We start from the raw sequence: 57,671 nt of genomic DNA, 5'->3' as shown, positions 1-57,671 counted from the left end.
CTGCAAGTGCGAGGGTCATCGCCACATTGACGTTTTTCGGAAATTGTTCGACAGCTTCATATGCAGTACCTTCGAATATCACTTTCTCTTCGTCCGCTTCCATCCCAAGCGATGCCGGTGATTTTCTTGTCGTAATCTGGACCCGCTCTAAGCCACCGGCTGCTTTCGCTGATTGCAAGACGTCGAGTCCACCAATCGCACCCGACGGCAGGAAGATATGCGTGCCTGCCGATTCTGCCAAGGTTTTTACTTCCTCCAGGAAATCGGTATCTCTAAAGACGCCGATACTGCTGACGACAAGGTCTTTCTTGTGGATGACGACTTCTTTCAGATGTAGGGCAGCCGCTTCCACAGTAGCTGCCTCCACGACGATATCGAGCGGCAACTTCAAAAACGTTTGAAGATCTGTGTAAAAATCAGTTTCAAACTGTTCACTCAACCGATGGCCCGCTTGCTGGTTGCGGCCAAAAATTGCGATGATTCGCCCATTAGTCATCTTGTTGGAGTTCACTTGTTCCAATAAATAAGTAGCAATATTTCCTGTTCCGATGATTCCGATGTTCATGGTTGGGCCTCCTCGCATAATTAGATGAAACATTCTTAAAGTTTATTTGAACGATGAATACTTCTCTATACCCTTAAATAGGTAATGCTATCTTCAACTCCGATGGAGGCAGTCTTCTTTTTGTCTGCAAAGACAAGATACTAACCTCAAAATACCATCAACAAAATTCCGCTTCTCTTTAAAAATTTATTCCCGTCTGGTGGATTCCTCCAAATTTACTCTACTAAAATAGCAATAAAAGGATTATATTTAATAGTTATATATGTTGAACCAATGATCTTCACCTGCTGATTTGTGGAATATCTTTCATGAATACATCAGGAAAACTAGACTTGCTTTGATTTCACTCTATCTCTTATCCTCGAGGGGCGAGGCGAAGCAAGAAGACAGGCGCCCTTTACCTGTGTTCTTGCGAAAGTTCTGCCCAAAGCGATCGAAGCGATGAGGAAAAGTTGATTTCCTTCGTTCAACATATATAGAGCGAAAAATGCCATCACGCTACTACAGAAAAGAGGAATACAATGAGTGCCCCAGCTACAAAACGAAAAGCCAATAAAGTGAAATTGATTTTACGGGCGCTGCCCATTATCGTCGGTGCGTTTATCACCGCATACGGCCTTGAAGCCGTCCTGATTCCGAACAATGTATCGGACGGCGGCATCACGGGTATCAGCATCGTCGGCTCCCAATTGTTCGGCTTGCCGCTTGGCTTGCTGATCGCCGTTTTGAACATCCCTTTTGTTTATTTGGGCTATAAACAAATTGGCAAAAGCTTCGCCATCTACTCTACCATCGGCATTGCTTCCCTTGCCTATGCCACAACTCTCATGCACCACATTCCGCCCATCATTGATGGCGACACGTTATTAGTCACCGTCATTGGCGGGATCATCATCGGTTTCGGCATGGGTCTTGCTTTGCGGAATGGTGGTGCTCTTGACGGCATCGACATGCTGGCCGTTCTGCTGTCACGCAAATTGCCATTCGGGACGAGTGACATGATCCTATTCCTGAATGTGTTTGTCTTTATCGTCGTTTCCTTTGTCTTCGGTTTGCAAGGCGCGTTCCTATCCGGAATCGCTTATTTCATCGCATCCAAAGTGATCCATCTGGTTGAAGAAGGATTCAGCGGCTCGAAAACGTATAAAATCATTTCGCGGGAACCCGAGCTGCTCGTGCAGACCATCTACGACCGCCTGGGACGCAACGCCACCTACAATATTGTCAATGGTGCCTACACGAACGAGCAATACAAAGAAATCACATGCATCATCAACCGGCTCGAAGACAGCAAAATGAAAGAAATCATCTTCGAAATTGACAAGAACGCATTTGTCGCCGTATACGATGTCGCCGAAGTCAGAGGCGGCAGTTTCAAAAAGCGGGATATTCACTGATGGGCCAGAAACAAAAAAAGCGCCAGCTTCTCTTTTTTTAAAAGAGAGCGGCGCTTTTTGCATCCACTGAAAGAACCGGCTGCTTTTATTTGATGAGCGTTCTTAAGCCGTCTGTCTTGGGAAAAGAGCATTGCCATTTTTTATGAATCTCCACACAACAGCAATCAGATAGATGCCGATGCCAGCCAACAAAACGCCTTGAATGGCAGTAGACATGGCAGGATTGAGCTGTCCGCTGGCATAGGCACTATAGATTCCATAGAAAGCCCAAGCGATGGGAATCGGAAAGGCAGCATTTTTGAAACGGGACAAGTAAAAGAGCACGAAAGCTATGGCGAGCCCCAATACGACCAGTGTCCAGATTGAATCGGAAAGCCCGAATCCGTTCCATTCCAATTGCACTAAAAACAAGGAGATGTTGACGATTGTCGCAATGAACACCCATGAACTGTAGAAAGTAAAACTGAGGCCTGCAAGTGTAGAAGGAAACTCAAAGCGATTTTTATAGATTCTTTCCACGATGATGAGCAACGAGAACAGCATCCCCAAAATCAGCAGTGTGGATACCCCTAATTGTTCATAAGAAAAAGCAACAATCCATCCCATATTGAGCAGAGAGCTTGCGATAAACAAAGGTGAAACTAAAAGCACCAGCTTGCTGATATTTTTGTCTTGTCTTTTTATAAACAAATAGATCAACGTAATCAGCAGCAAACTATAAATGACTCCCCAAATCGAAAACGTAAAAGGTGCCGGCGATATGAGCGTCATGTATTTGTCTGAGATGTCTTTCTGACCCATCCCATTAAAAAATCCGGAAGATCCGAGGTAATTTACGCCGAGCGTTAAAAAATAGAAAACCAGATTTAACAAGGTGAAAACTTTTGTTTTTTTCAATGTGCTTCTATCCATAATGAACGCATCCTCTCGGTAGTTAATACTTTTAACATCACTCCATCACTCTCTTTCAATATGTCTTCCCGAATTGGTCCCGCGGCAAAACAGTTTCCTGCAAAATCTTGTTTGAAAATAAGATAGGCTTAAACATTTCAGCGTACGGAAACAAAAGCAATGGGTAAATGCTGGTTTCCTTCGTTCATCAAATATATCTAAGAACTTTTCAGTTAAGAACTGTATTTCTTCCCTTATCAAATGAGCTGTAAATATTTTTTAAAACCTTAAGTCATGCTATTATAAAATCAAAATATTACTAAAAAATTCACATCCAGTACTAAAAGCGGATTTTGTTGCAGAAGATGATTTGTTCCACTCTCGGAAATGCAATCAGCCTAAAACGAAAGGCGGCGCTGGGGATGTCTGAGGAACGGAAGTCACCGAACATGTTCGGCTGGATGCTGGGCGCATCAATCGTGTCCATTTTCATCCTGCTGCAGGTCACGCAAAACGTGCTCATTATCGGTGTTGCCATGCTGCTGGTTTTCTATGTCGTCTTGCCGGTGCCGTTTGTCCGCTACCATTTCAAGAAGCGCGGCGTGAAGCTGAGTCAAGTCTTCTTCTTTCGCGGCACCCTGCGTTGGCTGCTGCCAGTCCTCGGACTCACCGTGCTGGTGACCTCATTTTCCGTCAGCATCTACTGGCTGCAGTTGCGGGGGCTCATGTCCATCGCCCCCACTGCGGTCGAGTTGGCGCTCATGCCCCAGCCGTTTCCCGATACGTTATGGTACTTGGTGGCGACCGGCTTTATTTTAGCAGTTATTGCGCCGATCGCAGAAGAGTTCGTATTCCGCGGGCTGATCCTCAATTGGCTGGTCGCGGGATTCGGCTTCTGGAAAGGAATCGGCTTGTCGAGTTTGATCTTCGGCATTTTTCACATCAACTTTTTTGGCGCTTTCCTGTTCGCCGTGATGGCGTCACTCCTGTATTTAAAGACCGGCAATCTGCTGGTGCCGATTTTGCTGCACAGCGCCAACAACTTTGTCGCCGTTTACCAAAGTTTCGTGAATCCATCTTTTCCGCAATGGCTGATGATATCGAGCATCAATGACCTGTATGCGAAAAGTGTGCCGAACCTGATTGTGCTGGCTGGCAGTTTGACGTTGCTGCTGTTTATCATTGCGTGGCTGGCGCGGGGGTTGGAGGATAAGATAGAAGAAACACGTGTTTTTTGAAATTGAATTTCTAAGGATGGGGTTGCTCGCTCCACTCCCAATGTTTTCCCTGAGTGGTGCTCAATTATGAATACTTACCCCGATCACTCTGAGGAACAGTTTGTCATCAAGTGTCGGCTAGTCAGCGTTTATCTCTCCAGCTATCGGGAATATAAATAAAAACTGTTATGAAGGAGCGATTCCGATGAGCAATCACCAATCATCCGAACAGGAAAAAAACATTGAAAAAATGAACGAATTTCTTGAAGAAAAAAATCAGGAAACTTCCGAAAAACAAGATTTCGATCCACAGGAACAAAAAAACCAATCGTTAAAAGATAATGCGCGTACCCAGGATGAAAACAATAAGTTAATAAACAAAAACAATAACCGAACTCCCTGACTCTCCATTTTGATTGGTTTGCAAAAGAGTCATTTGAATAGCGGTTTCCCATTGCAAAACTCAAAAATATAAACACAAACGCCCAGCAAATCCATCCTGATTTGTTGGGCGTTTTTATTGGTTTCTCAGGGATGGCTGATGGGAACACTCTCTGCATTAAGATGATAATATAGGAGCTGTTCCAAAAGGATATAGTATTCTCCTATTTCGTCCCTGTGTGCCGCAAAATTTACTTAGAATTTTTTATACAGAGAAGCGATTTTAAAGCCACCTACTCAGTGCCGCTTCTCTTGCTTGGCAGAACTGAAATTGCAGAAAATAAAAAGAAGCAACCGCCCACTTCCCTGCGTGAAAGTAGGTGGTCACACTGGAGTAAATCAAATTCAAAAGTTTTTTTCCATGAGCAGTTTAACATAATAAACACACTCATCGAGAAAATCTTCTGTCACAGGAGTATCTTCGTACGCTAAATTCCATTTTGTATCATCCACGCTCTTCATTTGATGGGGAAGTGCAGAACCGGATACTTTAAGGCCGGATGGCACTGCCACTTCCATTGGGTGGCCCGTAGTTTTAGAAGTGATTGGACAAACAAAAATGAACTTTGACTTTTTATTGTATTCCGTATTGCTTAATACTATAACTGGTCTTCGTTTTTGTATTTCCATGCCTGCGCTTGGGTCAATGTTCAAGTAAATCAAATCTCCTTGTGCCGGCATATAAGTCCCCATTATAACTCTTCTCCGACTGTACCTTTAATCAGCTCTTCACCCTGATTATCGCTTGTAAGACCCTCAATAATTTCATTGAGTGACTTACGTTTTTTCAAAGGCTTAATCATAATTGTTCCATTATCCAACACGGAAATATCTACTTTTGTATCGACTTCTATTGTGGTTTTATCAATGATGGACGCATTGAATCGAACACCCAGATTATTTCCCCATTTCTTGACAATGGCTTGTTGATGATCAACGACTTTTGCCATGGCTTCCACCTTCCTTCATGCTATCATTTTATCACGCACAAAAGTTTAAACATTGTTTACACACTTTTGAAGCTTATATTCAAGCCTGTTCCTAACTTATATATCCCTTTCTTAGAAATCCTTTTCTAAACCACTTCTGCCGTTCTTTTCAGCTGTGCTTCCATATCATCCAGCCACTTGATGCATTTGTTCTGAAGCCACGGGAATGGATGATAGTACAGCGGATGCGTTTTATAGGAAAGGCCCTTAATGTCTTCAAGCTCCATCAAAATGGTATACGCATTTTCCGCAGCAGGAATAATCGAAGCTTCAGTGCCCCATCCCGCGATAACCGTATCTGCCTGCTCCACGCAATCCAATAATTCAACGTACCGATCCATTGAAAAGATCGTATGGCGGCTATCGCCATATTGTTTCATGAACCTCTGGCTTTCTTTATACTCATCAAATTTCCCCGTCCTTAGATCAGTAAGGTTAATGACCTGGACTGAATTCCAGTTCATCCGCTCCATCAGGCGCATCAGCTGGTACAGCGTATTATCGGGAGTTGCGGGCATAAGCGGCAGTTCCGCAACCTCTCCCGACAGCAAAGGAATCGAATCTTCCCCTGCCAATGGAAGACATTTCCCTGGGTTCAGGAGCACAAATAATGCATCGACTCCTTCACTTTCTGCGCCCACTCGGCTGATGGCAACAAGACTTCGGCAAATTTGAATTTTCTCGTACGTCTGCAGTTTATAGAAAGCTGCCTCTGTGTAAAAAAGATTTTCCAATTCCTTACCTGATTGAAACATATTATTCCTCCTTCAAATTTTTACTGTCTTTATTGAAGAGGCATCTGTTGAATGAGCAGCAAAGGAATCCGCCATTCCATTTTTATGTAAATCCATTTTAACAAAAGGGAACGTACGTTTGCAATAAGTAATTTAATTGTTCAAAAAATAACTTTGTGGTTAGTATCTTGCTTCCCAGAGAGCGACACAATTAGTATGTATATACATCAGCATGCTTGAAAGATCGAAGTGGAATAACTTTTTAATCTTCTAATTAACAGGAAAACCGCTGTGCGGAATAACTTCCGCCAGCGGCTTTGGACGTTCATCATTTAACTCTGCGGTAAGCTAGATCAGCCCCTCCAAAATAAGGATAGAGCCGTTCGACTTTATACGATAATCTGCATTTTATAAAAGTCTTTTCTTGATTTCTTCAAATTCTTCAGTAGTTATCTCACCTTTAGCCAGCCGGTTCTTGGCGATTTCCATTGCGTCCGTACTGGAGTCTTTGTGTGAACGATTCAAATCGTTGTTATTGTTGTTTTTCACAATAAAGTAAATGGCGAAGCCCACAATTACGATTAATCCGATTAACATCCAAAATCCACCTCCTACTCCCATTCCCCATTCGGATCCCATCATTGCTTCCTATCCCCCCTTTTTTAGTTCTGGTATCTTTCTGCACTTCAAATGTACACCCAATACGTGCAGAAATTGTGTAGGCTAGAGAAGCTGGTCTACATATTAATTTTTCTATGCAATACCATTCAATGCAAAAAAATACCGAGCTTTGCGATAAATCTTCGCAAAGTTCGGCATTATGATTCAGACGGTCTTCAGCTTAAAAACCTCTCGTTTGGCAATCAGGTCCGCTATGTTCGTGCGGTATTCCTGGTAGTGAAGAGATTCGATATGGCTCTGTAAAGCATCCTGGTCTTTCCATGTTTCATGAAGGACAAACGTATCGTCTTCAATTGATTGGTGGAGAACATAGTTCAGGCAGCCAGCTTCTGCTTGTGAGGCTTCCTGCACTTTAATTAATTCCGCCAATAGTCGTTCTTCCATGTTTTCCTTGGGCTTCAGGATTGCGGTAATGACAATAGGCTCCATCATTTAGTTGCCCTGCTTGTTTTTCTTGTCGAATGCCTTTACCAATTCCTCGGCCAATTCTTCAGAAGAAAACGGATCGCGTCCGGTCACCAATTGATCATTGCCCCATACCACTTTTTGCTCAGCGGAATAATTAGCCACTTTGCTCATTTCGCCTTCCAGGCTGAATGGCAGAATCGCAGGAAGACCTTCAGGTTCAACCGCTTCCGGATATCCGGTAACGTTCAAGCCGGAAATGATGCTCTTGCCGTCCGGACGTTTTGTCCAAAGCAATGGTGCAGGTCCGTGGCATACAGCTGACACGATATTGCCATTGTCGTAAACGGCATTGATGATGTTATGCAGGGTTTCATTTTCAGCCAAATCGTACATTGCCCCGTGGCCGCCGACGATGAATACTGCGTCATAGTCTTCTGGAGCGACTTCCGAAAGAGCTGTTGTGTTATCCGCTACTCCCGATTCGTATATTTTTTTGTATTTGCCTTCAGGGTCGTAATCTTCACTGATGCTAGCCTGGTCAAGTGCAGGTTTTCCGCCCAGCGGTGAAGCCAGATCCACTTGATGTCCCGCTTTTTTCAATACTTCCATCGGCGCAAACAATTCTTCCGCCCACCAGCCGGTTTCGTAGTTATTTTCTGTATCCTTGTGTCCACTTGACAGCACTGCTAATACTTTTGCCATTTTTTGTTTCCTCCTTTAAGTTATAAATCATCCTGACATTAGTTGTTCCCGAATGTTTTCCTCCTTAAACAAGCAAATAAGATAGACAATTCCCCGGTTTGGTGACGTTTGATATGAATATAATTAAAAAAATAGCCGCTCTATGGAAAGTTGATTTCCTTGGAGCGGCTATTTTTATGATGTAAGTTGCAGGGTGTTGTCAAAGTCGTTTAGAATTTTTTCTTTCCCAGAGACAAGATTTATGATTTATTTCTTTCCTTGCTCTTCAAACGCTTATCTGCTTCTTTATAGAACTTTGCTAACCGTTCTCTATCTCGCACACGAGCTACTTGAACGTGAACATTTTTCGCCACATCTTGTGCCCGGTCGTTATCAACATTGTATTTTACTTGAACCATGTTCACTAACTCTGCTCTCGATAAAGGGACAGGATGATTTGAAGAGACTAAATCATTCAAGAAATGTGATGCATAAACTGCTGTCGATCTACGATAAGGAGTACCTCGTTTAACCATGTCACGCTTTTCCTCATTTGCAGCTGCCCGCACATCCAAAAGCTTTGACATAATCAATCTCTCCTTTCAATCATATAGTGTGTTAATTCTTGTTTAATCCTCTTTCGGCTAGTATATCATCCCATTCATGTAAATTGAATTCAGATGTATTAAAAAAGTATGTTTTTGCTTCTTCTAGATAAGAATGAAGCAATTCTAAATCGCATTCATCAAGAATTGGTTTTGTTTTTAAATCTTCTAGGTCTTTTCCTCGTTTAGAGACTAATTTAGAGAGTGCCAGCATTTCTATATCGGGAAGAAAGATCTTTAAATTTTCAAATGGAATACCCTCCAGTAGAAATAAATCTCCATGTTCTCTATATAGTGCTTGATCTGGAAACTCAGGGAACATACCTAATCTTTGAAAAACACCTGGCTTGGCTTCCATGATTTTATTTAGTTTTTCTTCACTCGTGTAATTTTCCACTCTAAAGTCTATATCTCTAGTTGCTCTGAAATCTGTATCTCCCAAGTGAATTAAAATAGCTGCACCGCCAAAGAGAGCAATTTCTAAATTTGTATTTTCTTCCTGACAAATTAAATCTAGTACAACTAATTCTCTTATCACATCTTCCAATGACATTTCTTTCATAAAGCATTTCCCCCGATTTTAAATATTTAACTTAATCTTAGAAATCAAAATACCTGATGATTGACTTAACCTTAAAAGGAAGGATTTATCGTCAGTTGCTATTCTTTAGTTTATATTAAAACTCTACATATAGCTTTTTCATTAAACCTAGTTAGTTTAGCTTTCAGGGAACTACACAATTCCCAAACAATTTATAAGCCTGAATAAACCAAAAAGCCGCTCCAAGGAATGTTGATTTCCCAGAAGCGGCTATTTTCGTGAAGTCTATTTCATCCTGTTGTCAAAATCGTTTAGAATTGTTTCTTTCACATAACGCGTTTTTATTTGGTTAGCCCTCTTAAACCGCACGTCTTGAAAAAAGAGACTTTCCATTTTTAATAAATCTCCACACAACAGCAATAAGAAAGATCACGATTCCTGCTAAAAGAACGCTTTACTAGCGGTTCCCATTTCGTCCCTGGTGCCGCTCAAATTATGAATACTTGCCGCTCACCATCTAAATCCAATGGAGTTCTTTCTACTACTGATTTCGTCTTTATTCCTATGCAGTATTATTGTATGTCTTGAATTGTGCCTTGCACAGAAGCGCGATTTATTCAAATTACTCCTCTACACCTTTTCTCAGCCACTTCGCCGTCAATGTGTCCGACTCGAGCATCTCTTCCGGTGTTCCTTCAAACAACACTTCGCCGCCTTTTTTGCCGCCGCTTGGACCCATTTCGATGACCCAATCGCTCGCTGCAATAAAGTTTAAATTGTGTTCGACGAGGATGACAGAATTCCCTTTATTCACGAGGCCTTGGAAAACATCCAATAAATGATCGTTATCTTTTGTGTGAAGCCCTAATGAAGGTTCATCCAACAAATAAATTTGCCCTTCTTTTTTCAAGTGGCTGGCGAGTTTGAGGCGCTGCACTTCTCCTCCGCTTAACGAACTGGTCGTCTGTCCGAGTGTCAGGTACCCCAATCCTACATCCCTTAAGGTATCTACTTTTTTGACGATTTTTGGCATGTTCAAATACTGATTGGTTTCGTCGATTGTGAGCTCTAAAATTTCTACGATGTTTTTTCCTTTGTATCGATAAGACAAGGCTTCTTCTGAATACCTCGTCCCCCGGCACGCTTCACATGTGACGGTCACGGGGTCCGCAAAAGCCACGTCTGGCGTCGTGACGCCTTTGCCCTCGCAGACAGGACAAGCCCCTGATGAATTAAAGCTGAACAATCCCACGGGTTGTCCGGTTTCTTTTGACAGGATCGACCGGATGTCATCCATGATTCCCATATAAGTCGCGAGCGTCGAACGGCTGGACGTTCCGATGCTGCCCTGGCCAACCGAAATGGTTTCGGGATAGTTTTCGGTAAATGCGCCGAACATTAACGAACTTTTGCCGGAACCGGAAACGCCGCATACCGAGACCAGGACATTTTTAGGAATTTCCACACTGACATTTTTTAAGTTGTTGGCAGAAGCGTTCCTTATGGAGAATCTTTCTTCTGCTTTTCGCGGATTCCTATTGATGGTCGGTTTATGGTCCAAATTGGTAATGGCTGATGCTTTTTTTAGCCCTTCCAGTCCGCCTTGGTAGACCACCTCGCCGCCGCTCACGCCCGCTCCTGTCCCCATTTCAATGATTTCATCTGCTGTTTTGATGACCGCTAAATTGTGTTCAATGACGACGACGGTATTGTAATTGTCCCGTAGACTTTCCAACATATGCGTCAACATCTCAATTTCTTCCGGATGAAGCCCTGCACTGGGTTCGTCGAAAATATACGTGATGTTATTTAAACTGCTTCCTAAATGACGGGCAATTTTCACGCGCTGCGCTTCTCCGCCGGACAAAGTCCCCATTTTTCGCGACAGACTCAAATAACCCAGCCCCAAGTCAACCAGCTGTTTTACACTCGGGTACGCCTGTTGTGCAATGGATTTTCCGACAGGATCCTTTATTTTCCCCAGCTCACCCAGTAACTCTGTCAGTTCCAACCGGTCGTAATGCACGATATTCAACCCGTTGATTTTGCATTCCAGCACTTTCGGATTTAATCCCGATCCTTCGCAAGTCGGGCACGCTGCGTGTGTCGTCATCGCCAACACATCATCTTGAGACGTTATCTTCAGTTTCGTGAGATCCCGGTTAATGTACAGGCGAATAAACCTGGGAAGGATGCCGTCCCATTCGATGTCACGATTGCCTACTTTGTAATAATAAGTGCTGAATGCCCGCTCGCCTTCCGGGGGTCCGTAAACAAGCATATTATATTTTTCTTTCGTGAAATCTTTGATGGGGAGATCGGGATCGAACAATCCGCCGTCCACCATCCATCTGCCCTGCCAGCCAGGCGGCGCCAGCGGCTTGAATCGCACTGCGGAGTCTCTAAGTGATTTCGTGTGATCGATGAGTTTGGTGATATCCGGCGCAACGATTTCTCCGTACCCGCTGCATTCCGGGCAGTTCCCAAAAGAACCTTCACTCGAAAATTCAGTCGCTGAACCAATTGACGGACTGCCGATTCGCGAAAACAACAGCCGAATCAACGGATCGATGTCCGTATACGTGCCAACCGTCGAGCGTGCATTGCCTTTTACCGGTTTCTGTTCCACGACAACAACCGGGCTCAAATGCTGCATCAAGTCGGCATGGGGCCTTTCGTATCGCGGCATCTGATGCCGGACATACAATGGATAGTTCAACGTCATTTGTCTTCTGCTTTCGGTCGCCAACGTATCAAATACGACGGAGCTTTTCCCTGAACCGGAAAGGCCGGTAAACACGTTGATTTTTTCTTTCGGAATATTTAAATCGATGTTCTTTAAATTATTTTCTTGAAGCCCTCTTAATATAATTTCATCTCGTTTATCTGCCACACTGATATTCTCCTTTTCCAATCCATTCAAAGAATTACCCTATCCGTAAATGGTTTCCCTGTTTTGGTCCGGCTCACACAAATAATTATTACGATTGTTCCCTGGGTGCTGCAAAACTTATAGCGAATCAAAAATGAAAAAGACACAGCTGCCAGTGTGTGGCAGCTGTGTCTTGGATTGTCAGAATCATTTTGAACTATTTCACACAGGGACGCGATTTTCATTTTTGATGCGGACTTCATTCCAGTTTGCATCCTCATTGTAAAAACTGAAACCATTTTTCCCTTTTCCTTTTGTAACATACATTGCTGCATCCGCATTTTGCATCAGTTTGTCGGAGGTGTTTCCGTTTTCGGGATACTTGCTGATGCCGATGCTCGGCGTCACACTCACCACGTGGCCTTCAATATCCATCGGGTCCTGAAACACATCTACGATTCTTTTGGCTAAAGCGGTGCACCGTTCCTGTGTAGCACCAGGCAGAATGATGATGAATTCATCCCCTCCCAGGCGGAAAATCAGCGCTTCGTTTCCACCTGTCGCTTCCAACCGTTGTGCAGTTTTGATTAAGACCATATCCCCGATATGATGGCCTAGGGTATCGTTCACAGCTTTAAATTTATCCAGGTCCAGGAGCAGCAGTGCCAGCTGCGAAGAAGGATAATTACTCAGCATGCCTTCAATCTCCTGCTTAAAACTGCCTCTGTTGCGCAGCCCTGTCAACGGGTCATGGTAAGCCAATTGTTTGTATTGTGCCACCAGCTGATGATTCTTGTGAAGAATCTGCATTTGGTGGGCGAGCAGCAACAGAAACGCCAGCAGCAGCCCCGCGCTGAGGGCATTGAAATCAAATTGATAACTTTCGATAACCAATACCATAAGAATGACAATGCTCACATAGGGAAAAAGCGCTGCCTGGTCCCGTACTGGATTTTTCACGAGCCATGAATTTTGCCCCTCATCCTCTTTTGCATAGTACGCTGTAAGCCCGATGAACAAAGTGGACAGCTGCCATAACAGATCGACGTAATGGCCTGCTTGATAAGTTCCATTGAACGTCAGATACGCATAAATGAAATCTGCGGCGACCTGAAAAGAAAATCCGGTGATGCAGAGCAACAGGATGCCCTGCTTATCATTTTTCTGAATCAAGTAATACAAAATCGTGACGGCGAAAAGAATGGTCAGATCCGCTACCGGATAAGCAAAGGTCAGCAACATCACCAGCAGCGAATCTCCGGCAAATTCGAGCACCGGATCAACCAGGTAATGGTAGCTGATGGAAGCGACGGTAATCATAAAGACCGTGATATTAAAGCTATGGGAATGGCCAGAAAAAGCACCGCTCAGTTCACGTATTTTAACAATCAAGGCTGCCAGGAAGAAAAGGTACGCGGCCATCCACAATACATTCGTAAGATTTTCCGACTCTATGGTTTGCCGGCTGATCTGATAATACAGCCACAACCAATTGGAGCATAAATAGACGTTGAGCCCGACGAACAGCAGCAGCCAAAAATTCTTCTGCCGGCTGTCGGCCCGGCGATACGCCTGAAACAGCCAAACGAGACTCAGCGTCCCGATCAGAATCTGAAGCACATTGGTCCCTGCGGAAATCAGCCATGGACTTTGTTCGAAGAAATGCGTCAAGCTGTAAAATACGATGATGACCGATAATAGAAGTGATATGGGAAAAACATTGTTCCTGAACATGGCCGTTACCTCCTCAATGTCTGAAATTAATTAAAGCCCGCAGTTTGTTCCATTGCCTGTAAACCGTAAAAAGACGGAATCGCTGCAATAAGCCTAACCGCCAAAGACAATGATCCGGATCCGCACCATGGGTACTTCAAACGAAAAATCCCTCTGGTTAAAAGCATCATACTGAGCCAGCACATCAAAATCTTAGTAAATTTATTATACCCGTTAATATAACATTAAAATAGTCCTTTTATCATAATATAAATATTATAAATAAATACTAATTACCTACCAAAATTATGGAAGAAATGATGAAAGACTTCGGCTTATCTGATCAAATTCTCTTCCCTGAAAGCAACTCAATTATTGGTTTAAATTGGGTATTTGTACTAATTTAACAAAAACCATAAATAGTTGATTACAAACCAAAACACCGCAACTGAATTTTCATTCCAACTGCGGTGGTAGCCATTCATACACTTTCTATTCCATCATAAACAATTTTCCTTTATACCTTGCCGCATCCATAGAAATCGTCTTACCGTTTCCCAATAGAACGGCCGCTGTCTCCCCTTCGTAACGTTCATCAACATAGATGAATGTATATCCCTCTGCTTCAGCAGAAATGAATAACTTATCCTCTGCTACCTGCAAATCCAATAAGCCATAATCATCCAATTGATGGTACTATTTATTAGTTGTTATAGTAGAAAAGAAAGATGGGGTAATGAAAATGAGAAAGAAAAAATTAGTGAGTTTGATGTTCGTCGGTCTGATTACAGGCCTTCTAGCAGGTTGTGGATCAGAAAATCCTAGCGCCACTGTAGATGATTTTCTAACTGCCGTCCAAAAGAATGATTTTGAAAAAGCAGGTTCTTATGTTCAGGGCGGTACTGAAAGCCTGACTACTGATCAAGAAACGGCTGAAGAGGCAGATGAAGAATTAGCAATGACCTTATTTGAAAACATCTCTAAGAACTATGACTTTGAAAAGACTGAAGAAGTATCAACTGATGATGATAAAGCAGTTATAAAAACTGAAATTACATCTCTTGATATGGGAAGCGTTATGACCAGCACAATGGCTGAAATCATGCCTTTAGCTTTTGCCAGTGCTTTTGATGAAGAAACTCAAGAATCAGAAAAAGCCTTTGAAGAAATGGCTGAAAAGACCATGGTAAAATATATGACTGCAGAGGATGCTCCTCTCGTTACACGGTCGGTAGAATTAAACTTAGAAAAAGATGATGAAGGAAACTTTAAAATTGTAGATGACGAAAACTTGGAGGAAGCTATCTTCGCTAATATCTCCCAGCTAGAAGATATGTTCAGCGGAGAAGACAGTGAGTCTTGGACAGAATCGGAAGAAACAGAAGAACAACCTGAGCAAACTTCTGAAGTTTTGTCTGTTGTAGCCGAGAATAAATTGTATGATGCAAAGCCGATAAACGTTACTTTGGAAGAAGTATCATTCAAAAAAGCGAGCAATGTCTCAGAGGATCAGCAGTTCGATATAAACAATATGTATACGGACGAACCAATAGGGGCAGAGTTTAGTTATTTTTATATTAAATACACTGCAGAAAACACTTCTGATCAAGATGTAACTTTTAGTGGAATCAATGAAATTGTATTGTTCTCAGAAGGTAAACAAGAAAAAATTGACGTAGCATATGATTGGAAAGACTTCATTGACTATGATGAAGCCCAAGATCCAGATTATTATGGGGCTGTGAGTAAAGCTGGTGAGATTGGAGTAATAATTAAAACTGACCCGACTAAAGTAGAAAAAGTCAGAGTTGTGATTAGCGAATCCATGTCAACTGAGACTTACGAAACACTTTCAGATGCACAGAATGTTGAATTTGAAGTAACTAACTAAGCCACCTCTAAATATTGTAATAGTGTTTTTGATTGAAACTAGGGTTTGTAAGGTTATATTCGAAAAATCATATAGTAAAATTATTCACAATAATATCTATAAATAGTAAAGCCGTATCTCAAAATGCGGCTTTTTTATTTTGCTCTATCTTCTTGTAAGTGTACATATTGAAATCAGCACTTTATGTAAAATTAAGAATTGGTGTACAATTAAAGATATGTAAATAACTTATAGTTAGGAGCCTACTGATGGAGAAAACCTCATTTAAACTAAACGAAGCAACAATCAAAGACATTCAACAGGCTTTTCAGGAAAACAGGCTCACTTCCGTGGAATTGGTGCAAGCCTACCTCGACCGGATCGAGACATTCGACCGGAATGGCCCGAAGATCAACTCTGTATTGACTATCAATCCGGACGCACTGAAAATTGCAGCCCAGCTGGATGAAATGCGCGGGCAGGACGGACAGGGGCCGTTATACGGCATTCCCGTGTTGCTCAAAGACAATATCGAAACGACGGACCCGATGCCAACGACGGCCGGCGCTATTGCACTGGAGCAGAACTTTGCGCAGCAGGATTCTTTTGTCGCGTCGCAGCTGCGGAATGCTGGCGCCATCATTCTTGGCAAAGTGAACTTGAGCGAATGGGCTTATTTCATGTCGAAAGAAGGCGTGAGCGGCTACAGCTCACTCGGTGGACAAGTACGGAATCCTTACGGAGTCGGCACCTTCAAACCGGAAGATGTCGGCGGATCGAGTTCAGGGACAGGTGCCGCCATTGCGTCGAATTTTGCCGTTGTCGGCGTTGGCACCGAAACCTCGGGATCAATTTTGAGCCCAGCGAGCGCCAACTCCATTGTCGGCATCAAGCCGACGGTCGGGCTGATCAGCCGCTCACGCATCATCCCGATTTCTGAAAGCCAAGATACTGCAGGACCAATGGCGCGAACCGTTGCGGATGCTGCGATCCTGCTCGGCGCTATGACGGGCGTCGATGAACAGGATCCGGCAACACAGGCGAGCGCCGGTCAGGCGTTAACCGATTACACGCCGCACTTGAAAACGGAAGGCTTGAAAGGCGCACGCATCGGCGTCGATCTAACATACCTGAACAATGAAGAGCCGGAAGAACGTGCTATCATGATTGATGCGATCGAACAATTGAAGCTGCTCGGCGCTACCGTGGAAGAAGTGACGATTCCCCAGCAGTCATTCGAATCAGACGTCTTGTGGTATGAATTTAAACGAGGCGTCAATGAGTATCTCAGCACGTTGCCTGATGAGGTTCCGGTCAAATCACTGGCGGATGTCATCGAGTTCAATAAACAAGATCCGGAGCGCCGGATGAAATTCGGCCAGGCAGAACTGGAAAAATCGCAGTCCTTAAGCGACGATCCAGCTGACCCGACATACCTGGAACACCGCCAAACCGATTTGCGCCATTCCATTCTAGAAGGATTGGATCTCATCATGAGTGAACACCAACTGGATGCGCTGTTATTCCAAAACAACCGCGGCGCTGCTCTTCCGGCAAAAGCGGGCTATCCGTCCATCACTGTCCCAGCCGGCTACACGAGAAGCGGACACCCGGTCGGCGTCACGTTCAGCGCCCAGGCTTTCAGCGAACCGCGCTTGATCGAACTTGCCTACTCCTATGAACAGGCAACTCGAAAACGTCAGGCACCGGATTTCGAATCCTATTGATAATTAGTGTATAGCAATGAAAAACACCCTTTACTGAAAAGTCGGCATGTAGATGCCAACCGCTCAGTGGAGGGTGTTTTTCATGAGTTCTGCTTCCGTGAAAAGTGATTTCCACTTTGGACGATTTGCGGATCAGCGTACAGAAATCGAAAAACTCTAATCTCAACTTTTCTTCACGTAATAGACTTTTCTACTCGGCAGCTCAAGACAATTCAATTGTCCCCCGTAAGCTGCTCCTCCATCAATTCCAATAATCCGATTGTCACCGAAATAAACGCCATGATCAGTTGTCCCTCGCAGTATAAATGCTGGGGTATGTCCAAACACCACCGTTTTTTCGCCCGCATAAGCTTTATAAAATTCTTCGCGGATCCACATTAAAATATACGGATCTGTTTGCTGAACCGGCATACCCGGATAGACACCCGCATGCACAAAAATGGAGTCATCCTCCTCATAATAATAAGCTGTTTCTTTAATAAAATCGACATGCTCCCAAAAGATAGCTGCCGCCGGGAACGTCACGTCTTGTATTGAAGGATCGTAGCTCTGCAGTGTAGCCAGTCCCCCGTTTCTTGACCAATTTTTCTTCGCACCGGGTTTATCATTTACAGCGTCCAGCATCATCTGGTCATGATTGCCCCTTAATACAATAGCGCCCTGCCTTTTTAATTCGATGACCTGCTCTAAAACCCCTTTTGAATCCGGGCCGCGGTCCACGTAATCCCCGAGTAAAATCAGTCCATCTTCGGCAGCGTTGTATTTCGCCTTCTGCAGCAGCTTCTCAAAAAGATGAAGTTCTCCGTGAATGTCACTGATGACCAAAGTTCTTTTCATCGTGTTCACCCCTGCTTTTAGTCTTCTGAAACCACCGGGAACCGCTCTGCACTGGCCTTTTGTTTGAGAGCTAATTTCTATGCTGCCCTTCTTAGAGTACGCGACGGGTTGCAGGATGATTTCTGAAAGAATTTACTTTCTAATTAAGGGCAATTTCTCAAAAATAAAATGCAGCGCCAGGTATAGACCAGGCGCTTCTATCATAAATTAAGAATTGTTTTGCCTCATTTGTCTGGAGCTGCTATTATTTCTCGCACTCCTTACATTCTTCTGCACAGCAATCAGCCAGCACCTATATTAAAATTCTTCATGGGTAGCCGGGTCCATATCAAACAGTCTGCCGTCCGGACGGGACAGTTCTGCTATCGCAGTCATTTCAGCCTCGCTTAAGACAAAATCGAAAATAGCCAGGTTTTCCCGCTGCCGCTGAGGAGAAGTGGATCGCGGAATCGAAACGGATCCTATTTGGTATTGCCAGCGCAGGACCACTTGAGCAATCGTTTTATTGTGGGCGTCTGCTATCTTACTGATTGTTTCATTCGACATAATGTCTGCTGCTTTGGCAATCGGGCTCCACGACTCTGTTTGGATATTAAGATCCTTGTGCACACTCCGCTGCTCTTCCTGATTAAAGAACGGATGCAATTCAACCTGATTCAGACTCGGCGTTACTCCGGTCTCCCCAATAATGCGCTTCAGGTGTTCAGGCAGGAAGTTACTGACGCCAATCGACCGGATGAGCCCCCATTTCTTCGCGTCAATCAAGGCTTGCCACGCTTCCACATATACATCTTGATTTGGCATCGGCCAGTGGATCAAATATAGATCAAAATAATCCAGCTTAGAACGGTACAATGATTCCTGAATCGCAACCATCGCTTTGTGGTAAGTATGATAACGGCCTGGCAGCTTGGAGGTGATCCACAAATCTTCACGTGAAATACCACTTCGCTTAATGCCTTCCCCGACCGCTCCTTCGTTCTCGTAATTATACGCCGTGTCGATCAACCGGTAGCCAGCATTGATTCCGCTGCTGACTGCGTTCGCCCCTGCATTGCCCCAAAGCCCGTATGTACCGAGTCCGGTAACCGGTAATTTTGTTCCGTCGTTCAACGTAACTTCTGGTATTGCTTTTTCCATCCACTTTCACTCCTCTCATTTCTACTTTAAGATTACTCTTACCTGACTGAAAACTCAAACTACTCCGCATTCCAAAACTATTGAATGCAGCAACTTCCGCTGATTGCTTCATTATTCCCCTTCACCCCGGCACAATTGATTAGCTGTGACATGAACACTCTAAAAAACTGAATATTCAAAATAATAATGGTAAACTAGCTACTAGAAAGACATTCGAACGGAGGAGGAATTCAAGTGGAACTTGCAGGAAAAGTGGCAGTTGTCACCGGAGCGGCTTCAGGAATTGGCTTGGCGACGGCACAAGCACTTACCGCAAAAGGCGCAAAAGTAGTAGTGGCCGATATTAATACGGAAGGTGGAAAAGCCGCTGCAAAGGAACTACAAGATGCTGGAGCAGAAGCTGTATTTATTGAAGTCGATGCTTCCCAAGAAGAATCTGTAGCAAATCTGATAGCCGAGACGGTCAAAGCGTTCGGACAGATTGACATCATGGTGAACAATGCCGGGATTCGCGCACTCAGTGAAACGCATTTGCTGTCCTATGAAGATTACCGGAAAGTGATCGCCGTCAACCAGGACGGAGTCTTCTTCGGTTCCAAGCACGCCATCCGCGAAATGCTGAAAACCGGTGGCGGCGCCATCGTCAACACTGCCTCTATCCTGGGAAGTGTCGGAGAGGCGCGGGCTTTTGCGGTCAGCGCTTCTAAAGGGGCAGTGAAATTGATGACAAAATCTTTGGCGCTGCAATATGCAGACAAAAATATCCGAGTAAACGCGGTAAGCCCGGGCTATATTGAAACCGCTATGTCAAACCGCACGACATTAAGCCCCGAAGCTTATGAGCGAAGCGTCGCAAAACATCCGATCGGCCGTTTGGGACGGCCGGAAGAAGTGGCTCATGCCATCATCTTCCTGTGTGAAAATGATTTTGTAACCGGAGCCACAATCATGGTGGACGGAGGCTACACAGCCCAGTAAGCAAATTTCCAAGCTTAGAACCAAAAAATCACGCAGGGGAAATGGTTTTTTCCCTGCGTGATTTTTATTACTTTTTATTGTCCAAATCCAAAATGTAAACGGATGAAATGCTTTCCATACCAGGACAAGCACCTTAAAAACGCTCCTTACATTTCCCGCCACTCATATTTGATATCAGGCAAATTTTCTTCATTCTCATATCCTCGCCCAACTTCTACAAATCCATGTTTTTCGTAAAACCGTTGCGCATTCTTATTTATTTCAAATGTATACAAAAATAAACTGCCGCTCGAATGCTCTTTCGCTATATTCAATAATGCCTCTCCAATTCCTTTTCCTTGTTGGTCATTGGCTACATAAAGCTGGTTCAGTTCATCCGAGTTGAACACGACAATGCCGACCACCCGCTCCTTCTCGAGCGCCAAATAAATTTCATAGTCCTGCGGTAAAATATGATTCAAAAAGTGGACATGGCTTTCATAAGAATGGATTTCTTTTTGCCCGATCGCCTCTTTCTTGCTCAAACGCCACATTGCTACCGCTTCATCGGCGAAAGATGATTCATAACGACAAATTCGGATATCAGCCACTTCTTCGCCTCCATCTGTTTGGATTACTTCTTTTTTTATGTATTTACATGGTAAACTTTTATACTATTGAACCTTGAATTCTTTCACATTTCAAAGCTTTCACATTCCGAAGGCTCTGGGTGACGACTTTTTATGGTTTTTAAAATAGTTCGAAGGGTATTGGCATAGAAAAGAGGAAAGTTACTTCTTTTAACAACAAACGAAAGAATTAGGAAGGAATTGAACCCCACATGACTTATTTTTTATTATTAGTTGGATTCGCTCTTTTGATTAAAGGAGCTGATTATTTTGTAGAAGGAGCTTCAAAAATAGCGCAAAGCTTGAGGGTTTCCCCCCTATTGATCGGCTTAACGATTGTAGCTTTCGGTACAAGTGCACCGGAAGCGTCCGTCAGTTTTATTGCTGCCTTCGAAGGAAACAGTGATGTAGCGATTGGGAATGTAGTTGGCAGCAACATCTTTAATATCACGTTCATTCTAGGAGTTACAGCCCTCGTTTTCCCTTTAATGGTTCAGAGCGAAACCATAAGAAAAGAAATTCCCTTCGCCTTGTTGGGCGCAGTTGCATTGCTGCTTCTGATTAGCGACATTCAACTCGGATCATCAGGCAGCAATCTGATTACAAGAACTGAAGGCCTTATTTTGCTCCTATTCTTTGTGATTTTTCTTTACTATATCTTTGAGGTGGCAAGAAAAGACCGAATGAACATAGAAGAAAATCCCGCTGATATCGCGAACATATCCAAAATGAAAAATACATTCTTAACAATCGGCGGACTTGCGGCCATCGTGTTTGGTGGTAACCTGGTTGTAGAAAACAGCATTCAGATCGCGCTTTCACTTGGAATGAGTGAAACCTTAGTCGGTTTGACGATAGTTGCTGTAGGTACTTCACTTCCTGAGCTCGTCACCTCTATAACCGCAGCTTTGAAGAAACAGGTTGAGATTGCTTTAGGAAATATTATCGGAAGCAATATCTTCAACATTTTCTTTATCTTAGGAACCTCAGCAGCGATTTCTCCTTTAACGGTAGATTCGAAGATATTTCTAGATGTATGGGTAATGATCGCTGTGTCCATCCTATTAATGATTCTTGCAAGAACCAAGTATAAGATTTCAAGGATCGAAGGTTCGGCTTTAGCCGTCATCTACATTATTTACGTTGTTTACATTATTTTGAGAAATTAACACGTAGAGCAGAACAACTATAGTATAGAATGGGGCTGTCCCAAAAGGGCGTGAAAATGACTTTTAGGGGGCAGTCCCTTTTTACATTCACTGATAAAAATACTGAAGTGCAATATTCACTTTTGACATAATGTCTATCGCAATTTAAAGTTTAATCAGACAACATTATATACCATAGATAATAATTATCTAACGAGATACTGGTGAGTGAAAAAACATTCCTCCAGCTCTTTATTATCTGAAAGGAGAAATGGATATTACTTTTGGTCCTCGTATTTTTAAAACTGGAGTAGCAGTTATAATTGCCATATATGTATGTGAATTTTTCGGATTGGACAACATTGCGTTTGCAGCTGTTGCAGCTATTTTAGCTGTACAGCCATCGTTATACCGGACTTGGAAGCAATTGCCCGATCAATTGATTACAAATACGTTAGGCGCATCTATCTCGTTGTTTTTCATCTATTTTTTAGGCGAAAATCCGATTACCATCGGTTTAGTTATTATGATTATGATTTCATTAAGCTTGAAATTAAAAATGGATAGTACAATCCCGCTAACTCTTGTAACGGTAGCTGCGATTATGACTTCCGGTGCAGGCGAGGATTTGTACTTTGCCCTGGAGAGATTTTTAGTTATTTTGGTAGGAACGATTTCTGCTATAGTCGTTAATCTGGTTGTTTTTCCACCGAAATATAAAAAGAATTTTTCGGATAACATCCACTCAGCTTTTCAGCAAATGTCATTGTTATTAAGAACTGCAATTTCAAATGAACTGACAGAAGGTTCTTATCAAGTGCTTTCACGTAACTTTAAGAAAGAACTTGAAAACTTAGTGGAGCAATTCGAGTTGTTTGATGAGGAAAGAATTAAGCTCGGAAAATCACGAACAAAACAATTGAATGACAGAGAAATGATTGTTTTCAGGCAGATGCTGAAGACATTAGAGGAGGGAGATCAGCTTCTCGGAAAAATTGATGACCATTACTTTCAGAGTAAGTCTGAAAAAAGTGTCAATCAGTTATTTGATCATTACCTGGAAGAATTAATTAAATATCATGAGTACCTATTTTTGAAATACCAGGGCAAGATTAAAGAATTTCAGCATTCAGACGCAGATATGTTAAACCGAAGAAACGAATTTTATAGATCAGTGCTTTCTCTCTCTAAGGAAGATCCGGAGAAAAACATCCGATTAATGATCGTAGCATCTGCTCTTTTTGATTATACATTTTATCTGCACCGTCTAGATCAGCTGCTGAACCAGGCACAAAAATAACATCAACAAAAAAAGTAACCGCCTTCTCCCTGCCAGGATTGTAGGTGGTTACTTTTTTGCAAACATCTTCAATTTGGCCAGCCGTTCTTATACGGCATGTACTGCATCGGCCGAGTGTTAACGCACTCGGTCTTTTTTTATATCTAAATCGGAGTATATTAGCTTTTAGGTTCTATTAGTTATAATTCGATTTCGCTTAGCAGGGAGCGACACAATCATTTCGACTCAATCTTCCCCAACTCATCCAATAGCGCTTTCCGTTTCGGATACATGAACTTCAACTCTTCAATCAGCCCCGCCGCCGCTTCAGCCCCCAGCGCCTGCTGAAAATCTTTGATCCTTTGGCAGGCAGTCCAGTATGCCTTGCGGTTGGAAGCCCGTTCGATCAGGCGGTATATATAGGTCGTATAAATCTCATTCACTTCATGCGGATAATCGGCCAGCAGGTGCGGATACAGGTGCTCGATTGCAGAGACATCCGTCCGGCAGTAATCCAGCAGCTCCTCCAACCTCTTTTCATCAATCAAAATTTCGAGAAACAGCAGCAGGCTCCGCGGACTGGTTTTCATTTCTGCAAGAAGCGCCTCCAGCTTCTCCGGCCATTGCTCCGCATCCACCAAACTCTTCAGCTTAACGTAATACTCTCCCTCCCCTTGCAGCGCAAACTCAAAGCTGAGGTCGATCATTTCCGCAGTGCTGCCCATTCCTTCGTAGGCTGCAAAGCGCAGTTTTTTCCAGTCTTGCAGCAGTCCCGGGAGGTTCGCATCCAATCCTTCCGACTCTTCACACAACCGGATCACTTTTTCATATTCACCCGCAACCAGCGCCTGCAGGATCTGTGCTTTACGGATTGCCGGATAGCGATGGTGCTTCACGTAAAATGCTTCGACCGCTTCCACGTCTCCCTGTTGCTGCAGAACCCTTAGCTGGCACCGGCGAAACCGCTCTTCCTCGTAATCGAATGACTTGTTTTGCATTTCCTTGCTGCCAATCATTTTTTCAATAAAATCATAAAACTTGTCTGCGAAATCGCCTCTTTCATTCCATTGCAGGACAGCTTCCAGCAAAATACTCGGTGCATCTGTCATGTCCTGCTCCAGTCCGAACAGGATATGCGGATACAGCAGATCAAGCATCCCTTCGACAGTCGCTCTCTCCAGATTTTCCGGCCACTGCGCTAGCGCATCGTCAACTTTCTCCAGGCTTTCATAGATAACTGAACTGATGTCCCCGGAAGAACTGTCCGCAATTCCCAGCATTTCGGTACATTCTTTTATGATAATCAAATTGAGACGGACGATCCGTTCAGCATCGTGATGCGGATCCAATCCATCCACTAATTCCTGGACTTCCCACACACCTTCGAGTGCCTGGTCCGTCCGGTCCCAATCGATAAATCCCCTGCGGCTGGCGCGGCTCACTGATTTCCGGATGGTTCGACGCGCCTTTTCCTCATTCATATCACTCGAACCTGCGAATTTCTCCGTCAAATAAAGCTGGACGGATGGCTGTTTCTCCACCAGTTCCTCCAGGATTTCCAGCAGCTCCCCCTTTTTCAGCGCCTTTAATTGCGTCAGCACATCCACTGCCGTCGAACCGTTTTCTTTTTTATGTTCTTGGATCGCCAGACACACCGCCACTTCATGCTTGCAAAGCGAATCCGATTCGAACGGGCAGGTACAGTAAGAACCCACAATCGTTCCATCTTTCGTCAAATTGATCGATACCTCATAATCTCGTGTTCCTGTTACCAGCGCATGCCAGCGATTCGGCGCGTCTTCCGTCAATTGCTCCACAAAATTCTGCTCAAAATAATCCTGTCCTCGCTTATAAAGCTTTGCCGGTACGTAGGTTGTCAGGTTGCTTAAGTTCATGAGAATTCCCCCTGGAGTGATTATAACCTGCTGTGCTTTAGAGCTGAACAGTATTTATTCAGGAAATTAGGGAAAATTTTTACTCGAAATATTGATAAGTCAGAGGCGGCGGTATCAAAAATATAAACTATAGCGTATTGTCAAAATCATTTAGAATTGTTTTGACAGTGTCGTTTTTTTTTATAACTACTTTTATTTCCCGATAAAGCTGCATGACAAGTCCGCTTCATTACAGACTTATGTGGATTCCCAGCTTCATTACCCACCTCTTCTTGAAGTATTGACAGGCTCAATATAATCTTTTATTTTCACTAGTTTGATGTCGTCTTTATTAAACAGATTCAATTCTCCGAAAACGTCCTCAAACTGGACAATCTGTTCTGATAATGCCATGGAGGCTACATCTTCCCTCGATTCTGCTTCCACTGTTCTTTCCACAGTGAGTCCTTCTTCTAAGGTATATTGGATGACGAATTTCTTCATAATTTCACCTCCCTAAGTTCAAATTCTCCATGTTTGTACAGAGTCCTTTAAAATTCTCCAAGATCATTCCGTGATTCAAAGGGATTTCCCTGTATACGCCGCCATGCAAACAAGTATTTTAAAAAAACTTCGGATTATATATGGTAAGAGATTTGCCGTAAAGTCCAAATATAGCTTGAGAGGAAGACGCGGTACTGTGCTCCGTCCAACTTTCATGCCATGCTATAGATGAAAAAATGAAAAAACACACCCGCAAGGCTGAAGCAGCGGGTGTGATAATGCATGGCATATATTATCGGAAACGTTTAGAATTGGTTTTCACACAGGAAGGTGACCAGTTAAACACTATTTTTCAATTCGCAGAGCCTGGTTCTACTTCTTCGGATGGCCAAACGCTTTCAGCAAGTACGCCATATGCACGGTACCTTGCTCAAAATCGTTCAATCGGATGGATTCATTCGGCGCATGCACTTTTGAACTTGCCCAGCCGACGCCTGTGCTGACGATCGGCAATTTCAGCCGGTTTCCGATATCATACATCGGCCCTGTGCCCGCATGATTCGGCGCCATGATGATCTCTGTTCCGTAAGCTTCCTTGGCCGTTTCGACTACCTGAGCGATAAACGGATGGGAAAAGTCGGAGCGGTAGGCGCGCTGGCTGTTCAGTGCCCGGACTTCCACATCCGTGTAGCCATGTTTGTCCAGATGGCGTCTGATCGATTGAACAACCTTTTTAGGATCTTGTCCCGGCACCAGACGGCAGTCCACTTTTGCCATGGCGCGTTTGGGCAACACTGTTTTGCTGCCTTCCCCGTAATAGCCGCTCTCCAATCCGCAAATCGTCATGGTCGGTTCAAATACCATCGCGATCCGCGGATCTTTTCCAAGCGCTTCTGTAATTAGCGGACGTTTCAGCCCGTTCATTTCTTTCAGGGCGTCTTCTTCAAAAGGCAATGACTCGACGACTTCTAGTTGTTCAGCTGTCGGCGGAATGATATCGTCATAAAACCCTTCCACTAGGATTTCATTTTTGCCGTTTTTCATGGACGTCAACGCGTGGACGAGACGCCAAGCCGCATTATCGACGTAAGCACCCATGGACGAATGCAAATCAATATCAGCACTTTCACAAATCAATTCCATGTAAGCCATTCCTTTAATGCCCGCCACCATGCTGACCCGTTCTTTCTCATCTTTGTTGCCAAACTCCCATATACACGCATCTGCCTGGAACAGCTCAGTGTACTTCTCCAAATAAGGAAGAAGATTTGGACTCCCCACTTCTTCTTCCCCTTCGATCATAAATTTTACATTGCACGGCAATCCACCCTCGGATTCATGCAAGGCTTGAATCGCTGTCAGGCGGACAATCAAATCGGCTTTATTGTCGGCGACTCCCCGTCCATATAAAATCCCATCGATTTCAGTGGCCTCAAAAGGTTCCGTCTTCCATTCGTCAAACGGTTCCGGCGGCTGGACATCGTAATGGTTATAAAACAACAATGTTTTATCCGGCGCACCGTTTTTTCCAGCCGGGAAAAAACCGTATATCACAGGGTTGCCGCCCAAGTCATTCAGAACGCGTGCTTCTCCACCCGTCCCTTCCAACAATTCCACAACAAACTGGACCGCTTCCGGAATCCCTTGGTTTTGTGCAGCTACTGAAGGAATTCTGACGTATGACGTTAAGGTATCGATTGCCTGGGGCATCAAATCCCCAACGGCAGTGCGCAATGATTCATGATTAGTAACCTTCATAATGATGTTCCTCCTCTTGTTCCATCTTCACTTCTTGATGTGATCATTCAGAGTACCTATGTAGATGGCGTCTTATTTGGGTAATTTCAGTTGAGAAATGATTCATCTTGCTTGAAAATTTGTTCTTTCATCGTCATTGTTCAGGCTCCTTTTTAAGGATTTTCCTGGAATATGACTTATAGAGATTATCTTATCACGTATTAATATACACTTGAAATACTATTTATAAACAAAACCATTTTCGTTCTCAATCCTCAAAACAAAGATGAGGAGTAGTTACCAGCAGGAATAAAATAAAAAACCGCACTCACAACGTGAATGCAGCGATTATAAAGTTTCTCTAAAAGTACGCGCAGTAATATGAGTATGATGAAAATCCGATTCTTCCTACTGTATGCGTTATTCCCAGCTGTCCCCGGATAAAATACGAAAACCGTATCCATTAACCCTTGAGGTCACTGGATACGGCTTCTTCTAAATGTAAATATAGTTAATAAACTGAATTGAGTTTGACACTTAAAGACGATTTTTATTCGGCTATGCTATCAATTACTTATGAACACGAGTGATCTCTTCCATCAAGCCAACCCATTCTTCTCTCTTGAAATCATACAATTCCAGCTCTGTTTTTCTCAGAACCATATGGAGGCTGTCGAATTTCTCATCTGATCGGAACCTCCACCAGCTTTTCACTGTTGAAGCCTTGGTGCTTGGCTCGTAATAAGTCAATGTGAATTCGGGATCGATGATGTCATCCATCCGATCAATCTCTATATAATTATGCGGGAAATCAATATAGAGACCCAACGCCGCTTTATGAGGCGTAATGGACCCAATTTTATATGCCGAGTGCGCGTCCTTCTTCTCAAGCGTTTCACTCCAAGGAACCGGGTTATCGCTCACAATCAAAATCCGGCCAGCCTCATCCGTTTCAACCCGGCAATTCGGCAGGCTGTTAAACACTTCTGTCATCTCGCTCATTTTTTGTTCGACCATTTTGTTCATTTTGCTATCTCATTCCTTTCAACTCATCTATCAACCATGAATGCTGCACTTTATGCTAAGTACATACCGTTTATTTTTCTGTTCCACTACCTGTTATTCTATCACGTCCCGCCCTTTGCTCCGTGTTTAAATTGTACGCTCCAGGACACTATTTTTTTGCTTGAAATGGGGCAATTAAGGATATAGTAGCTGTACAAGATCTTTTCGGTTCGGTATCATCTGCTTTTTTATTATTACACTTTTCCTATACTCAATTTTATAACTTTACACGATACTTGAAACTGAACGGATCAGCAGGCGTGCTACTCATTAGGAGGTCTCCAGGATGAACCCACAAATCTTAATCGTCGGAGCTGGCCCCACTGGCCTGGCTCTAGCTTATAGCTTGGCGCGTCAAGGCGTGCCGTTTCGGATCATCGATAAAAACGCAGGAACCGGCACCGCGTCACGTGCACTCGCTGTGCATGCGCGCATATTGGAGCAGTATGAGCAACTGGGTCTGGCCGAACGCAACATTAAGCGGGGGCATCCGATTTTGTCGCTTGATGTCAGCGACGGCAAACGAGTGAGAGCTACAGTGAGATTCCATGAGTTGGGCAAAGGACTGAGCCCGTTTCCGTTTATCCTGAGTTTGCCGCAAGACGAGCACGAAGAAATTCTTGTGGACGAATTAAGTAAAATAGGCGTAGAAGTGGAATGGAACACTTCGTTGCTGTCGTTTGAAGACACCGGAGTTGGCGTGAACGCCGTGATGCAGCAACAAGGACAGCCAGAAGAAACAGCGGAATTCGCTTATTTATGCGGATGCGACGGGGCCGGCAGCATGGTCCGAAAAGAACTGGAATTCGACTTTCCCGGCGGCACGTACAAGCAATTATTCTTTGTCGCTGATATCGAAACCGAGCAGTCGGTAAACGACATGGAAAAGATGGACATGTACATGGACAATGACGGCTTTATGCTCTATATGAACGTCCGGAACGCCAAAACCAAACGAATCCTTGGCATTGTGCCCGAGGAATTCAACGAGCGCACCGATGTCGAGTACCATGACATCAACGATTATATTGAAAACAAAATCCGCGTGAGCGCAGCCAAGGTTAATTGGTTTTCGACGTACCGCGTCCATAACCGTGTCAGCGAGCGATTTGCCAAAGGACGCATCTTCATCCTGGGCGACGCCGGCCACCTGCACAGCCCGACCGGCGGACAAGGCATGAACACCGGCATTGGGGACGCCATCAATCTGGGGTGGAAGCTCGCAGCTGTGGTTCAAGGGAAAGCTGCTCCTAAAATATTGAGCACCTACGAACAAGAGCGCATCGCCTTTGCACGCCGGTTGATCGCGACAACCGACAAAGCGTTCCAAACGATTGTCAGCCAAAAACTGCGGGGCACCTTGCTGCGGGAGTATGCCGTCCCCTATGTCCTGCCATCCCTATTCAAATTTTCCTTCTCCTCAAAAAATGCGTTTAAGATCTTGTCTCAAATCCACATCAATTACCGCAACAGCATCTTGAGCAAAGGCAAAGCCGGCAAAGTTTACGGCGGCATGCGCTTGCCGTGGATCGAAACCGCAAACGGAGATAATTTCGCGCCACTGCGCTCCGTCGATTGGCAAATTCACATATACGGCAAAGCGAAGCCCGAGCTCATCGACTTTGCCCGCTCGCAGTCGCTCGAGATCCATGAGTTTGCCTGGGAAGCGCAGATGAAAAACGCAGGATTCAAGCAAAATGCGCTGTACCTGATTCGGCCGGATGGGCATGTGGCGCTTGCGACTGAAAAGCAATGGGTGCGTGTGTTGAAATTGTATTTGGAGGCTTATGGAATTGTGGCTTTTGGAGCGGAGTGAGGCAGAAATGGGAAAGGAGGCTGGAGGAATAGATCCGGGATGGGATTATTCTTCCAGCCTCCTTATACTTAAAAGCAAAAATTTGGTGATATTCGCTACTGTAACTTCTTCAATTTTCAATCAAAATGTCATTAACTTAGCTTTCAAGGGAACCGTTCAATTCCCAAACAATTTGTACGTGTGAATAAAAAGAAAAAACCACAACTGACATGTGGTGTAGAAGATGTGATTATGTACAGAGTGTCTTATTTACATATTTTGATATATATAAGAAAAAAGTCCTTCTATAGTCTATAATTGTATATAATATTAAAACTAATTTGGAGGGCGTTCAAAACATATGGTTAAAAACATTTTTAATAAACTTTTCTCTAGCAAAGCTGCTCCTGAACCATCAATCACTCCCCCAACAGTACAGCAACATAAGATTTATCTGTTTGAATCAAATCAATATGAGCTCGAAAAAATTATTGATTCGCCTGACCTTCAGGGCAAAGCTCCCGGATATGTCTACTTTGTACAAGAATATATGAATGGCTCGTTCAAAATCGGCAAGACAAAAAACCTTGAGAAAAGAATGAATATCTTTGGTGTGAAATTACCATTTGAAAACAAACTTATTTTCCTTATAAAAACTGGTAACCATCATCAGACAGAAGCAGCATTTCATAAGCATTTTTCTGCCAAAAGACTTGAAGGAGAATGGTTTGCATTAAACAAGGAAGATCTAGCTTGGATTAAAGCTGGTAAATACACTGTAGAAATTAATCAAACCATCCTCCCTCTTGAAGAGAAGAAAACAGCTATCAAAACTGAAGATGAAAATAAAGAGGACAAGCTTTTAACTTCAAAGCAAGTGGAATTTGCAAAGACATTACTTACAAAACTGGAAAACGAATACGAACTTGCCACGGATTTAGCTACTCTCACGCAAAAAGACTTAAACCGTTTAAGCGGCTACTTTAGATTTAAAAATAAAGGTGCTTTGAATAATTTGGTTGCAGCAGGCGTATTGAAAGAAAAATAACTTTTCACCATTAAGGAGATTTTTGTATGTCCATCATTCCAGTAACCCTTATTCAAATTGAATGGGAAGGTTCTTATAAACTATCAGAGCTCCCTCAGCTTATGAACGAAGAAACGGATTACGGAATTTATCAGGTGTACGGAAGACATCCTATTTACGGAAACGATGTCCAGCTATATATCGGCAAAGCTGATTATCAAACATTAGGCAAAAGAATATCCCAGGAAGATTGGCTTTACACAAATGATTCAAACAATCATAAGATTTATATTGGAAGACTTCATGGCTCTCAACCTCTAACTGAAGATTTATGGTCTACTTATATCGACTTAGCTGAGCGATTACTTATTTACACTCATAAGCCTGCGTATAATTCCAAAAGCATTGCATCTTTCCCGGATAAAGAATTGCAGGATATCCATGTTTTAAACTGGGGTCATTACCGTGCCTTGCTTCCTGAAGTTTCCGGATTGAGATGGACCAGTAAATTAGATTTGGAAGAATATGAAGTCTTTAAATATGGGAGTGTTGTAATTCCTATAGAAGAGGAAATGGTTTAGATTTCCTAATCAGATGTTCTCTGTGTAACCTACAGTTATGAAAAATTATTTTATCAGATAAAAAACACAAAAACCGTATCCATTAACCCTCGAGGTCACTGGATACGGTTTTTTTATACAGTTGTTACAAATAAATCAAATTGGGTTAGACTCAGGTTAGCTATTTCTCAAACTGGTGTGTCGGTAGAATCGTTCAAAAATTTTCCGAGTCTTGAGACTTAATTTTTAATAAAACTCTATAATTACTTCATTTTCTTCATCGAGACTCAAGAATGACTTTAAGACTTCCTCTGTCCTTTTATCAGCTTCCGTTAAAAATCCTTGGCTGATTTTCTCTTCTTCAAATTTCTTCTTTTCAGCGTTTATATCCTCAATAATTTGCTGTGTAGGAGGATCTGAGAAGATATTTCCTTTTACATCTTCTATCTTCATGTTCTCGGTCTCCACAACATTATCAAGAATTTTCGCTTTTGGAAGGCGGACCGTTACTTGATTGGACACTTCATCATATGCTACATCCACTTTCGAAAGATCCGACCCAGCTTTCATATATCCTGTGTACTCAATGAGCTTTATCGTCTCTGCAAAGCGAATATCAGTCAATGGGATGTTCTTTGAATCACGATTTACCATTGCTTTACTATACTCATACTTCAATGTCGCTAGCTCTGACAACTCTACGACTCTCTCCTGGATTAAGGACGTATTAGAACTTTGGCTAGCAGTAACTCCAGATGGTTTAAATTGAATAAAAACGACTAAACCGGCGATTAAAATAAGTAACATTGAAATAATAACTCCTACTAACAGCTTTTTCATCTGAATGTGCTCCTCACATATCGTTCCACTCGTTCAGTCAGCAAGATGATCTATTCTTTTGCTTTTGGATCGAATGAATATATATTTGATTTTTTAACTGGTATAAATCCATAGGTTTGGAAGTGGGAATTTTACATATGAAGCTATAGATATGTTTTGCCAGAGAAGCTATCATAAATCTCTGTACTCAGACAAACACCTTCTTGGCCGTCTTTCCAATTATCCCGGTTCCTATTCCATCGACAGCTCCACCAATAACGCCGCCAGCTATGGGTATGGCTTTCCCTAAATTTATTAATCCTTTTTCTCCAAATTTCGTGAGTAATCTAAAACCAACTTTTTGATTTATAGCTACAATGACTTTACTAGGTATTTTTATGACACCTTGCTTTGCAAAGGCATTACCTACTTTAATACCAGTTGACTTGAATATATCCGATGCTGATTTTCCCGTTAGGCAAACAAACACAAAAGTTTTAACTTGATCATCTTTTAAGTCATAGCCTTTCATGTGTGCAATAGCTGCAATCATTCTAACTTGGACATACATAACTGAAGCAATATTTGCGGGCAAAGTAACAGGCATTATAATTATTCCACCCAATCCGGTAAGAAAGCCACTAGTGGCGGCTTTTGTATTTTGCCAGCGAATCAAGCTGTCTATAGCTTGATCAGCAGTATCATGTTTTGATAAAAAACCCTCCGCCATTTCATAAGCTGAGTCCATTCCAGGAATGCCGTTTAAAGATTTGTCATATGCCCAATCCAACATTTGTTCTATCTTGCCTACCGAAACTTCATTTGCAGCCACAAATTTTCCCCCTATTTAAAATATAGTTTATTGAATTTTATTTTAACAGGTATTTAGAAAAATTGACTCATAATTTTCTAATAAAAGGATATAAAGTAGGTTTTTTTAATTATTTCTTCTTTCTTGGGAGCGAGAAAGTTACCATTTAATATATAAGAATGGAATATAAAGAAAAACCACACCGAAATGTTGCAGTAGTCGGTGTGGTTACGTATGAAATTGTAGTGTTTAATCAACATCGCTTAGGATTCGTTTGTTCCCACGGACGCTTTTTAAAAAAGGATTGAAGTTGGCTTTAATTGCACCAATACGAGTGTCTTACTATTAATACCAGATACTAGCAACTTATTTTTATTTGTTACTTTCTTCCCTAACAAGTTCGGGCAGACTGTCTATATATACTAAAAGTTCATCCAGTATTTCTTCTTTCATAAACTTTTTCATCTCTTTGTCGTATTCTTTAAATGTAATGGATTTATTAAAAAACCCTATAACACTTTCAGCATTTTTATAGTATATACGTATAAAATAGCTAGCAGCTACTATCTCACTTCTGGGGCTCTTATGATGTAATTGCTTTGCATTTTCTATCCAACTTGCCCTCTCATCTATTCGATTTTGCTTAAGCTGTTCTTGCCATTTCATTCTATTTTCTTCAATTTCCCTTTTCTTATCATAATAATCTACTAAAGTATTAAAATAACTTTCTCCTATCACTTCTTGCATTTCTTTTACCAACTCGAACGCTTTTTGAGGCTCTAAAAATGATTTCATGTAACATTTTTTCATCCATTCTGGATTGGGCATTCTTTCATCAAGATACCACTCTTCAATAGATGGTTTTAAAAATGCTTCGAATCCTGGATAACCGTATTCAGAAGAAGTTTCATTTATTATCAATACATGCAAAATGGTATGCTCGACCAAGTCACAATATACTAATCTGTTTTTTCGTTGGTTTTCAAAGGGGATATTATATTCCTTCACAAAATTTTGGTCAGATATTTTCAACCATTTAATTTCATCTATGTGGTGGCAATATAACCCTTCGTTTGTTCTTGAGAATTTACCTTTTGTAATGTTTTTTATTTCTCTATTCATAAACCTCTGGTACGAAGATTCCCTATAATAATCATCTTGCGCAGAACCGTATTTCTGAAGCAACCAATCAACTGCTTCTTCGTAATTCTTAGATAATAAATCTAAGTACTCTTTATAACTGTTCAATGATAATTCCTCCTAATCTTAGTTATAAAGAATTAAACCTGGCTATCTACCTTCTTCTGTACCATTTCTGCAACCGGCGCAATAGCGGCAGTTTCAGCGGCTCAATTTTTACATCGCGCGCACGGATCACGGTCTCAGTCATCGGAGTGTCGAACAAGGTATGAAGCTCAAAGCCACCGTCCATTTTGTAAATTTCATCATAAAGCCACCATGCACCTTTGAAATCAGCTGGAACGTTCGAATACGTGACCCCTTCAAAAGTGAGTCGGACATCGGTAAAATAATGGAACCCTCCACTGCAGTCGAGCGTCAGGACAAGCTGACCTTCAGACGGTCTTTCAACAGAAAGGACGACCGCATCGTGCAGGCCATTCTCCGCCAGCTCGACGGCAGCTGGCGGGAGTTCCGCTTTGATCGATTCGAAATGCTGCCTATACCGGTCATTAAGCTCTTCCATCCGCCGCTCGTAATCCCGTTCCCATCGATTGACGAGCATGCGCAGCTCTGGCGTCGGGTATTCGGTCACCAGCGTGCCATCGTGAATATACGGAAGAAACGTATCCGGCAAGTAGCGCAGCAAATTTTTCCGCATATCGTCCAGATTGCGTAAGTTCAGCTCTCGCAAATTCTCTCCTTCCTTGCGGTAATATTCCAATTCTTCTTCCCAGTCCTCTTCTGACTCGTGCAATGCGAGAAAACCGGAAACCTGCATTTCGTCATACCAATCCTTCGTGAAGTGCTTCATTTATTGAGCCTCCTGACATATGAATATGCGTCTTTCCGTTCCCAAGCAGACGACCATTTCACGCAAATTACTTCTCCATACTATCCTCAATAAATCCCTTCAGCCGCTCCTGGTATTCCTGAGTGGCTATCGTATAGGCTTTAACATGTCCGGCGTCCGGAACTGTCCAAAACATTTTGTCGCCGCCTGCTGCTTCGTAGAGTTCTTCTGCCATCGATGTCGGAACGAGTTCGTCCGCCTCTCCATGAATGATAAACAAAGGAAGCGCATTTCTTGCGGCTTGCTCGAGCGCGGAAGCTTCATTAAAAGTGAAACCCGCTCTGAGTTCTGTAATACCGCTAGTGATTGGAATGAGCGGAAACGCCGGCAGATTGTAAATAGACTCGAGCTGATAAGATAAAATATCCGCCGCTGACGTATAAGCACTATCAGCAATAATCCCTTTCACTGCCGCCGGAAGCTCTTCGCCACTCGTCATCAATACGGACGCCGCTCCCATTGAAACGCCGTGAAGAAAAATATCGCTGCTGTTTTCCTCATCAATGAGCAGCTGGGTCCATTGCTTTATATCCAGCCTGTCGTGCCAGCCGAAACCAATATAATCCCCTTCGCTTTCTCCATGGCCACGAGCATCGGGAATTAAAACATCAAATCCCTGGTCATAATAAAACTGAACAAAATTTTTCATATCTTCACTGTTTCCGCGGAAGCCATGTGCAAGGATCACGGCTTTCCCACCCGAATCTTCGTTCTCCAAAAAGTCACCTTCCAACCTAAGATCGTCATATGAAAGGATAGAAGCCGTTTCAAATTCCTGCTCTTCGTACCATTCAGCCGCTTCCTCGATCATCTGTTCATCTTCAAGGACGATTGTCACTGGAACTTCTTCTTCCTCATAAAGTTCAACTTCAGTCCCCCGCTGCACCGCTTCGCCGTAAAAAAAATCCCCGGCAAAGGCAAGAGCGATGATGATAATTGCCAATAAACTAATTGCCACAATCGAAAACTTACTCATATATTAATCTCCTCTTTTAAAATAAACCACTTCGCTTCCGTGGAAGCGCCGCATTCCCCAATTTATGCGGATAAATAAATAAAAATACCACACTCTAAATGTTAATGCAAAGAGTGCGGGGAGATAATCCCTGGTGGAAAGACTAACATTTATATATCTAAACAAAAAGAACCTTGAGAGTATCAAGGTTCTTTTTGTTTAGATATATATTAAGCATTTAATTTATATTGCTCTGCCTTACCATACATGCCGTTTTCAGCTGTTACATCATGCAATTCTGCAATAATGACCTTAGGTCTGGAAGGACCGACTATTGTAGAAATATAGCTAACTTTAAATGTGTAAGTAGCTTTTTTGCGGAAGTTTCGATATTCAAGCGAATCTTCTGTAGTTGTCCAATAAAAGACATAGCCATCTCTATCTGCTAAAGCGATTACTCGATATTCGTCGCTTTTAAAGCAAGAAACAAACTCAAGTTCCTTAGTATATTTCTTTCCTTTTTCAAATCCGTTCACTTCTTTGATTGCAAGCACCATCGAAATACACCTCATTCCATAGTGGTATGCATTTAATATAACAGAACTTACGTTCGATTCCTAGTAAAAAGATTAAAAAAGTTAGAATATTTAGTTCATTGAGTAACTAAGGTGATGATTTAGGATAGCTCACATACTTTTTTGTATGTTAGTACTTGAAAATCCCACTTCCCAGGGAACGACACTACTGCCAAACAAAATATGAGCTTGAATAAAGCGCAACAAGCGCCGAGAGAAACGCTATTTGTAGTAATCAGTCGGTGTCTATGATCCATATATACTGCTTATGAAAGTCTGAACAGCATTAAGTTCTTCATCAAATTCAGTTACTTCTTAAATAAAAATACAAAAGCCGTATCCATCAACCATTGAGGTTTCTGGATACGGCTTCTTCTTCATGTAATGGTAGTTAATAAACTGAATTCTTTTTGACAAAGAGGCGCGTTTTTATTCACCTGCTGCAGAAATCTTATAAATCTTACCGCCATCAGTTGCTGCAATAAGCGCGCCATCCTCAGTTACAAGAATATCACGGAAACGTTCGCCTTCATCAGTTAACAGACGCTCTTCTCCAACGATGGTGTCATCTTCAATAACGACACGTGCAATATAGCTCGACACTAAACCACCGATGAGCAAGTTGTTCTCCCATTCAGGAATTGCGTCGTTATCATAGAATGAACTACCACTTGGCGCACTTGTTGGATCCCAATAATATCTTGGTTCAATAAAGCCTTGCGCCTCGTGTTCTGAAATTCCATCATTGATTAATTCACCTGTGTACTCGATACCATAAGAAACAATCGGCCATCCATAATTATTGCCTGGTTCAACAATATTCAGTTCATCCCCAGCTTGTGGACCGAATTCAACAATCCATAAGTCTCCTGTTTCAGGGTGGAAATCCACACCTTGAATATTACGGTGACCGTAGCTGTAAATACCATCCAGTGCGTCTTCATCTTCAATAAATGGATTCGTATCTACTGCTTCTCCATCTTGTGTAATGTGAATGACTTTGCCCAAGTAAGCATCCAAGTCTTGTGCACGTTCGCGAATTGGATCATCTGAGCGCTCACCCGTTGTTAGGAACAGGTTGCCATCCTCATCAAAGATAATACGTCCACCATAGTGCAAGTCGCCATCATATGCTGGTGTCGCTTGGAAGAATGTTTCGAAATCTTCCAGTGAAGTTTCATCTTCTGATAAAACACCTTTACCGACTGCCGTTACAGTACCATCTTCAGCATCTTCAGAATACGTCAGAAATACCATTCTTGATTCGTCAAAATCAGGTGCAACGGCTACATCCAGCAACCCGCCCTGACCTTCGTTATTTACTTCTGGTGTACCTTCGATTGGATCTGAAACAGAGAACTCATCAAGGTTTACAATTAGAAGTTCTGCTTCATCTCTTTGCGTAACAAGCAAGCGGTTTGGTTCAAACTCTGCCATACCCCAAGACACGCCAAGACCTTCAGCAATAACTTCCTCATTAAGTTCTGTTTCAGTCACTACTGCAGGTGCTCTTGTTTGTTCAGGAAATGCCGGTTCAAACTCAGTAACTTTTGGTTGAGATTCTGCACTTCCATCATCGACTTCTTCAGTACCCTCTTCAGCGTCTTCAGTGCCCTCGTCAACACCTTCTTCTGTTTCAGCACTTTCTTCTGTTTCAGCACTTTCTTCTGTTGTAGCATCCGAATCAGCAGGTGATTCTTCGTTTGAAGCATCATCATTGCCGCATGCTGCCAAAGCCAATACAAAGATCAGCATTGTAAATAACATTAATCGTGACCACGAAATTTTCGTCATCCTTTTTCCTCCCTTTTCTAAAATAGTAAACTGAATAGAGATTGAAATTCAGTACCCTAAAACCCAGTATAAAAATTAGATAAGACTTTCATATCAAAACTAAAAATAAGAATATGAAACGCCTATGAAAATAATATACCCAAATTTTCTGCAAATAAAACAAAAATATTACTTTTCTGTGACATTTACTATTTTTTTGTAACAATAGCTTGTTAAAAGACAACAACCGGAGTTGCTGTCTGTTGTGATGTATTCAGCCTATCTTTGTCTCGCATCCCCTGCACGGCGTAATGCTTCGCCGATGTTATGTACACAATAGATCCTTAATGCTGCCGGCAGCCATACCCACCATCTGTGTTTCAGTGCCTGAGTCTGGGATGCATAAGACTTTATTAATTTTGTTATTATAGGTCCACTCACATCTTCACTTAAAGCAGTAGTATAGCGAAAATATTTAAAACTGATTCTTTACCTGAGCGAGTATAAAAATCCTATAAAAAAGCTGCGAATCCCTTCGCATCTTTTTTTTCGTATATTATTTCACTCCTAAAACCCAACAATCCCCTCCATCAACCTATCCGCTAGCGGTAGATCAGGATCGCTGTATGCCGCCTCATTCCCGTCTTCATCCGACTCCGTTTTCAGCACATGGTTCATATCGTCAATAATCAGAAGTTCTGATTCCGGATGCGCCGCATGCAAACTTTCCACATCGGATTGCGGCACCTGCGAATCCGCTGTACCGCCTATAATCAGGACCGGAATCTCCATGGCCGCCACTTCTTCCTGCGGATCATACGCCAGCCAGAAAACCATATAGGGCTGAACCGACGGACGGAGCAAGCTCTGCAATTCGGGGCTGACCGTTTCAACATGTTCGCCTTCTTTTAACTGTTCGATGATTTGATCGGCTTCAGTCATGAGATCTTCCGGGAGCTGTCCCTCCAACTGCTCCATCAACACTTGATCAATGGGGCGTCCCGCTCCCGCAATGGATACAAACCAATCGGCTGAAACTCGCTCTGCTGCCACCATGCCGATCAGCGAACCTTCGCAGTGCCCAATAATCGCGACTTTAGTAAATTATTTTCCACTTCCTTGGGAGCGACGGAATTCCCAAACAATTTATACGGAATGAATAAAAAGAAAAACACAACCGCAATGCTGCTGCAGTCGGTATGGTTGTGTATAAAGTATAAATTGTAGTGTGTTGTCAAAATCGGTTAAAATTTTTTAACAGGACGCAATAATTTAAATTAATTGTATTAGGTTTGACATAGGATGGCGATTAAATTTTTTTTTACAAAGGGAATCTTTTTTTGCAGGATTTCCCTCTTATATCTAGAATATAATAATTAATAAATAATAAAATATTGGGGGATATTTAATGTCAGTAAAAACGCAAGATTTAACACTAAAAATAAAAGTAGTTGATCAATATACGCAAGAGATTGTAGCTGTGGAAAAAAAACCTTCAATTATAATCTCTAACGAACAATTAAATAGTATAGATACTATACTAACAATTTACAAGACGTTGTCCTCTGGTAACACTATTCCATCAATAGAAGAAATTTCAGAAAATATATTGAACAACGCATATGACTCTGGATACCAAAAAGCTTTAACAAAAGCAGTAACTCCTGAAGGAACATACCCGTTGTTTGCTATTGATAACAATTTAATAGAAACAAAAGATGTTCATTTAGCCTTACAAAGAGTAGAAGTTTTCCTGCGTGTATATTTGAACGAAAATAAAAATATTTTAATAGAAGCGATTCTAAACACACTAAATAAAAGGGATTTTCAATTCTCATACTATTACAAAGGCGAGTTATTCAACAGCTCGATACAAAGTGTCTGGTAATTAATTATGCCTCCGCACTAGAGACAACATTATGTATTTGTAGTGAATTAAATGAATCGGGTTCGCAACAGTAAAGTGACTTTCATTGTAATATTACAGAATGCATAACCTAAATTAATTTTTAAATAATGTCCTTGGTTGGTCCACTTCTCTCTGTAGGTCTGCTATCAGCTATCATTTTGGCTTATTGAAGAATTTCAAGGAACTACACTATTTTTATTTAGTAAATTTCAAATAATGGAGGCTCTAAATAATGGGAGAAAGATTTCCAGATATCGACTGGTTTTGCGACCGTTGTAATGCACATTTAAACAATCAAGAAAAATTTGACGATCATAAATACATTTGGCCCTGCACAGAATGTGGATTTAAAAATAGTATATCAAGTACAAATATTATAGATTAAAACTTAATTAAATTTCTTATATTTCTAAATCGCCAGCAATTCCAAGATTTTCGTTGTGTCGCAAGCATTTATAATATTTTACGTCCTAGAAAAAATCCCAAAGCCGTATCTTTTAACCCTTAAGGTTATTGAATACGGCTTTTATGGACGCAATTATTGCTAATAAACTGCATTGACTCTTACACAGTGCAATATTCAGTGATTATCATGATTAATAATTTTTTAACATAGGGATGCGGACTTTTAATTGTTTAGTTCTTTTCTCATTTTAGCTCGAACTTCATCTCTAAAATATCTGTAGGTACCAGAGTTCGGATAAGCAGCAAAGGTAGTAGTAGAGTCGCCTGTATTTTTATCGAACTCGAATTTAGCTGTATGTCTCTGTTTACCAGAATTTGACTTACATTCTATTTCAACTGAAAATCCATTAACAGAGGTTTGGGTAATGTATCCTCCCATTTCATTTTCAACTTCTTTAACGATATCATAAAATTTAGATTCATTCATTTCAATCCTCTCCTTCATAATTCACAAGAAAATTCTAAAATTTTTTTTAATATAGTCTTAATATATATAAAATTTAAAAGTAGTTAATACAAATCTGTAACTGTCAAGTAGAAATCAACAATTTTCCCCGATTAAGGTTTAACAGCTTGATCGTCGAATATGAAAATCTCGCTCCAGTGAAAAGGCGGTCTAAGATGGCAGTCGTTAAATTGCACCCCTAAGAATTCCCCCGATTCAGCTGTCCATTATTTGAAGTTATAATAAACCTCGCTTCCAAAAGAACCTCACAAATCCCAAAAAAATTATATGGGTGAATAAAAAGAAAAATCACAACTTAATATTTAGAATCAATTTGCGTGGCAGTATGTGAAGTACAAAGTGTAATGTATCATCAAAGTCTTTTGGAAATTTTCATTTTTCTTTTAGCTTTAAATTTCGCCCGAATTTTATTGATAACAAGAATGAATAGGCTAACTCCAAAGGCTATTAATATCATTATTAGTTTTTTATCGCTTTTTCGCCTATCCATGTAATCGTCATAAAAAAACTTTTTATTACAATCAGCATAGTTCCTATAATCTTCATTTAGTTCCCTTACTTGAGAATTGTAACTTTTAAATAAATACACCACTCTTTTAATCCAATATTTAATTGTAATGGTCATTATTTCATCGTCCTTTTCCAAAAAGGTTTATTAAGAACTTATCTTCTGCTTGTTACTTGAATTGTACTACACATTAGTTATGAGAATGCCAAATATTTTACTAACCTCCACACCGCGAATGTCGTAGCGAATGCTGACAATACTATTCCACGCAACCTTGTCTGTCACTTTTTTCAAACTATCATTGTTGCCGAGAAACATTATTGAGTTGCCATCGCGACTTGTTGGTGTTGAACCGGCTAAAATCAGCATGACTTGAAACGGCCCTTGCTCTTACGGTATTTTGACCTCAGCTTTCATCGTTTCTCCGGCAACTTTAATTTCAAAAAAATCTTCTTCGTCAACCATTTTTTCAACTGCACCTCGTGTTAACTCGAAAGGAAAGGTCTTATCCAGCTTTGTAAAGTCATCGGAAATCTTTTCGTCCTCAAGTTTCCCGATAGACGTGGGCATCACAAATTCAAGTTGGTTGAGATTTTTTGTAGTGACTTGGTCTATAGTTGCACCTAAATTTCATGCAGAGGGATGAGAATTTTAAATGGATTCTACTTAAAATTCAATTGGCGCTGGAATCTTTCATAAATTCTAGACACAGAAACTCTAGCTTCGTATCAATATTAGGAAACTTTATATCCCATCTCTTTTCCATGAAACTTATAAGCTTTAATCCTCTTTCAAGAATTTCCTTTGCGGTCCATTCATTATAATAAGAAACCTCTATTTCGCTATGAGATCCATTCGCAAATCCTCGGCGCTCACTACTTACAGGATGTTTCTTTTCAGAGAATATATTATTTTGCAGACTGGAGTTTATACTTTGAGAAAGAGGAAGTAGGTTTCCTAATGAGTTGGTTAAATACTTTTGCTGTACAAGAGAAAAATCTTTGAAAGGTTCCAACCATTCTATTCTAGTTGGGGTTTGCGGATAAATATGTTCAATCGATACTTTATCATCTTCGTTCTTTACAAACAGATTCCAATCAATTTTTTGGTTTCCCCATTTACTCATCATCTCGTACTCATATTCGTATAATAAATATTTCAATCCATTCCATCCATAAAAACCACTCGAATTGACAAATTTTCTTTTTATATAGGTATTAAACGGTTGATTGTCGTAAGCTGTTTTAGCTTCCAGCCAATCTTCAATTCGAGCTTCTAGTATACATATAATTTCTTGGACAGTAATTTCCCCATTTTGCAACTTCCTGGCAAGACGGAAAAACTCACTGTTTCTATAATTGGAAAACGCTCTACCCAATCTGAAGGCTATAAAAATAAATCTTTCAACTTGTCTAAACAGCTCTACTCTTTCTCCCTGCTTTATATTTGATGACATTAAAGCGGCTAACAACAGAGGTCTGAAATATACTATCCCAACTCTGTTTATCCGATCCAACCATAGACGTTCTTCTTTATCTAATTCTGAATTGTTTATTGGGTTGAAAGTATTATACCAATGCCGGGCTGCAACTTTCAGGCTCTCTACATACGCTTCAATCTCAGAAGGTGTTAATTTAGCATTTGAAACTGCTAGGGGCAGTTCTTCTTCAAATTCATCTGTATCATCAACTATTTCTTCTACTTCGATTATTGAATCCTTAACAACCGGAACTTTTGTAAAAACATTTTTCGGTGTGAATTTTTCATCTAAGAGATACTTTATATAATCGTCGCCTTTTTGTCTTGTGTAAGGAAAAGATAAAATCCAGTGTGCGTTTAAAAATTCATCGTCCACTAGTGGCCTCTTTTTATTTCTCCCCAAATAATGGTAAATATTTTTCCAGGCCTCATTTATGTTGTCGCGCAGTATCCTCTTATCATCATTATTCAATTCAGATTTTTCATACAAAGTTGTTAAATAAATTAAACGGTTTTTTAATAATTCTAGATTGGATAATTTTTTCCCTCGATTATTCATGGTTTCAAAAGCTACAAATACATCAAAGTCATCCTGTATCTCATGTATATTGAACATTAAGTTTCTTGTCAGTTTCTTAAACAGCATTTCAATACCCTGTATACCATTAAAAGTGAAATAGTTATTTAGATTTTCTCTGAAAAAAATTTTAGCATTCTCAAGGTTCAAGGTGTAATATGACTCCGAGACAGATCCGTGGCTTTCGGCATTCGAAAGAATACGATGTTTTAGAAGTTCGGAACTCGGATTATCCTTTTCATAACCAAATTTATAACTTTTGATAATTGCATGAGGCGGCTTTGCAATCATCAAATACTCCTGTTGGATTTCCAACAGATTAAAGGATCCAAGATAGATTTCTTCCGGGTTTTTTCCTTGGTTTTCTGAAAGCTGAAACACGCAATTTACTATTTCATTGATTAATATTATAAAGGTCGTAAGTCTTTGCTGACCATCTACAACATGAAACGGTCTAAATCCTCTGTCTTCTATTAACCAACCTTCTTTATCCCACCGTTCCCATACCTCTTCAGGGACGAGCTTTAAAGAGAGTAACCCAGTATAGTGATATCTATCATTAGGCAAATTGATGATATCTTCCCAAAAGTCTTCTAAGTGTTCTTCTTTCCAAGCATATCCTCTTTGATAATCTGGCACCCTAAAAATTCTGTCTTTGAAGATACTTTTTAATGATTCCAGTTCTTGCATAGCAATTACCTCCTCAATTGAAAATTACTCTCTATAACTAATTCATTTCACAACCCCAACAATACCCGCCTTAACCTCATCCTTCTTCACCAAAGCCTTAATCACCTGATCGATCCGCTCAATCTCTACACTCTGATTTTTCCACCAGTTACGGCTCCAGATGCGTTCGATTGTCCATCCGCGGCTTTCGAGGAACTTTTGGCGGTAGATATCGCGTTCTTTTGCATTCTTTGAACTGTGATACATTGCCCCATCACACTCAATCCCTACAATATATTGAGAAGGATCGTTTGGATGGATGACGGCCAAGTCAATTCTGTATCCGGACATACCGACTTGCGTTTGGACTTCGTATCCAAGGTTTCGCAACTGCTGGTAGACCTGTTCCTCGAAAGGTGAATCGAATTGCAATGCTGATGTAGAGACACTGGTGTTCCCAAGTTCATTGATGTCTTGGATGACTTCCTCTACTCTTTCAATTTGACCGTTGGAAACTGCTCTTGCGTATTTCAAATAGTCTTTGAACAGGCGAGGGCCATTACTTTTCGAGTTCGCCACTTCTAGCTCCTCAGGCTCAATGCTGCTGACGACGATTGTTTCTTCTTTCGCACGTGTCACAGCAACATTCAGACGGTTTTCGCCACCTTCTTGGTTCAGTGAACCAAAGCGGTTGTATACGCGCCCTTCTTCGTTCCGACCATACCCTACTGAGAAAAGGATAATGTCTCGCTCATCCCCTTGGACATTTTCAATATTTTTTACAAAAATTCGTTCATCCAATCCTCTGCTCATCACTTCTCCATACAATGAACCAAACTCCATATCGTCCATTGCAGCTTTCTCAATCATATCTAGAATCTTCGTCTGTTGGGTGCTGTTGAACGTGATGATTCCAACTGACTTATCTTGTTTAGTAATCAATAGTTCCTTGAGAACTTCTACTACCTTTATGGCCTCCACTTCGTTGGCTCGATCGATCCATCTGCCGTTTTCCACCTTAATCCATTGGATAGCTGGAGGCTCTTTATACGGTTGGACATTCGGCGATATTTGAATCGCACCGTTATAAAAGGCATGATTCGAGTAGTTGATCAATTCCTCATATTTAGAACGATAATGCCATTGAAGCGTCTTTTCATCAAATCTGCGTTTAGCCAAATTTAATAAACTCGGTGAATCATTGGACAGAAAATCTTCTTCATCCTCATCATTTTCAATAGTAGACATGAACATATTTGATGGCGGCAGTTGCATTTCGTCACCTGCTACAATCACTTGCTTCGCGCGATAGATGGACGGCAAGCCGTTCTCAACAGTACATTGTGAAGCTTCATCAAAGATGACCAGGTCAAAAAGGTTTTCAGTCAACGGAAAAATGGAAGAAACGATTTCTGGAGATGCAAGCCATACCGGCGCAACGTCCATCAGTCCTTTATCCGCATATTGGTTCACTAGTTTCCGCAACGGCCATACTTGCCGCTTTTTACCGGTCTGGTGCTTGAGGTCTTTGAATATGTCCCTTGATGAATCCTGTGCGCCTTGCAAGGATAGTTTCAGCTCGTTGATCAAATATTGACGAGCCAGTTCTTTTTTCTTTTCAACCAATTCTTCAAAAGTAGATCGCAGTCGGTTGTATTCGGAGTTCGATACTTTTTTTACTGCCGGATGCTTTCGTTCCGCTTTGTCGATCCAAAAAAGGTAAACAGATTGACGTAACGCCTCTGTCCATTTTTCTGGAAGATTGCCGAAACCGATTTGATTCTTTTTTTCTATCAACAGCTTTATCAGCTTTTGTTCCGTTGGATTGCATTCCTGTCCAAACTGATCCATATGCTGCAAATCTTCAAAATCAGAATGAAGATATTCTTGAATCAATTCCATTTCCTTTAGAGGCAAAGCGCCATCAGAAACCATTTCTTTGTACTTCTCCACTTTCGAGGGTTCAAGAAAATGTTTCAAGACTTCCATTTCCTTATTTATATCACTTGTGATTTGCGCCAGATCATTCATCAGCAACAAGCTCTTTTTAATCTTTGGCCATTCCTGCGATTTAACACCTGGAAACTTAGCACCTTTGTTTAGATCCTCGACAATTTTCTTACCGGTAAAACTTGTCCAATACCATAGACGCAAGCCTTGCATTGTCCGTGGTTCACCGTCAGAGATATCCGGCTGGATTTTCAGAAGATCTTGCTGGATTCCCCACGTATAGCCGGGAGTAATATCATCAGCATTCAAGAGATTTAAACACTCTTCCGCTTTTTTTGTTTGTTCAATTAAGTAAGTCATTTTTTGAGTGAAATCCGTTTTTTCCTTCATACCGAACTTGGCAAAGGAAAGTCTGTCTTTCAGGGGATAGGAATCTTTGCCGAACCGTTCATACCACTCCGCATATGTATAAACCGTTGCCAAAGCATCTTCTAGGTTTTCAGCATCTAATCCATTCGCAGCTGAATCGATATTGATAAAAACGTTAATATCTCCAGTACTTTTGGTTCTGCTGTATAAATCATACAGCGACAGCCCATTTTCACTTTTCGAATGCAGCCCGACAGCAATATTATTCAGTTCCATTTCCTGCTGCTCAAGTTTCTGAGACGTGGTCCGCAAACTTTGCGTCCATCCTTGTTCGTAATTTAAGGAATACGAGAGGGTATCATTTATTTTCCCGTAAAGTGCTTTCCTATCTTGGTTTTCATCGTGTACTAAAGCGGTATAACCGGTTAAGTCGAGACTTTGGAGCCGCTGATAAACAACATCCAGAGCGGCCCTTTTTTGGCATACTACCAGAACTCTCTTCTTTTGATGGAGGGCATCTGTAATCAGATTGACAATCACCTGTGACTTCCCGGTTCCTGGTGGACCATGAACCGCTAATCCTTTTTTATAGCGGGCTTCCTTTAGAATTTCTTCCTGGGAACCATCAGTGTTTAACAGATAGAGACGATTAAATTCACGGATGTCTTCTGGCTCGGACTTCTGAGCATCCCAATCACTTTCCATTATTGTCGCATTTTCAGGGTTTAGAAGATCACCCACTAGCGATAAATTGCTCGTTTCGCTCAGGTCGATCAATTGATCATAATCGCGGACAAGCGAAGAACTCCCCTGCGGGAAATGACCAATGATAGCATTCTTTGTGAGTTTCAACTTGCTCTTAGGCGGAATATCATCCGCCTTGTATTCTTTTAAAGATTCATAATCAGCGGATATTTGTGTAACCGTCAACTGGAATCTTTCCAGGAAAGACTGAATTTCCGCATCCCCTTTTGCTGCCACTTCCTGCGCTTCATCCATCCACTCTTCGGAAAAGCGTAATTGATCTATTTTCTTAAATGCCAAAAACAAGGTCCGGTTGAGGATTGGCTCACCCTCATCTTTCTTCAACTCAAATGTCTGCCGGTTAATTGCTCCTTTTTCCAAACGTACAGGATAAAGGAATAGGGGTGCTTGGAAGAACGTACCATCTGAGAAAGTTCCGGAAACAAACGGTGTTCCCAAATAAAAATCATGAACACCAGTCTCATCTTCAATGCCTTTTATATTTCTGTAAAGCGTGGTCAATTTCCGTGTATTTGCAGCATCCTTTTCTTCATCCTTTGTCAGTAACGAGAAGGATTTAGTCGACTTTTTCTTTAAGCCTTCGACAATTCCTTCTGCATTTTTAGGAGAGCTGCGCGTCAAATCAAAACTCCATTTGTCGTAAAGCTTCAATAAACGGATCGAACGGTTTCGTTTGCTGATGTTATTCAATTTGTCCCGCATATGTACTAGTTCCTGTTTCATATCTTCACCTCTATATTCTTAGAAAATAAATTCGTTTCGAATTAATAGTTATCATTATTTCATAATTTTACCACATTTTTTCTTATGAAATTGCAAATTGATTCGGATTCTAATTTTGAAGCGACAGCGTAAATAGCAATTTTTGAATATGAATAAACCCAAAACAACTGCCTTCCTTTTCAGAATGGCGGTTATTTTGGGTTTAGTTGTTTCACTTGTGCATTAATCGTTAGAGAAGAGTTCAAACTACAGCAAGGTTTCCATTGTATCCAGCCAAATGATTCTACTCTCTGTAAGAGCAGGTCTCGGATGTCTTGGAAAACCTCTTTCCGAATGAACCCACGCTTTCATATGACCATAGTCAATAGTAGCTCTGCCGTTTTTAAAAAGTCCAAATTGCTCAGACAGCCTTTTTGCGGTCGTTGATTCACCCCAAGCGAATATGACATGTTTCGCACTAGACAGTAAGGCATGACAATCTCTCATATTTTCATCTTGAAAGATGGAGTGCGGGAGGCTAGCCTCTTGGAACTTTCTTTCGATGTTGCGAAAATTACTCATATTGCCTTCGCAAATATCGGACAGATTGACAATGACCAAGACATTCCAAGCTTTCCGCTCCATCAGGTTCATTAATTGGTACTGAGTTTGATCGGGCTTAGCAGCCATTAAAATTGCTTCTTTTGCACTCGAGCTTGTCACTGCACCAGTGGGTTTACAGCTTCCCGGATTAATCATGACAACCACCGCATCTATTTCTTCCTGTTCATGGCCGATCCGCACGATTTTCGCTTCCCGTCGCATAAGGAACCTCTCCCCATTCACCTCTGAATAGTAGAATTTAGCACTTACCTCGTAGGTCTTTTTCAATTCATCTGCAGGAATCAATGTCATATCCGTCACTCCTTTTAAGTTATCTTCAAATCATCAGCTATTTAAATATTCGTGTCCTCCTTGAAGGAAACGAAGAGAGTTTATTTCTTAGCCCGAGAATTGTAATCTTTCTCAATCTCCTTCTTCCACTCACGATCAATCTTCTTCCCCGTCCGGAAAGAAGCAACAGCTTCACTCACCACTTTATAATTCAGCTCGGTACCTTCCGCATCTGCATGGTAGTTGACTGCGAATTCCTCCCCGACTCCGAATTGTCGGGCGGTGGCGACTGCATCGATATTCGCTCCGAAGAACATGAATTCCCAATTGGCGGCGGTTTTCTTCTGCGCAATCATTTCATGGATTTTTTTGTAATTGTATTCACAGCTGGAATTTTCCATGCCGTCCGTGGTGATGACAAATATCACGTTGTCTGCTTGCTGGTCTTGCAATGTGGCTTTTTGTACGTTGCTTATTTTCTGGATCGTTGAACCGATCGCATCGAGCAGCGCTGTCATGCCACCCACTTCGTAATCCTTCTCAGTCAGCGGAGAAATGCCTTCCAGCGAAATCCGGTCATGCAACAGGTCATACCCCTGATTAAACAGCACCGTCGTGACGCGGACCTCGCCGGGAAGCTTGCGTTGTTTTTCAAGCAAGGCGTTAAAGCCACCGATTGTATCCTTTTCCAGTCCTGCCATCGAACCGCTTTTGTCGAGAATAAAGACCAGTTCTGTCGTTTGTGTTTTCATATCGTTTTCCTCCTCAAGTTTTCTTACCAACTTAAGGATATGATTTTCAAGAGATGAAAGGGTCGCCATGGAAGCGACATTTCAAGCACCCAGGAGCATTTGGTCAAACGCAAACAACGCCTTGTTGATTTCATGGATTTTGTAATTCTTCCGTTTAATGAAATAGATGATGATCAGATCGAATTTATGGCTGCGCGATAATTTGTACCCCGCTTTTTCAAGCAGCTCGTCCGTTTCGTGAAGGTCCAGCTCAAGCGCTATGGCAAAAGCAACAATGGTCTTTTTCATTGGTGTGTATCCAGGGGAATTGCGAATCTTGGAAAACAGTTTCCGGTCGATATTCGCTTTTTTATAAGTCTGTGTATCCGTCATGCCTTTCTCGTCAATAAAACGGAGCAGCCGTTCTGAAAAGGATTCATCCATGTCTTCAAAGAAATCTTCCAATTCGATATCAATTGGGGCTTCCACTCTATTTTCTTCAAGCTGAGGATACAAGTCGAGATTTGGCTCCCTTACCTTCCGATACCGGCTATCCTTCTTCTCCAGTGCCGTTACTTCATTTTCATCAATAAAAGCGGCAAGCGACTGGTAGAGCTTTTCACTGATTCCGAAAGACTGCTTGTCGAATACGATCAGATAGACATATATTTCGTGATCGATCAGAAAGACTTCGATTTCAGAAATGGCAATTCGCAAAGCTGCTTCTTTCGGATAGCCAAAGATTCCGGTGGAGATGAGCGGAAACGAGATCGATCCACATTCGAGCTGATGTGCCAGTTCCAGGGAGTTGCGGTAACAGTTCCGCAACAAGGATTCTTCATTATTAGCTCCGCCTTCCCAAACAGGCCCAACTGTGTGGATGATGAAGTCAGCATCCAGTGAAAACGCCTTCGTATACACTGCTTCTCCCACCGTACAATGGCCGATGCGGTCGCACGCCTCTTGTAATGCTTGAGGTCCTGCTGCATGGAATATCGCGCCGCAGACACCACCGCCCATCTTCAGGCTGGAGTTCGCAGCATTAACAATCGCATCGGTTTTCATTTTGGTAATGTCATTTCGTACGATTTCCAGTGGCATGTTGCTATCTCCTTTTAGTTGGATGGTTTAGGAATTCATTCATTTTTGGGCTGAAGAAGAAGGACAAAATCAAGAGCCAGTCACGCCATAAAACTGAACTAGTGCGGACACGTTTAGAGCCACTTCGGACATCAGAGAACCACTCATAAGAATAAGAAAACCGCTTGAGGAAAGTTTATTTTTTCAGAGCGGTGATGCATGCAGTATAAATTATTATGTATGGATAAAATCGTTTAGGATCATGTCTGCACCTGGGAAGTAGTCCTGTTTATTTTCAAACAAGGGTAATTGAGTTGATTAGCCTCAATCACCCTACAAGACGAGTTACATCATTTAACATTTTACCAGCAGCTCCCATTTGGTCCCTGTGCGCCGCTCAATTATGAATATTTACCCATCACTATATAAATTCAATGGGGATTCTTTCTAATGCTGATTTTGTCAATTTTCTTATACAGTATTTTTGTGTTTCTTGAATCCGGTTCAACACAGGAAGGCAGTTTTTCCATCGCCATATAAATCCAACGGGATTCTTTCTACTACTGATTTTGTCAGCTTATTTATGCAAAATTATTATACATCTTGAATTATTTCTTACACAGGGAGACGGCAATTTAACTTCTGTGTACCCATTTAAATTATTTTTTCTGTCCATTTGACTTAATTTGATAATTCACAAAATAAATAAGAAATCACTATTAACTATTCTATTCCATAAATGTATAATTAGGTATCACTGTAACTGATAGAGTAATTTCTTAAATATGAGGAGGTTAGATATGAAAAAAAATATTTATTATAGTGAAGAAAAATACAGACCATATTTCATTATTGGTTTAATAATTTCAGGACTTTTACTAATTACGATATTTTCTTTATGGTTTTTTGAAATAGGGGCTATAAATGATAAAGTATATTTAACTATATTTTTTCTTTTGTTCTTCTCCGCTACTTTAATTTTTTATACATTGCATAGAAATGGAGATTTTTCATACAAAGTAAAAACTAAGGAATACTTTGTCCCTGTTGCTATTGGATATGGAATAGCAATTTTCGCTTTTTTTGCTACTATCGCTACTTATATTCCAGGCTTTGCAGGTGATGAAAAAGATAAAATATATGTAAGTATTATTTTTATTTTTGCGCTAGGCTATTCTTTTTTTTATGATAGGCTTGCTAAGAATATCAACAATCTACTGTTTCACTTAGATAAAGATACAAAAGATTTAATTCATTCTTACACGGAACTAAAAGAGTTTGAGACAAAAAAAACCTTCGAAGAAGCATTTGCAGATTTTATCCGATACACTAATTATGTTGTAGGAGTTCAGGTTTATAATTATCACTTACTACCCAAGATTAGTGGTGGCGCTATAAAAGTAGAACATGAAAGTAGTAGTGTTCAAGAAGGTGTAAACATCAATGCCATTATTCAACATTATTATGAATATAAAATTGATGATTTAAACGAATTAAAAAGTGCAATTGTAGATTTAAGAGTTAATAAATCATTAGAAAAAAATATTGAACTACTAGTAAGATTATCTGAAGAAATAATACAAACTCAATATAAAGACTACTCTTTAATTGCTATGTGGTTAGTGGCAGCAGAAGAAGCAATTAAGTTCGGTGAATCAATAAAAAAAAGCATTACATTAGAGAATCTGACCTCAGTACTATTCAAAGGTCAAGATTTAAATTTAAATAAAAAAATTGGATTATATAAATTTCTGTTATATTCTGATATACTTAAACTGAAAGAAAAAGACATCTTTAGTTATGAAGGAATAAATCTAGATAAACAAAAACGTAAATATATAACTGTAAAAGCTTCTAATGAAAAAGGAGTAAAAAAAGTTTTTTTAATAATTATTGACTCAATTGATTTTAGTGAAAGTAACGAAAAACAAAGAATAGAAGTTATTTTAAATAAATTACAGGGTATACTTAATACTAATAATTTGTTCAGTAACGCTTATAAAATTAAACATAAGGAAGGTGAAGCTCATGACACTTTCAAAAGAATTACAGAGTATTAATATTGAATCTAACAAAGAGTTAGAACAAATCCAGCATAATTTCGTTGAGGTTCTAGGGCGAATTGGCGTTACAGACATTAAAGATATAGCAGTAAATTCATCTCTAGAAGACAATGAAAAAAGTTATGGATGGATCTTGAGAGGTTAATATTTTTTTTAAAAGGAATTCGATGAAATTATCGAATTCCTTTTTAAATTAATTTTAGAGATTTCAAAATCTGTTTCTTTCTACTATCTATATTCTTACATCTATATTAATCGTATTCTAATAGCTTTATTTGATTATTTACAGCTTTTCTAAACCCTTCTTCCTCATCATACCAAGGCAAATATATTCTTAGTAAATCTATTACACTTACTTCTTCATCTGAAAAATCTTTCTTTAGTGAAACGACTATTCCAGACATTAAAACTGCTCCACGAGCAAATTCTTCAATATCCTCTTCTTCCCTGTTATTATTCTCCGTGTCAATACTATACATATAGTTTTGATATAAACTTAATCTTCGGACTGTTTCGGATGATCCATAAAAAAAAGTTCGATGAACTAATGTACTTGTATCAGCAGTTATATCCTCGTTTTCCCGACGGTATAATAAATCGTGCCAATCACTCAATAATTGAAACATTTCTACTGTGCTTATGTCTCTAAAAAAATTGTCTACTTGGAGGTTTTTACTATGTTTTTGATTTTTCTTATTTCTTTGTGTTTCATATATTTGTGTAATTATAGTAGCTACAATTCCACTAGTAAGAATACTTGATAAAATAAAGGGAAACAATTCCATAGTATGTATCTCCATTATCATATTTTTTAAATATAGCTCATTCCACTAGATATTTCTAATTATGCTGGATTTATCCAAGAAATTAAATTCATTAAATAAACAGTCCTTGCATAAACCCTTTCTTCTGCTCCTCTAAAACCATCAACTTTTCTTTTTCTTTTTCAATCTTCCTATCGATTACCGATAGATAACTAGCAATTTTCTTTTGTTCTTCATGCTGCGGAACTGTAATATTGATTGCTTCAATCGTTTTAGCACTTAAACTTGGAACTCCTGACGCCTCATTGTAAAGTTTCCAGTTAATATCCTGAAAAACATAGAATATAAACTTAGGGCTATTATCTTCCCTAATTTCTGAATAGAATAAGGTGTCTACTGTCCAAAAAGGTGTATCCATAAACACTGGTCTATCAATCGTTCCTTTGCGGCCAATTAAGACCGATTCCTGATCATATATGAAAGTATCAGTTCTCCCTATAATTCCCCCTGTTGCAAGAATCGGGAATTTACCGCTGGGAGTTTCAATTTTCTTTTGATCTCTGCCATGTTTTATCTTTAAAACATGACCGATTTTCTTTTCCTCCCACTCCCCAAACTCCCCACCATCCTCATCCTTAAACCGCAACTCCTGTGAGAAAATCTTCTGCATCATGCCTTTTTTAAATTGCTGTAACTCTTCTACTTTTTCTTTTTGTTTTTGTCTCTTTCTATCATGAAGTAAAAGTAGCTTCACGATTTTTTTCTGTGAATTTAAAGAAGGAAGTGTCACTTCTAATTTCCCAAATTCATTTTGTCCGAGTGTTTTATTTCGTCCTGCTCCTCCCGGAGAAGCTAACTCTAATAAATACTGCCCCTTTTTTGTTTTAAAAAGGAAGGTAATATAATCCAAATCCACTATTTCTTCGTTCGCTTTATACATCGGAAATCTATGGGAAGCAATATATCCTTTATGTTGCTCGCTTGTACGAGCAATTGCTCTTTCCCACGCAAATACGATATTTACGATAAAACAATCAGGTTCTATCCAAAAAACACGTTTGTTCCCTAATTCTTTACCTGAAACTGGATCTTTAAAAAAGATACCTTTAGCATGAGAACGAATACCAATTTGATTATACAATTGATTTTCGTCAACATTCACCGGATTATTTACTCTAATTAAAATTTTATTTATTTGATATTGAGTTGAATCACTTTTCGAGAAAAACTCATGATGGTTCATAGCTCAGAACTCCCAACTCTATAAGATATTCCTCAAGCTCCTGGTCAACCTCTTGAATTTCCTTATCAATTTCCTTCAGTCTCGCCTGCACAGCATCAAGATCTACCGCTTCTTCCTCGATGAAAGTATCAACATAACGAGGAATGTTGAGATTATAGTCGTTTTCTTTAATCTCTTCCAACTTAGCTGCATAAGAATACCGCTCAATCGTTTCACGTGATTTATACGTATCAACAATCTTATCGACATTTTCATCAGTCAGGTTGTTCTGGTTCTTGCCTTTTTCGAACTCGTTTGAAGCATCGATGAAAATCACATCGGCATCCGCTGAGCGGGTCTTCTTGAAGACCAATACGCATGTCGGAATAGATGTACCGAAAAAGACATTGGCTGGCAAGCCGATGACTGCATCTAAATAGTTCTTTTCTTGGATCAGGAACTGGCGGATGATGCCTTCTGCAGCTCCGCGGAACAAGACGCCATGTGGCAAGACAACTGCCATCGTGCCGTTGTCATCCAGTTGATGAATCATGTGCTGGACAAACGCAAAATCGGCTTTTGACTTCGGTGCCAGACGGCCGTAATCACTATAGCGTTCGTCGTCCAAATACTTGGCGTCTGCACTCCAGTTGGCAGAGTACGGCGGATTGGCTACGACTGCTTCAAAACGCATATCGACATGTTTCGGGTTTTCCAATGTATCGTCATTCTTGATGTCAAAATCAGTATAGCGCAAGTCATGCAGCAGCATGTTCATGCGCGCCAAGTTGAATGTGGTCGTTGTCAGTTCTTGTCCGTAGAACAAGCGGACATTCGATTCTTTTGCAACGCGCAGCATCAAGGAACCTGACCCACAAGTAGGGTCGTAGACATTCTTCAAGTTCGGCTTGTCATGCGTGACGATTTTCGCCAGGATTTTTGATACTTGCTGAGGCGTATAGAACTCGCCCGCTTTTTTTCCGGCATTCGCCGCAAATTGTGAAATCAAGTATTCATAAGCATCGCCCAATACATCGATATCCACATCATCGTGAAGGAACGGAATATCGTTGATGCTGAGGATGATTTTGGCGATCAGTTTCGAACGAGATTTTACATCACGGCCAAGTTTTGTTGATGTCAGATCCATATCATCGAAAAGATGTTCAAAGTCTTGCTGGCTGTTCGTGCCCAGCGTCGATTCTTCAATCGCTTTGATGGCTTTATGCAGAAGCTCTACATCAAATGTCCCTTTATCGCCCTTTGGAATTTCAGTCACCATTGATGAAAACAGGTATTCCGGTTCGATGACAAAACCGATTTCTTCAAGCAAAGTTTCTACCAAACCTTCACGGTACTCTTCATCTTTCCATGCATCTTCATATGAAATATTGTCTTCTTCCAATAGCTTCGCAATCCGTGCTTCTGTTTTCTCTGACAGGTAGCGGTAAAAGATCAAGCCCAGGATGTAGTTCTTAAAATCATAAGCTTCCATCTGGCCGCGCAAGTCATTGGCCATCGTCCATAGTTTCTTATGCAATTCAGCCTGTTGCTGACGTTGTTTTTCTGAAGTTGTCATTTTATCTTGCTCCTCTTGTTATGAATATTTCTTTACGTTGTCATAGATAAAATCTTTCAATGCCTGAACACGTTTGCGTTTCTCTTTGAACGGTGCTTTGATGGCATCGTTGATTTCCTGGTCAGGTGACACGCCGCTGAACTCATATTCCTTCATGAAATATTCCAGCTTTTCTTCAGCAACTTGCACTTTAACTGACATCGCCTGGATTTCCCGTTTGCGCCGCTCACTTTCAAAGTCGCGGTATTTCTGGTCAACCGAATCGTTATTGGTCAGTGTCGGTGCGACGCCTTTCAGGAACTCAAGCAACAGTTCCCGTTTCAAGCGCATGTCATCGCTTGAAGCTTCATTAACTTCTTTAATGGCACGGCGAACGGCAGTGTCACGTTCTTGTTTGTTTTCATAATTGATGTTGCGCAGCAGTTCCAATATATAATCGACATTGATGCGGTCAGTCTGGATCAATTCGATTTCAAAGTCGACGTCGTTAAGGACAGAAACCAGTAATTTATCACTTTTGCTATTTTCATAAAGACGCAAATACTTGCTCCGAAAATCTTTGTAAGTCTGCTCACTAATTCCCATATCTGCCGGATTGAAATCAAACTCAACGAAAGTCTTAAGTTTCAT

53 protein-coding genes (2 of these 53 cut by a window edge) are annotated in these 57,671 nt (G+C 41.1%); 14 read left to right on the top strand and 39 right to left on the bottom strand.

Annotated elements, in window-relative coordinates:
* On the bottom strand, positions 1–565 hold the 5' portion of the coding sequence (gene nadX, locus QOZ98_RS06895) for an aspartate dehydrogenase (protein WP_308786747.1). It extends 215 nt beyond the left edge of the window; only the first 565 of its 780 coding nucleotides appear in the window; its start codon is at positions 563–565; its stop codon lies off the left edge, out of view.
* Between the two features lie 521 nt (positions 566–1,086).
* Between nadX and QOZ98_RS06890 the strand changes: the two genes are divergently transcribed.
* Entirely contained in the window at positions 1,087–1,962 is an 876-nt protein-coding gene (locus QOZ98_RS06890; RefSeq protein WP_308786746.1) for a YitT family protein, read from the top strand.
* 102 nt (positions 1,963–2,064) lie between these two features.
* Here the strand turns inward: QOZ98_RS06890 and QOZ98_RS06885 are convergent, their stop codons facing one another.
* Complete coding sequence (locus QOZ98_RS06885; RefSeq protein ID WP_308786745.1) at positions 2,065–2,874, bottom strand: tryptophan-rich sensory protein; 810 nt, start codon at positions 2,872–2,874, stop codon at positions 2,065–2,067.
* 401 nt (positions 2,875–3,275) lie between these two features.
* On the opposite strand from QOZ98_RS06885, the gene QOZ98_RS06880 reads away from it, so the two are divergent.
* Together QOZ98_RS06880 and QOZ98_RS06875 are read left to right on the top strand one after the other, a co-directional pair.
* A complete protein-coding gene (locus QOZ98_RS06880) occupies positions 3,276–4,091 on the top strand; it encodes a CPBP family intramembrane glutamic endopeptidase (protein WP_308786744.1) in 816 nt (271 codons plus the stop codon).
* Between the two features lie 184 nt (positions 4,092–4,275).
* Positions 4,276–4,473: a hypothetical protein gene (locus QOZ98_RS06875; protein WP_308786743.1), complete on the top strand. Its 198-nt coding sequence runs from the start codon at positions 4,276–4,278 to the stop codon at positions 4,471–4,473.
* A 383-nt stretch (positions 4,474–4,856) separates the two neighbouring features.
* On the opposite strand, the gene QOZ98_RS06870 is transcribed toward QOZ98_RS06875, so the two are convergent.
* The 11 genes from QOZ98_RS06870 to QOZ98_RS06820 all read right to left on the bottom strand — a co-directional run bounded on the left by QOZ98_RS06870 (position 4,857) and on the right by QOZ98_RS06820 (position 14,422).
* Positions 4,857–5,204: a type II toxin-antitoxin system PemK/MazF family toxin gene (locus QOZ98_RS06870; protein WP_308786742.1), complete on the bottom strand. Its 348-nt coding sequence runs from the start codon at positions 5,202–5,204 to the stop codon at positions 4,857–4,859.
* Complete coding sequence (locus QOZ98_RS06865) at positions 5,204–5,461, bottom strand: AbrB/MazE/SpoVT family DNA-binding domain-containing protein (protein ID WP_308786741.1); 258 nt, start codon at positions 5,459–5,461, stop codon at positions 5,204–5,206. Before QOZ98_RS06865 ends, QOZ98_RS06870 begins: the two co-directional genes overlap by 1 nt.
* A 125-nt stretch (positions 5,462–5,586) precedes the next feature.
* Positions 5,587–6,255, bottom strand: a complete 669-nt coding sequence (locus tag QOZ98_RS06860; RefSeq protein ID WP_308786740.1) for a DUF1643 domain-containing protein — start codon at positions 6,253–6,255, stop codon at positions 5,587–5,589.
* Between the two features lie 387 nt (positions 6,256–6,642).
* Entirely contained in the window at positions 6,643–6,876 is a 234-nt protein-coding gene (locus tag QOZ98_RS06855) for an SHOCT domain-containing protein (protein ID WP_308786739.1), read from the bottom strand.
* 183 nt (positions 6,877–7,059) lie between these two features.
* Complete coding sequence (locus QOZ98_RS06850; protein ID WP_407676700.1) at positions 7,060–7,347, bottom strand: putative quinol monooxygenase; 288 nt, start codon at positions 7,345–7,347, stop codon at positions 7,060–7,062.
* The gene (locus QOZ98_RS06845) at positions 7,348–8,025 is read right to left on the bottom strand and encodes a type 1 glutamine amidotransferase domain-containing protein (protein WP_308786738.1); all 678 of its coding nucleotides are present in this window, start codon (positions 8,023–8,025) and stop codon (positions 7,348–7,350) included. It lies immediately after the preceding gene.
* Positions 8,026–8,264: 239 nt separating this feature from the next.
* A complete protein-coding gene (locus QOZ98_RS06840) occupies positions 8,265–8,591 on the bottom strand; it encodes a hypothetical protein (protein WP_308786737.1) in 327 nt (108 codons plus the stop codon).
* 31 nt (positions 8,592–8,622) lie between these two features.
* Complete coding sequence (locus QOZ98_RS06835) at positions 8,623–9,171, bottom strand: DUF6036 family nucleotidyltransferase (RefSeq protein WP_308786736.1); 549 nt, start codon at positions 9,169–9,171, stop codon at positions 8,623–8,625.
* Between the two features lie 601 nt (positions 9,172–9,772).
* The gene (locus QOZ98_RS06830; RefSeq protein WP_308786735.1) at positions 9,773–12,043 is read right to left on the bottom strand and encodes an excinuclease ABC subunit UvrA; all 2,271 of its coding nucleotides are present in this window, start codon (positions 12,041–12,043) and stop codon (positions 9,773–9,775) included.
* A gap of 201 nt (positions 12,044–12,244) precedes the next feature.
* A complete protein-coding gene (locus QOZ98_RS06825) occupies positions 12,245–13,756 on the bottom strand; it encodes a GGDEF domain-containing protein (protein WP_308786734.1) in 1,512 nt (503 codons plus the stop codon).
* A 471-nt stretch (positions 13,757–14,227) separates the two neighbouring features.
* Complete coding sequence (locus QOZ98_RS06820; protein ID WP_308786733.1) at positions 14,228–14,422, bottom strand: hypothetical protein; 195 nt, start codon at positions 14,420–14,422, stop codon at positions 14,228–14,230.
* Between the two features lie 55 nt (positions 14,423–14,477).
* On the opposite strand from QOZ98_RS06820, the gene QOZ98_RS06815 reads away from it, so the two are divergent.
* Both QOZ98_RS06815 and QOZ98_RS06810 read left to right on the top strand, forming a co-directional pair.
* Entirely contained in the window at positions 14,478–15,626 is a 1,149-nt protein-coding gene (locus QOZ98_RS06815) for a hypothetical protein (RefSeq protein WP_308786732.1), read from the top strand.
* 248 nt (positions 15,627–15,874) lie between these two features.
* Positions 15,875–17,332, top strand: a complete 1,458-nt coding sequence (locus QOZ98_RS06810; RefSeq protein WP_308786731.1) for an amidase family protein — start codon at positions 15,875–15,877, stop codon at positions 17,330–17,332.
* Positions 17,333–17,494: 162 nt separating this feature from the next.
* On the opposite strand, the gene QOZ98_RS06805 is transcribed toward QOZ98_RS06810, so the two are convergent.
* The gene (locus QOZ98_RS06805; protein ID WP_308786730.1) at positions 17,495–18,169 is read right to left on the bottom strand and encodes a metallophosphoesterase family protein; all 675 of its coding nucleotides are present in this window, start codon (positions 18,167–18,169) and stop codon (positions 17,495–17,497) included.
* A gap of 297 nt (positions 18,170–18,466) precedes the next feature.
* Complete coding sequence (locus QOZ98_RS06800; protein WP_308786729.1) at positions 18,467–19,309, bottom strand: aldo/keto reductase; 843 nt, start codon at positions 19,307–19,309, stop codon at positions 18,467–18,469.
* Positions 19,310–19,543: 234 nt separating this feature from the next.
* On the opposite strand from QOZ98_RS06800, the gene QOZ98_RS06795 reads away from it, so the two are divergent.
* Positions 19,544–20,287 (top strand): SDR family NAD(P)-dependent oxidoreductase, encoded by a 744-nt coding sequence (locus QOZ98_RS06795; protein ID WP_308786728.1) that lies wholly within the window; start codon positions 19,544–19,546, stop codon positions 20,285–20,287.
* 146 nt (positions 20,288–20,433) lie between these two features.
* On the opposite strand, the gene QOZ98_RS06790 is transcribed toward QOZ98_RS06795, so the two are convergent.
* Positions 20,434–20,820 (bottom strand): GNAT family N-acetyltransferase, encoded by a 387-nt coding sequence (locus QOZ98_RS06790; protein ID WP_308786942.1) that lies wholly within the window; start codon positions 20,818–20,820, stop codon positions 20,434–20,436.
* Positions 20,821–21,107: 287 nt separating this feature from the next.
* Here QOZ98_RS06790 and QOZ98_RS06785 point away from each other — a divergent pair, with 287 nt between their 5' ends.
* Both QOZ98_RS06785 and QOZ98_RS06780 read left to right on the top strand, forming a co-directional pair.
* Entirely contained in the window at positions 21,108–22,064 is a 957-nt protein-coding gene (locus QOZ98_RS06785; RefSeq protein ID WP_308786727.1) for a calcium/sodium antiporter, read from the top strand.
* Positions 22,065–22,314: 250 nt separating this feature from the next.
* Positions 22,315–23,343 (top strand): FUSC family protein, encoded by a 1,029-nt coding sequence (locus QOZ98_RS06780; RefSeq protein ID WP_308786726.1) that lies wholly within the window; start codon positions 22,315–22,317, stop codon positions 23,341–23,343.
* 215 nt (positions 23,344–23,558) lie between these two features.
* Here QOZ98_RS06780 and QOZ98_RS06775 read toward each other — a convergent pair whose 3' ends face one another.
* The 4 genes from QOZ98_RS06775 to QOZ98_RS06760 all read right to left on the bottom strand — a co-directional run bounded on the left by QOZ98_RS06775 (position 23,559) and on the right by QOZ98_RS06760 (position 28,463).
* A complete protein-coding gene (locus QOZ98_RS06775; protein ID WP_308786725.1) occupies positions 23,559–25,217 on the bottom strand; it encodes an SWIM zinc finger family protein in 1,659 nt (552 codons plus the stop codon).
* Positions 25,218–25,475: 258 nt separating this feature from the next.
* Positions 25,476–25,700, bottom strand: a complete 225-nt coding sequence (locus QOZ98_RS06770; protein WP_142828065.1) for a hypothetical protein — start codon at positions 25,698–25,700, stop codon at positions 25,476–25,478.
* Positions 25,701–26,072: 372 nt separating this feature from the next.
* On the bottom strand, positions 26,073–27,458 hold the full coding sequence (locus QOZ98_RS06765) for a M20/M25/M40 family metallo-hydrolase (RefSeq protein ID WP_308786724.1): 1,386 nt from the start codon (positions 27,456–27,458) through the stop codon (positions 26,073–26,075).
* 549 nt (positions 27,459–28,007) lie between these two features.
* The gene (locus tag QOZ98_RS06760; RefSeq protein WP_308786723.1) at positions 28,008–28,463 is read right to left on the bottom strand and encodes a hypothetical protein; all 456 of its coding nucleotides are present in this window, start codon (positions 28,461–28,463) and stop codon (positions 28,008–28,010) included.
* 325 nt (positions 28,464–28,788) lie between these two features.
* Between QOZ98_RS06760 and QOZ98_RS06755 the strand changes: the two genes are divergently transcribed.
* From QOZ98_RS06755 to QOZ98_RS06745, 3 genes are all read left to right on the top strand, one after another.
* The gene (locus QOZ98_RS06755) at positions 28,789–30,318 is read left to right on the top strand and encodes an FAD-dependent monooxygenase (RefSeq protein ID WP_308786722.1); all 1,530 of its coding nucleotides are present in this window, start codon (positions 28,789–28,791) and stop codon (positions 30,316–30,318) included.
* 340 nt (positions 30,319–30,658) lie between these two features.
* Positions 30,659–31,345: a GIY-YIG nuclease family protein gene (locus QOZ98_RS06750; RefSeq protein ID WP_308786721.1), complete on the top strand. Its 687-nt coding sequence runs from the start codon at positions 30,659–30,661 to the stop codon at positions 31,343–31,345.
* Between the two features lie 26 nt (positions 31,346–31,371).
* Complete coding sequence (locus QOZ98_RS06745; RefSeq protein WP_308786720.1) at positions 31,372–31,905, top strand: hypothetical protein; 534 nt, start codon at positions 31,372–31,374, stop codon at positions 31,903–31,905.
* Positions 31,906–32,130: 225 nt separating this feature from the next.
* Here the strand turns inward: QOZ98_RS06745 and QOZ98_RS06740 are convergent, their stop codons facing one another.
* The 8 genes from QOZ98_RS06740 to QOZ98_RS06705 all read right to left on the bottom strand — a co-directional run bounded on the left by QOZ98_RS06740 (position 32,131) and on the right by QOZ98_RS06705 (position 39,905).
* Positions 32,131–32,724, bottom strand: a complete 594-nt coding sequence (locus tag QOZ98_RS06740) for a DUF4230 domain-containing protein (protein WP_308786719.1) — start codon at positions 32,722–32,724, stop codon at positions 32,131–32,133.
* A gap of 187 nt (positions 32,725–32,911) precedes the next feature.
* Positions 32,912–33,535, bottom strand: a complete 624-nt coding sequence (locus tag QOZ98_RS06735) for an EcsC family protein (protein ID WP_308786718.1) — start codon at positions 33,533–33,535, stop codon at positions 32,912–32,914.
* 351 nt (positions 33,536–33,886) lie between these two features.
* On the bottom strand, positions 33,887–34,762 hold the full coding sequence (locus QOZ98_RS06730) for a hypothetical protein (RefSeq protein ID WP_308786717.1): 876 nt from the start codon (positions 34,760–34,762) through the stop codon (positions 33,887–33,889).
* A 46-nt stretch (positions 34,763–34,808) separates the two neighbouring features.
* Positions 34,809–35,507, bottom strand: coding sequence for a DUF4085 family protein (locus QOZ98_RS06725; protein WP_308786716.1), 699 nt, complete (start codon positions 35,505–35,507; stop codon positions 34,809–34,811).
* Between the two features lie 67 nt (positions 35,508–35,574).
* Positions 35,575–36,522, bottom strand: a complete 948-nt coding sequence (locus QOZ98_RS06720; protein WP_308786715.1) for an alpha/beta hydrolase — start codon at positions 36,520–36,522, stop codon at positions 35,575–35,577.
* A 209-nt stretch (positions 36,523–36,731) separates the two neighbouring features.
* Complete coding sequence (locus QOZ98_RS06715) at positions 36,732–37,058, bottom strand: hypothetical protein (RefSeq protein ID WP_308786714.1); 327 nt, start codon at positions 37,056–37,058, stop codon at positions 36,732–36,734.
* Between the two features lie 447 nt (positions 37,059–37,505).
* Positions 37,506–38,870 (bottom strand): PQQ-dependent sugar dehydrogenase, encoded by a 1,365-nt coding sequence (locus QOZ98_RS06710; protein ID WP_308786713.1) that lies wholly within the window; start codon positions 38,868–38,870, stop codon positions 37,506–37,508.
* Positions 38,871–39,416: 546 nt separating this feature from the next.
* On the bottom strand, positions 39,417–39,905 hold the full coding sequence (locus tag QOZ98_RS06705; RefSeq protein WP_308786712.1) for an alpha/beta hydrolase: 489 nt from the start codon (positions 39,903–39,905) through the stop codon (positions 39,417–39,419).
* A gap of 352 nt (positions 39,906–40,257) precedes the next feature.
* Between QOZ98_RS06705 and QOZ98_RS06700 the strand changes: the two genes are divergently transcribed.
* Positions 40,258–40,737, top strand: coding sequence for a hypothetical protein (locus QOZ98_RS06700; RefSeq protein ID WP_308786711.1), 480 nt, complete (start codon positions 40,258–40,260; stop codon positions 40,735–40,737).
* A gap of 649 nt (positions 40,738–41,386) precedes the next feature.
* On the opposite strand, the gene QOZ98_RS06695 is transcribed toward QOZ98_RS06700, so the two are convergent.
* From QOZ98_RS06695 to QOZ98_RS06665, 7 genes are all read right to left on the bottom strand, one after another.
* Complete coding sequence (locus QOZ98_RS06695) at positions 41,387–41,650, bottom strand: hypothetical protein (RefSeq protein WP_308786710.1); 264 nt, start codon at positions 41,648–41,650, stop codon at positions 41,387–41,389.
* A gap of 391 nt (positions 41,651–42,041) precedes the next feature.
* Entirely contained in the window at positions 42,042–42,314 is a 273-nt protein-coding gene (locus QOZ98_RS06690) for a hypothetical protein (protein WP_308786709.1), read from the bottom strand.
* A 556-nt stretch (positions 42,315–42,870) separates the two neighbouring features.
* Complete coding sequence (locus QOZ98_RS06685; RefSeq protein WP_308786708.1) at positions 42,871–44,943, bottom strand: DUF262 domain-containing protein; 2,073 nt, start codon at positions 44,941–44,943, stop codon at positions 42,871–42,873.
* A 42-nt stretch (positions 44,944–44,985) separates the two neighbouring features.
* Positions 44,986–48,729: an AAA domain-containing protein gene (locus QOZ98_RS06680; RefSeq protein ID WP_308786707.1), complete on the bottom strand. Its 3,744-nt coding sequence runs from the start codon at positions 48,727–48,729 to the stop codon at positions 44,986–44,988.
* Between the two features lie 246 nt (positions 48,730–48,975).
* The gene (locus QOZ98_RS06675; protein ID WP_308786706.1) at positions 48,976–49,623 is read right to left on the bottom strand and encodes a DUF1643 domain-containing protein; all 648 of its coding nucleotides are present in this window, start codon (positions 49,621–49,623) and stop codon (positions 48,976–48,978) included.
* Positions 49,624–49,703: 80 nt separating this feature from the next.
* Positions 49,704–50,354, bottom strand: a complete 651-nt coding sequence (locus QOZ98_RS06670; protein ID WP_308786705.1) for a vWA domain-containing protein — start codon at positions 50,352–50,354, stop codon at positions 49,704–49,706.
* 81 nt (positions 50,355–50,435) lie between these two features.
* Positions 50,436–51,434, bottom strand: a complete 999-nt coding sequence (locus tag QOZ98_RS06665; RefSeq protein WP_308786704.1) for a macro domain-containing protein — start codon at positions 51,432–51,434, stop codon at positions 50,436–50,438.
* Between the two features lie 779 nt (positions 51,435–52,213).
* Between QOZ98_RS06665 and QOZ98_RS06660 the strand changes: the two genes are divergently transcribed.
* Positions 52,214–53,473: a hypothetical protein gene (locus QOZ98_RS06660; RefSeq protein WP_308786703.1), complete on the top strand. Its 1,260-nt coding sequence runs from the start codon at positions 52,214–52,216 to the stop codon at positions 53,471–53,473.
* Positions 53,442–53,621, top strand: a complete 180-nt coding sequence (locus QOZ98_RS06655) for a hypothetical protein (RefSeq protein ID WP_308786702.1) — start codon at positions 53,442–53,444, stop codon at positions 53,619–53,621. Before QOZ98_RS06660 ends, QOZ98_RS06655 begins: the two co-directional genes overlap by 32 nt.
* Before the next feature lie 106 nt (positions 53,622–53,727).
* Here QOZ98_RS06655 and QOZ98_RS06650 read toward each other — a convergent pair whose 3' ends face one another.
* From QOZ98_RS06650 to QOZ98_RS06635, 4 genes are all read right to left on the bottom strand, one after another.
* Positions 53,728–54,261 carry a hypothetical protein gene (locus QOZ98_RS06650; RefSeq protein WP_308786701.1) on the bottom strand — a complete coding sequence of 178 codons (534 nt, stop codon included), beginning with the start codon at positions 54,259–54,261 and terminating at the stop codon, positions 53,728–53,730.
* A gap of 91 nt (positions 54,262–54,352) precedes the next feature.
* Positions 54,353–55,483, bottom strand: coding sequence for a restriction endonuclease subunit S (locus tag QOZ98_RS06645; RefSeq protein ID WP_308786700.1), 1,131 nt, complete (start codon positions 55,481–55,483; stop codon positions 54,353–54,355).
* The gene (locus tag QOZ98_RS06640; RefSeq protein WP_308786699.1) at positions 55,470–57,041 is read right to left on the bottom strand and encodes a type I restriction-modification system subunit M; all 1,572 of its coding nucleotides are present in this window, start codon (positions 57,039–57,041) and stop codon (positions 55,470–55,472) included. The genes QOZ98_RS06645 and QOZ98_RS06640 overlap by 14 nt, the downstream gene beginning before the upstream one ends.
* Positions 57,042–57,059: 18 nt before the next feature.
* Positions 57,060–57,671: the 3' portion of a type I restriction endonuclease subunit R gene (locus QOZ98_RS06635; protein ID WP_308786698.1), read on the bottom strand. It continues 2,148 nt past the right edge of the window; the window shows 612 of its 2,760 coding nt (coding positions 2,149–2,760); its start codon lies beyond the right edge, outside the window; the stop codon is at positions 57,060–57,062.

The sequence above is a fragment of the Planomicrobium stackebrandtii genome (assembly GCF_030814955.1).
In the GTDB taxonomy this organism is placed as follows: Bacteria; Bacillota; Bacilli; order Bacillales_A; family Planococcaceae; genus Planococcus; species Planococcus stackebrandtii.
This window is presented reverse-complemented; position numbering and strand designations above follow the sequence as displayed.

Excerpts from the sequence above, each read along its gene's own strand:
- QOZ98_RS06890 (WP_308786746.1), top strand. The coding sequence starts at position 1,087 with ATGAGTGCCCCAGCTACAAAACGAAAAGCCAATAAAGTGAAATTGATT.
- QOZ98_RS06885 (WP_308786745.1), bottom strand. The coding sequence starts at position 2,874 with ATGGATAGAAGCACATTGAAAAAAACAAAAGTTTTCACCTTGTTAAAT.
- QOZ98_RS06880 (WP_308786744.1), top strand. The coding sequence starts at position 3,276 with ATGTCTGAGGAACGGAAGTCACCGAACATGTTCGGCTGGATGCTGGGC.
- QOZ98_RS06875 (WP_308786743.1), top strand. The coding sequence starts at position 4,276 with ATGAGCAATCACCAATCATCCGAACAGGAAAAAAACATTGAAAAAATG.
- QOZ98_RS06870 (WP_308786742.1), bottom strand. The coding sequence starts at position 5,204 with ATGGGGACTTATATGCCGGCACAAGGAGATTTGATTTACTTGAACATT.
- QOZ98_RS06865 (WP_308786741.1), bottom strand. The coding sequence starts at position 5,461 with ATGGCAAAAGTCGTTGATCATCAACAAGCCATTGTCAAGAAATGGGGA.
- QOZ98_RS06860 (WP_308786740.1), bottom strand. The coding sequence starts at position 6,255 with ATGTTTCAATCAGGTAAGGAATTGGAAAATCTTTTTTACACAGAGGCA.
- QOZ98_RS06855 (WP_308786739.1), bottom strand. The coding sequence starts at position 6,876 with ATGATGGGATCCGAATGGGGAATGGGAGTAGGAGGTGGATTTTGGATG.
- QOZ98_RS06850 (WP_407676700.1), bottom strand. The coding sequence starts at position 7,347 with ATGATGGAGCCTATTGTCATTACCGCAATCCTGAAGCCCAAGGAAAAC.
- QOZ98_RS06845 (WP_308786738.1), bottom strand. The coding sequence starts at position 8,025 with ATGGCAAAAGTATTAGCAGTGCTGTCAAGTGGACACAAGGATACAGAA.
- QOZ98_RS06840 (WP_308786737.1), bottom strand. The coding sequence starts at position 8,591 with ATGTCAAAGCTTTTGGATGTGCGGGCAGCTGCAAATGAGGAAAAGCGT.
- QOZ98_RS06835 (WP_308786736.1), bottom strand. The coding sequence starts at position 9,171 with ATGAAAGAAATGTCATTGGAAGATGTGATAAGAGAATTAGTTGTACTA.
- QOZ98_RS06825 (WP_308786734.1), bottom strand. The coding sequence starts at position 13,756 with ATGTTCAGGAACAATGTTTTTCCCATATCACTTCTATTATCGGTCATC.
- QOZ98_RS06815 (WP_308786732.1), top strand. The coding sequence starts at position 14,478 with ATGAGAAAGAAAAAATTAGTGAGTTTGATGTTCGTCGGTCTGATTACA.
- QOZ98_RS06810 (WP_308786731.1), top strand. The coding sequence starts at position 15,875 with ATGGAGAAAACCTCATTTAAACTAAACGAAGCAACAATCAAAGACATT.
- QOZ98_RS06805 (WP_308786730.1), bottom strand. The coding sequence starts at position 18,169 with ATGAAAAGAACTTTGGTCATCAGTGACATTCACGGAGAACTTCATCTT.
- QOZ98_RS06800 (WP_308786729.1), bottom strand. The coding sequence starts at position 19,309 with ATGGAAAAAGCAATACCAGAAGTTACGTTGAACGACGGAACAAAATTA.
- QOZ98_RS06790 (WP_308786942.1), bottom strand. The coding sequence starts at position 20,820 with ATGTGGCGTTTGAGCAAGAAAGAGGCGATCGGGCAAAAAGAAATCCAT.
- QOZ98_RS06785 (WP_308786727.1), top strand. The coding sequence starts at position 21,108 with ATGACTTATTTTTTATTATTAGTTGGATTCGCTCTTTTGATTAAAGGA.
- QOZ98_RS06780 (WP_308786726.1), top strand. The coding sequence starts at position 22,315 with ATGGATATTACTTTTGGTCCTCGTATTTTTAAAACTGGAGTAGCAGTT.
- QOZ98_RS06775 (WP_308786725.1), bottom strand. The coding sequence starts at position 25,217 with ATGAACTTAAGCAACCTGACAACCTACGTACCGGCAAAGCTTTATAAG.
- QOZ98_RS06770 (WP_142828065.1), bottom strand. The coding sequence starts at position 25,700 with ATGAAGAAATTCGTCATCCAATATACCTTAGAAGAAGGACTCACTGTG.
- QOZ98_RS06765 (WP_308786724.1), bottom strand. The coding sequence starts at position 27,458 with ATGAAGGTTACTAATCATGAATCATTGCGCACTGCCGTTGGGGATTTG.
- QOZ98_RS06760 (WP_308786723.1), bottom strand. The coding sequence starts at position 28,463 with ATGAACAAAATGGTCGAACAAAAAATGAGCGAGATGACAGAAGTGTTT.
- QOZ98_RS06755 (WP_308786722.1), top strand. The coding sequence starts at position 28,789 with ATGAACCCACAAATCTTAATCGTCGGAGCTGGCCCCACTGGCCTGGCT.
- QOZ98_RS06750 (WP_308786721.1), top strand. The coding sequence starts at position 30,659 with ATGGTTAAAAACATTTTTAATAAACTTTTCTCTAGCAAAGCTGCTCCT.
- QOZ98_RS06745 (WP_308786720.1), top strand. The coding sequence starts at position 31,372 with ATGTCCATCATTCCAGTAACCCTTATTCAAATTGAATGGGAAGGTTCT.
- QOZ98_RS06740 (WP_308786719.1), bottom strand. The coding sequence starts at position 32,724 with ATGAAAAAGCTGTTAGTAGGAGTTATTATTTCAATGTTACTTATTTTA.
- QOZ98_RS06725 (WP_308786716.1), bottom strand. The coding sequence starts at position 35,507 with ATGAAGCACTTCACGAAGGATTGGTATGACGAAATGCAGGTTTCCGGT.
- QOZ98_RS06720 (WP_308786715.1), bottom strand. The coding sequence starts at position 36,522 with ATGAGTAAGTTTTCGATTGTGGCAATTAGTTTATTGGCAATTATCATC.
- QOZ98_RS06715 (WP_308786714.1), bottom strand. The coding sequence starts at position 37,058 with ATGGTGCTTGCAATCAAAGAAGTGAACGGATTTGAAAAAGGAAAGAAA.
- QOZ98_RS06710 (WP_308786713.1), bottom strand. The coding sequence starts at position 38,870 with ATGACGAAAATTTCGTGGTCACGATTAATGTTATTTACAATGCTGATC.
- QOZ98_RS06705 (WP_308786712.1), bottom strand. The coding sequence starts at position 39,905 with ATGGTGGCAGCAGAGCGAGTTTCAGCCGATTGGTTTGTATCCATTGCG.
- QOZ98_RS06700 (WP_308786711.1), top strand. The coding sequence starts at position 40,258 with ATGTCAGTAAAAACGCAAGATTTAACACTAAAAATAAAAGTAGTTGAT.
- QOZ98_RS06695 (WP_308786710.1), bottom strand. The coding sequence starts at position 41,650 with ATGAATGAATCTAAATTTTATGATATCGTTAAAGAAGTTGAAAATGAA.
- QOZ98_RS06690 (WP_308786709.1), bottom strand. The coding sequence starts at position 42,314 with ATGACCATTACAATTAAATATTGGATTAAAAGAGTGGTGTATTTATTT.
- QOZ98_RS06685 (WP_308786708.1), bottom strand. The coding sequence starts at position 44,943 with ATGCAAGAACTGGAATCATTAAAAAGTATCTTCAAAGACAGAATTTTT.
- QOZ98_RS06680 (WP_308786707.1), bottom strand. The coding sequence starts at position 48,729 with ATGAAACAGGAACTAGTACATATGCGGGACAAATTGAATAACATCAGC.
- QOZ98_RS06675 (WP_308786706.1), bottom strand. The coding sequence starts at position 49,623 with ATGACATTGATTCCTGCAGATGAATTGAAAAAGACCTACGAGGTAAGT.
- QOZ98_RS06670 (WP_308786705.1), bottom strand. The coding sequence starts at position 50,354 with ATGAAAACACAAACGACAGAACTGGTCTTTATTCTCGACAAAAGCGGT.
- QOZ98_RS06665 (WP_308786704.1), bottom strand. The coding sequence starts at position 51,434 with ATGCCACTGGAAATCGTACGAAATGACATTACCAAAATGAAAACCGAT.
- QOZ98_RS06660 (WP_308786703.1), top strand. The coding sequence starts at position 52,214 with ATGAAAAAAAATATTTATTATAGTGAAGAAAAATACAGACCATATTTC.
- QOZ98_RS06655 (WP_308786702.1), top strand. The coding sequence starts at position 53,442 with ATGACACTTTCAAAAGAATTACAGAGTATTAATATTGAATCTAACAAA.
- QOZ98_RS06650 (WP_308786701.1), bottom strand. The coding sequence starts at position 54,261 with ATGGAATTGTTTCCCTTTATTTTATCAAGTATTCTTACTAGTGGAATT.
- QOZ98_RS06645 (WP_308786700.1), bottom strand. The coding sequence starts at position 55,483 with ATGAACCATCATGAGTTTTTCTCGAAAAGTGATTCAACTCAATATCAA.
- QOZ98_RS06640 (WP_308786699.1), bottom strand. The coding sequence starts at position 57,041 with ATGACAACTTCAGAAAAACAACGTCAGCAACAGGCTGAATTGCATAAG.